General features: G+C 61.9%; 55 protein-coding genes and 2 tRNA genes (1 of these 57 cut by a window edge). 25 read left to right on the forward strand and 32 right to left on the reverse strand.

Features of this window, described 5'->3' with window-relative positions; genetic code table 11:
- Positions 1-39: 39 nt before the first annotated feature.
- Positions 40-714 carry a RadC family protein gene (gene radC / locus CLU93_RS17070; RefSeq protein ID WP_099762420.1) on the reverse strand — a complete coding sequence of 225 codons (675 nt, stop codon included), beginning with the start codon at positions 712-714 and terminating at the stop codon, positions 40-42.
- A gap of 121 nt (positions 715-835) precedes the next feature.
- Here radC and CLU93_RS17075 point away from each other — a divergent pair, with 121 nt between their 5' ends.
- The 6 genes from CLU93_RS17075 to CLU93_RS17100 all read left to right on the forward strand — a co-directional run bounded on the left by CLU93_RS17075 (position 836) and on the right by CLU93_RS17100 (position 6234).
- Positions 836-1291 (forward strand): FKBP-type peptidyl-prolyl cis-trans isomerase, encoded by a 456-nt coding sequence (locus CLU93_RS17075; protein WP_070224501.1) that lies wholly within the window; start codon positions 836-838, stop codon positions 1289-1291.
- Between the two features lie 10 nt (positions 1292-1301).
- Complete coding sequence (gene ispH, locus CLU93_RS17080) at positions 1302-2249, forward strand: 4-hydroxy-3-methylbut-2-enyl diphosphate reductase (RefSeq protein ID WP_099762421.1); 948 nt, start codon at positions 1302-1304, stop codon at positions 2247-2249.
- 295 nt (positions 2250-2544) lie between these two features.
- Entirely contained in the window at positions 2545-3474 is a 930-nt protein-coding gene (locus CLU93_RS17085; RefSeq protein ID WP_099762422.1) for a branched-chain amino acid ABC transporter permease, read from the forward strand.
- A gap of 22 nt (positions 3475-3496) precedes the next feature.
- Entirely contained in the window at positions 3497-4714 is a 1218-nt protein-coding gene (locus CLU93_RS17090; RefSeq protein WP_099762423.1) for an ABC transporter permease subunit, read from the forward strand.
- A gap of 12 nt (positions 4715-4726) precedes the next feature.
- Positions 4727-5500, forward strand: coding sequence for an ABC transporter ATP-binding protein (locus tag CLU93_RS17095; RefSeq protein ID WP_071075779.1), 774 nt, complete (start codon positions 4727-4729; stop codon positions 5498-5500).
- Between the two features lie 11 nt (positions 5501-5511).
- Complete coding sequence (locus CLU93_RS17100; protein WP_071075780.1) at positions 5512-6234, forward strand: ABC transporter ATP-binding protein; 723 nt, start codon at positions 5512-5514, stop codon at positions 6232-6234.
- Between the two features lie 133 nt (positions 6235-6367).
- On the opposite strand, the gene CLU93_RS17105 is transcribed toward CLU93_RS17100, so the two are convergent.
- Entirely contained in the window at positions 6368-6934 is a 567-nt protein-coding gene (locus CLU93_RS17105; protein WP_071075781.1) for a phasin family protein, read from the reverse strand.
- 349 nt (positions 6935-7283) lie between these two features.
- Here CLU93_RS17105 and CLU93_RS17110 point away from each other — a divergent pair, with 349 nt between their 5' ends.
- From CLU93_RS17110 to pbpG, 3 genes are all read left to right on the forward strand, one after another.
- Positions 7284-8210, forward strand: coding sequence for a DMT family transporter (locus CLU93_RS17110; RefSeq protein WP_099762424.1), 927 nt, complete (start codon positions 7284-7286; stop codon positions 8208-8210).
- 21 nt (positions 8211-8231) lie between these two features.
- On the forward strand, positions 8232-8951 hold the full coding sequence (locus CLU93_RS17115; RefSeq protein ID WP_099762425.1) for a nitroreductase: 720 nt from the start codon (positions 8232-8234) through the stop codon (positions 8949-8951).
- A gap of 176 nt (positions 8952-9127) precedes the next feature.
- Positions 9128-10201, forward strand: coding sequence for a D-alanyl-D-alanine endopeptidase (gene pbpG, locus CLU93_RS17120; protein ID WP_099762426.1), 1074 nt, complete (start codon positions 9128-9130; stop codon positions 10199-10201).
- Between the two features lie 32 nt (positions 10202-10233).
- On the opposite strand, the gene CLU93_RS17125 is transcribed toward pbpG, so the two are convergent.
- Positions 10234-11013: an IclR family transcriptional regulator gene (locus CLU93_RS17125; protein ID WP_092795825.1), complete on the reverse strand. Its 780-nt coding sequence runs from the start codon at positions 11011-11013 to the stop codon at positions 10234-10236.
- 153 nt (positions 11014-11166) lie between these two features.
- Here CLU93_RS17125 and CLU93_RS17130 point away from each other — a divergent pair, with 153 nt between their 5' ends.
- The 10 genes from CLU93_RS17130 (at position 11167) to CLU93_RS17175 (ending at position 19389) form a co-directional block, all read left to right on the forward strand.
- Positions 11167-11550: a diacylglycerol kinase gene (locus tag CLU93_RS17130; RefSeq protein WP_099762427.1), complete on the forward strand. Its 384-nt coding sequence runs from the start codon at positions 11167-11169 to the stop codon at positions 11548-11550.
- 130 nt (positions 11551-11680) lie between these two features.
- A complete protein-coding gene (locus CLU93_RS17135) occupies positions 11681-12685 on the forward strand; it encodes a sulfate ABC transporter substrate-binding protein (RefSeq protein ID WP_099762428.1) in 1005 nt (334 codons plus the stop codon).
- 53 nt (positions 12686-12738) lie between these two features.
- The gene (locus tag CLU93_RS17140; RefSeq protein WP_099764437.1) at positions 12739-13305 is read left to right on the forward strand and encodes an RBBP9/YdeN family alpha/beta hydrolase; all 567 of its coding nucleotides are present in this window, start codon (positions 12739-12741) and stop codon (positions 13303-13305) included.
- A gap of 42 nt (positions 13306-13347) precedes the next feature.
- Complete coding sequence (locus CLU93_RS17145) at positions 13348-13986, forward strand: peroxiredoxin (RefSeq protein WP_099762429.1); 639 nt, start codon at positions 13348-13350, stop codon at positions 13984-13986.
- Between the two features lie 117 nt (positions 13987-14103).
- Positions 14104-14454, forward strand: coding sequence for a transposase (locus tag CLU93_RS17150; protein WP_099759988.1), 351 nt, complete (start codon positions 14104-14106; stop codon positions 14452-14454).
- Between the two features lie 17 nt (positions 14455-14471).
- Positions 14472-15356: an IS3 family transposase gene (locus tag CLU93_RS17155; RefSeq protein WP_243420400.1), complete on the forward strand. Its 885-nt coding sequence runs from the start codon at positions 14472-14474 to the stop codon at positions 15354-15356.
- A gap of 227 nt (positions 15357-15583) precedes the next feature.
- On the forward strand, positions 15584-16447 hold the full coding sequence (cysT, locus tag CLU93_RS17160; RefSeq protein WP_099762430.1) for a sulfate ABC transporter permease subunit CysT: 864 nt from the start codon (positions 15584-15586) through the stop codon (positions 16445-16447).
- The gene (gene cysW, locus CLU93_RS17165) at positions 16444-17370 is read left to right on the forward strand and encodes a sulfate ABC transporter permease subunit CysW (RefSeq protein ID WP_243420331.1); all 927 of its coding nucleotides are present in this window, start codon (positions 16444-16446) and stop codon (positions 17368-17370) included. The genes cysT and cysW overlap by 4 nt, the downstream gene beginning before the upstream one ends.
- Position 17371: 1 nt before the next feature.
- The gene (locus CLU93_RS17170) at positions 17372-18442 is read left to right on the forward strand and encodes a sulfate/molybdate ABC transporter ATP-binding protein (RefSeq protein WP_099762431.1); all 1071 of its coding nucleotides are present in this window, start codon (positions 17372-17374) and stop codon (positions 18440-18442) included.
- Positions 18443-18456: 14 nt separating this feature from the next.
- Entirely contained in the window at positions 18457-19389 is a 933-nt protein-coding gene (locus CLU93_RS17175) for a CysB family HTH-type transcriptional regulator (RefSeq protein ID WP_099762432.1), read from the forward strand.
- Here the strand turns inward: CLU93_RS17175 and CLU93_RS17180 are convergent.
- The 5 genes from CLU93_RS17180 to CLU93_RS17200 form a co-directional block, all read right to left on the reverse strand.
- On the reverse strand, positions 19386-19739 hold the full coding sequence (locus tag CLU93_RS17180; RefSeq protein WP_099762433.1) for an MmcQ/YjbR family DNA-binding protein: 354 nt from the start codon (positions 19737-19739) through the stop codon (positions 19386-19388). The two genes, CLU93_RS17175 and CLU93_RS17180, sit on opposite strands and share 4 nt — an antisense overlap.
- Positions 19736-20347: an immunity protein Imm33 domain-containing protein gene (locus tag CLU93_RS17185; protein ID WP_099762434.1), complete on the reverse strand. Its 612-nt coding sequence runs from the start codon at positions 20345-20347 to the stop codon at positions 19736-19738. Before CLU93_RS17185 ends, CLU93_RS17180 begins: the two co-directional genes overlap by 4 nt.
- Before the next feature lie 135 nt (positions 20348-20482).
- Positions 20483-22903 (reverse strand): TonB-dependent receptor plug domain-containing protein, encoded by a 2421-nt coding sequence (locus CLU93_RS17190; RefSeq protein ID WP_099762435.1) that lies wholly within the window; start codon positions 22901-22903, stop codon positions 20483-20485.
- A 294-nt stretch (positions 22904-23197) separates the two neighbouring features.
- A complete protein-coding gene (locus tag CLU93_RS17195; protein WP_099764439.1) occupies positions 23198-24244 on the reverse strand; it encodes an aldo/keto reductase in 1047 nt (348 codons plus the stop codon).
- Complete coding sequence (locus CLU93_RS17200) at positions 24244-25293, reverse strand: quinone-dependent dihydroorotate dehydrogenase (RefSeq protein WP_099762436.1); 1050 nt, start codon at positions 25291-25293, stop codon at positions 24244-24246. Before CLU93_RS17200 ends, CLU93_RS17195 begins: the two co-directional genes overlap by 1 nt.
- A 182-nt stretch (positions 25294-25475) precedes the next feature.
- Here CLU93_RS17200 and CLU93_RS17205 point away from each other — a divergent pair, with 182 nt between their 5' ends.
- Positions 25476-28787: a S41 family peptidase gene (locus CLU93_RS17205; protein ID WP_099762437.1), complete on the forward strand. Its 3312-nt coding sequence runs from the start codon at positions 25476-25478 to the stop codon at positions 28785-28787.
- Between the two features lie 75 nt (positions 28788-28862).
- Here CLU93_RS17205 and CLU93_RS17210 read toward each other — a convergent pair whose 3' ends face one another.
- The 3 genes from CLU93_RS17210 to CLU93_RS17220 are packed head-to-tail and all read right to left on the reverse strand — an operon-like array spanning position 28863 to position 30971.
- Positions 28863-29585, reverse strand: coding sequence for an arginyltransferase (locus CLU93_RS17210; protein ID WP_099762438.1), 723 nt, complete (start codon positions 29583-29585; stop codon positions 28863-28865).
- A gap of 60 nt (positions 29586-29645) precedes the next feature.
- Positions 29646-30362 carry a leucyl/phenylalanyl-tRNA--protein transferase gene (gene aat, locus CLU93_RS17215; RefSeq protein ID WP_099762439.1) on the reverse strand — a complete coding sequence of 239 codons (717 nt, stop codon included), beginning with the start codon at positions 30360-30362 and terminating at the stop codon, positions 29646-29648.
- A gap of 30 nt (positions 30363-30392) precedes the next feature.
- Entirely contained in the window at positions 30393-30971 is a 579-nt protein-coding gene (locus tag CLU93_RS17220; protein ID WP_099762440.1) for an NUDIX hydrolase, read from the reverse strand.
- 198 nt (positions 30972-31169) lie between these two features.
- Here CLU93_RS17220 and CLU93_RS17225 point away from each other — a divergent pair.
- Positions 31170-31246 (forward strand) — tRNA-Met (locus tag CLU93_RS17225).
- Positions 31247-31388: 142 nt separating this feature from the next.
- Positions 31389-31465: transfer RNA gene (locus CLU93_RS17230), tRNA-Met, on the forward strand.
- Between the two features lie 59 nt (positions 31466-31524).
- Here the strand turns inward: CLU93_RS17230 and CLU93_RS17235 are convergent.
- Positions 31525-32313 (reverse strand): helix-turn-helix transcriptional regulator, encoded by a 789-nt coding sequence (locus CLU93_RS17235; RefSeq protein WP_099762441.1) that lies wholly within the window; start codon positions 32311-32313, stop codon positions 31525-31527.
- Positions 32314-32423: 110 nt separating this feature from the next.
- Between CLU93_RS17235 and CLU93_RS17240 the strand changes: the two genes are divergently transcribed.
- A complete protein-coding gene (locus tag CLU93_RS17240) occupies positions 32424-33602 on the forward strand; it encodes an MFS transporter (protein ID WP_099762442.1) in 1179 nt (392 codons plus the stop codon).
- Here the strand turns inward: CLU93_RS17240 and CLU93_RS17245 are convergent.
- Together CLU93_RS17245 and CLU93_RS17250 are read right to left on the reverse strand one after the other, a co-directional pair.
- On the reverse strand, positions 33599-35908 hold the full coding sequence (locus CLU93_RS17245) for a xanthine dehydrogenase family protein molybdopterin-binding subunit (protein WP_099762443.1): 2310 nt from the start codon (positions 35906-35908) through the stop codon (positions 33599-33601). The genes CLU93_RS17240 and CLU93_RS17245 overlap by 4 nt on opposite strands.
- Positions 35905-36381 (reverse strand): (2Fe-2S)-binding protein, encoded by a 477-nt coding sequence (locus CLU93_RS17250; RefSeq protein ID WP_099762444.1) that lies wholly within the window; start codon positions 36379-36381, stop codon positions 35905-35907. The genes CLU93_RS17245 and CLU93_RS17250 overlap by 4 nt, the downstream gene beginning before the upstream one ends.
- A 149-nt stretch (positions 36382-36530) precedes the next feature.
- On the opposite strand from CLU93_RS17250, the gene CLU93_RS17255 reads away from it, so the two are divergent.
- Positions 36531-36800 (forward strand): mismatch-specific DNA-glycosylase, encoded by a 270-nt coding sequence (locus tag CLU93_RS17255; protein ID WP_099762445.1) that lies wholly within the window; start codon positions 36531-36533, stop codon positions 36798-36800.
- A gap of 14 nt (positions 36801-36814) precedes the next feature.
- Here the strand turns inward: CLU93_RS17255 and CLU93_RS17260 are convergent, their stop codons facing one another.
- The 5 genes from CLU93_RS17260 to CLU93_RS17280 all read right to left on the reverse strand — a co-directional run bounded on the left by CLU93_RS17260 (position 36815) and on the right by CLU93_RS17280 (position 40581).
- Positions 36815-37615, reverse strand: coding sequence for an anti-sigma factor family protein (locus tag CLU93_RS17260; protein ID WP_099762446.1), 801 nt, complete (start codon positions 37613-37615; stop codon positions 36815-36817).
- Positions 37612-38139 carry an RNA polymerase sigma factor gene (locus tag CLU93_RS17265; RefSeq protein ID WP_099762447.1) on the reverse strand — a complete coding sequence of 176 codons (528 nt, stop codon included), beginning with the start codon at positions 38137-38139 and terminating at the stop codon, positions 37612-37614. The genes CLU93_RS17260 and CLU93_RS17265 overlap by 4 nt, the downstream gene beginning before the upstream one ends.
- Before the next feature lie 19 nt (positions 38140-38158).
- Positions 38159-38524, reverse strand: a complete 366-nt coding sequence (locus CLU93_RS17270) for a COG4315 family predicted lipoprotein (RefSeq protein ID WP_099762448.1) — start codon at positions 38522-38524, stop codon at positions 38159-38161.
- A gap of 57 nt (positions 38525-38581) precedes the next feature.
- Positions 38582-39505 (reverse strand): DNA-3-methyladenine glycosylase family protein, encoded by a 924-nt coding sequence (locus tag CLU93_RS17275; protein WP_099764440.1) that lies wholly within the window; start codon positions 39503-39505, stop codon positions 38582-38584.
- Positions 39506-39573: 68 nt separating this feature from the next.
- Entirely contained in the window at positions 39574-40581 is a 1008-nt protein-coding gene (locus tag CLU93_RS17280; protein WP_099762449.1) for an XdhC family protein, read from the reverse strand.
- A 98-nt stretch (positions 40582-40679) separates the two neighbouring features.
- On the opposite strand from CLU93_RS17280, the gene CLU93_RS28235 reads away from it, so the two are divergent.
- Positions 40680-40820: a hypothetical protein gene (locus tag CLU93_RS28235; protein WP_162835767.1), complete on the forward strand. Its 141-nt coding sequence runs from the start codon at positions 40680-40682 to the stop codon at positions 40818-40820.
- A gap of 32 nt (positions 40821-40852) precedes the next feature.
- On the opposite strand, the gene CLU93_RS17285 is transcribed toward CLU93_RS28235, so the two are convergent.
- The 13 genes from CLU93_RS17285 to CLU93_RS17345 form a co-directional block, all read right to left on the reverse strand.
- Positions 40853-41956 carry a M48 family metallopeptidase gene (locus CLU93_RS17285; protein ID WP_099762450.1) on the reverse strand — a complete coding sequence of 368 codons (1104 nt, stop codon included), beginning with the start codon at positions 41954-41956 and terminating at the stop codon, positions 40853-40855.
- 10 nt (positions 41957-41966) lie between these two features.
- Positions 41967-42416 (reverse strand): dUTP diphosphatase, encoded by a 450-nt coding sequence (dut, locus tag CLU93_RS17290; protein ID WP_099762451.1) that lies wholly within the window; start codon positions 42414-42416, stop codon positions 41967-41969.
- 19 nt (positions 42417-42435) lie between these two features.
- Positions 42436-43656 (reverse strand): bifunctional phosphopantothenoylcysteine decarboxylase/phosphopantothenate--cysteine ligase CoaBC, encoded by a 1221-nt coding sequence (gene coaBC, locus CLU93_RS17295; RefSeq protein WP_099762452.1) that lies wholly within the window; start codon positions 43654-43656, stop codon positions 42436-42438.
- 17 nt (positions 43657-43673) lie between these two features.
- Positions 43674-44183 carry a signal peptidase II gene (gene lspA, locus CLU93_RS17300; RefSeq protein WP_099762453.1) on the reverse strand — a complete coding sequence of 170 codons (510 nt, stop codon included), beginning with the start codon at positions 44181-44183 and terminating at the stop codon, positions 43674-43676.
- Between the two features lie 183 nt (positions 44184-44366).
- Positions 44367-47267: an isoleucine--tRNA ligase gene (ileS, locus tag CLU93_RS17305; RefSeq protein WP_099762454.1), complete on the reverse strand. Its 2901-nt coding sequence runs from the start codon at positions 47265-47267 to the stop codon at positions 44367-44369.
- Positions 47268-47348: 81 nt separating this feature from the next.
- Complete coding sequence (locus tag CLU93_RS17310; RefSeq protein WP_099762455.1) at positions 47349-48320, reverse strand: bifunctional riboflavin kinase/FAD synthetase; 972 nt, start codon at positions 48318-48320, stop codon at positions 47349-47351.
- 206 nt (positions 48321-48526) lie between these two features.
- Complete coding sequence (locus tag CLU93_RS17315) at positions 48527-49738, reverse strand: hypothetical protein (protein ID WP_099762456.1); 1212 nt, start codon at positions 49736-49738, stop codon at positions 48527-48529.
- 78 nt (positions 49739-49816) lie between these two features.
- Entirely contained in the window at positions 49817-50248 is a 432-nt protein-coding gene (locus CLU93_RS17320; RefSeq protein WP_176741207.1) for an ExbD/TolR family protein, read from the reverse strand.
- Positions 50249-50353: 105 nt separating this feature from the next.
- Entirely contained in the window at positions 50354-50782 is a 429-nt protein-coding gene (locus CLU93_RS17325) for an ExbD/TolR family protein (protein WP_035821469.1), read from the reverse strand.
- Between the two features lie 3 nt (positions 50783-50785).
- Positions 50786-51715 carry a MotA/TolQ/ExbB proton channel family protein gene (locus tag CLU93_RS17330; RefSeq protein ID WP_165829526.1) on the reverse strand — a complete coding sequence of 310 codons (930 nt, stop codon included), beginning with the start codon at positions 51713-51715 and terminating at the stop codon, positions 50786-50788.
- 86 nt (positions 51716-51801) lie between these two features.
- The gene (locus tag CLU93_RS17335; protein ID WP_034754161.1) at positions 51802-52458 is read right to left on the reverse strand and encodes an energy transducer TonB; all 657 of its coding nucleotides are present in this window, start codon (positions 52456-52458) and stop codon (positions 51802-51804) included.
- Between the two features lie 538 nt (positions 52459-52996).
- On the reverse strand, positions 52997-54598 hold the full coding sequence (locus CLU93_RS17340) for a SpoVR family protein (protein WP_099764441.1): 1602 nt from the start codon (positions 54596-54598) through the stop codon (positions 52997-52999).
- Positions 54598-55821, reverse strand: partial view of a YeaH/YhbH family protein gene (locus tag CLU93_RS17345; protein ID WP_099762458.1) — the 3' portion only. It continues 45 nt past the right edge of the window; only the last 1224 of its 1269 coding nucleotides appear in the window; its start codon lies beyond the right edge, outside the window; the stop codon is at positions 54598-54600. The genes CLU93_RS17340 and CLU93_RS17345 overlap by 1 nt, the downstream gene beginning before the upstream one ends.

Genomic DNA, 55821 nt, shown 5'->3' on the forward strand with positions numbered 1-55821 from the left:
TGTTTACACATGGTTAACTGTGATCAGGGCGGTGCCGGCCTAGATCTGGCCGTGCTCGGCAAACGAATGTACTTGCCGACCGGCCACGACGAAATGGTCGAGGATGCGCACGTCCACCAGCGACAAGGCTTGCACCAGCGCGCGCGTGAGCAATAAATCCGATTCGCTCGGTTCCGGCGTGCCGGATGGGTGGTTATGCGCCAGCATCACGCTGGCCGCGTTGTGCAGCAGCGCTTGTTTCACCACTTCGCGCGGATACACGCTGGTGTGGGTGAGGGTGCCGCGAAACATTTCCCGGGTCGTGATCAGGCGGTTCTTGACGTCCAAAAACAACACATGAAACGCTTCGTGCGCCAGGTTGCCCAGGGTCAGGCGTAAATAGTCTTTGACGGCGTGCGGCGAATTGAGGGCTTGGCCCGCCTGCAAATCCTCGATGATGGCGCGCCGCGCCAGTTCCATGACTGCTTGCAGCTGGGCAAACTTGGCGCTGCCCATGCCATGCACAGCGGAAAAACTCACGAGGCTGGCACCAAACAGGCCCCGCAGGGAGCCGAAATGCTCGACCGTGTCACGTGCCAGCTCCACGGCACTCTTGCCGCGCACGCCAGTGCGCAGGAACACGGCCAGCAATTCCGCATCCGACAGCGAGTGTGCGCCATCCTCGATCAGGCGTTCGCGTGGCCGTTCGCTGGCCGGCCAGTCCTTGATGCCCATGCTGTTCTCCTGTTTGTCACCGGCGCGCGCCCCAGTGTGGTCTTCTTTGACGAAGCCATGGGGCAGGCGCGGCCAGTGTGGCTTACAATATCGTTTTGCATCAGCTACTTGAAAACTCACTATGTCCAACGAGCAACCAGCAGTCGTCACCGAAGCGGCTTACCTCACCCTGCATTATCGTCTTGCTACTGTTGACGGTACTGATATTGTCACTACCTTTAGCGGAAATCCTGCTACCTTGATGCTGGGACAGGGCCAGCTGGCGCCATTCCTCGAGCAGCGGTTGCTGGGCTTGCCTGAAGGCACGCACCAGACGTTCGAGCTGGCCGCCGGCGAAGGCTTTGGCGAGCGCAATCCCGAGCTGGTGCAGTCCGTCTCGCGCGCGACCCTGGACGAGAACTCGGTGCCGGGCGCCGACTACAAGATAGGCGACCTGGTCGATTTCGCCGCTCCGGGCGGTGGCCGCTTTGCCGGCGTGCTGCGCGAAATGCGCGAGGACTCGGCCCTGTTCGACTTCAATCATCCGCTGGCAGGTCAGCCGCTGCGCTTTGAAGTCAAGCTCATTTCGGTGCTGTGAAGGAATAGCGATGGATAAAGAACTGTTACTGGCCCAGCCCCGCGGTTTCTGCGCGGGCGTCGACCGGGCGATCGAAATCGTCGAACGCGCCTTGCAGCAATTTGGTGCACCGATCTACGTGCGCCATGAAATCGTCCACAACGCCTATGTGGTGGCCGACTTGCGCAACAAGGGTGCCATCTTCATCGACGACCTCGATGACGTGCCTGCTGGCAATACGCTCGTGTTTTCCGCCCATGGCGTGTCGAAAGCCGTGCGCGCCGAGGCGGAATCGCGCGGCCTGAGCATTTTTGACGCCACTTGCCCGCTGGTCACCAAGGTGCACATGGAAGTGGGCAAGATGCGCCGCGAAGGCCGCGAGATCATCATGATCGGCCACGATGGCCATCCCGAGGTGGAAGGCACGATGGGGCAGGCCGACATGGGCATGCATCTGGTGGAAACGCTCGAAGATGTGGCGGCATTGCAGGTCGCCAATCCGGAGAGCCTGGCCTATGTGTCGCAAACAACGTTGTCAGTTGACGACACTCGCGACATTATCGAGGCCTTGAAGCTGAAATATCCGAACATCGCCGAGCCGAAAAAAGGCGACATCTGCTACGCCACCACGAACCGCCAGGAAGCCGTGAAATTCATGGCCCCGCAAGTGGAAGTGGTGATCGTCGTGGGCAGCCCGAACAGCTCGAATTCGAACCGCTTGCGCGAAGTGGCCGAGAAGATGGGCACGCCAGCCTACATGGTCGACAATGCCTCGCAGATCGATCCCGCCTGGCTGGAAGGCAAGCTGCGCGTGGGTGTGACCGCTGGCGCCTCGGCGCCCGAGGTGCTGGTGCAAGCCGTCATCGACCGCTTGAAAGAGTGTGGCGTGAAGAGCGTGCGCCCGCTCGACGGCGTGCAGGAAGCCGTCACCTTTCCGATGCCGAAAGGCCTCGATGGCCTCAAGCGCGACGTGGCCTGAGTCTGCAGGACGATTGAGTATCGATGAAATAGTTACCTTGAAACCGAATTTAATTCGGAAATGATCGATTTATTCCAAGCTTAGTTTTTGCAAAAGATCGTTATGATTGCTTCAAGCTTGAATATGTTGTCGTTATGACTAAGCAAGGTCACGCCCGTTTTAAGTGCGTGCACCATGCTGGTGAGAACGGTCCAAGGATGGCACTGCAGGATTTCTTCCTCCGGTGCCGTTTTTGTATCAGCGACCTATTCTGGCGGAAGTTGTTCCCGAAAAATGCATATTTGATAGGGCAATCATGGATACATTCATCCAGCAGATCATTAACGGCTTGGTGTTGGGCAGCATGTATGCCTTAGTCGCCCTCGGTTACACAATGGTGTACGGCGTCTTGAACCTGATCAACTTCGCCCACGGCGACGTGCTCATGATCGGCGCCATGGTGGGCTTGACCATCCTCAAACTGCTGGGCATTTATGTGCCGGACTGGCCCGGCTATCTGAAACTGGCCACCGCCATCCTCGGCGCCATCCCCATCTGTATTCTGGTCAACATCATCATCGAGCGGGTCGCCTACTGCCGCCTGCGCAACGCCCCCCGCCTCGCCCCCCTGATTACCGCCATCGGCGTCTCCATCCTGCTGCAAACCTTCGCCATGATGATCTGGACGCGTAATCCCTTGCCCTTCCCGCAATTGCTGTCGACCGACCCCATCAACATAGGCGGCGCCGTGATTTCGCAAACGCAAGTGCTGCTGCTGGCCCTGGCCGCGCTGTCGATGGGCGGCTTGGTATTGCTGGTGGAAAAGACGAAAATGGGCCGCGCCATGCGCGCCACGGCGGAAAACCCCCGCGTGGCGGGCCTCATGGGCGTTGATTCCGACAAGGTCATCGTGGCCACCTTTGCCATCGGCGCCGCGCTGGCGGCCGTGGCCGGCGTGATGTGGGGCGCCAACTATGCGTCCATCCAGTTCTCCATGGGCGCCATCCCCGGCTTGAAGGCCTTCTGTGCGGCCGTGCTGGGCGGCATCGGCAATATTTATGGTGCCATGCTGGGCGGTATCTTGCTGGGCATTATCGAGAGCCTGGGCGCCGGCTATATCGGCGACATCACGGGCGGCTTCCTGGGCAGCCACTACCAGGATATCTTTGCCTTCGTCGTGCTGATCATCGTGCTGACCTTGCGCCCGTCCGGCATCATGGGCGAAAGAGTGGCCGACCGTGCCTGATGTGAAACTGGGAGATTAAATCATGGCACTACTCGATTTTGACGCTAAGAAAAATCCGACCAAAGCCTACGCCGGCATGCTGGGCCTGGCCGCGCTGCTGATGGTGTTCCCGTTTTTTGCCGCGCAGTTCGGCAACTCGTGGGTGCGCATCATCGACATGGCCTTGCTGTACATCATGCTGGCCCTGGGCTTGAACATCGTCGTCGGCTTTGCCGGCCTGCTCGACCTGGGCTACATCGCCTTCTATGCCGTGGGCGCTTACCTGACTGCCCTGCTGGCCTCGCCCCAGTTCGCCATCCTGCTCGAATCGGTGGTGAATCAATATCCGCTGCTGGGCGAGACCCTGGTGCAGCTGATGGGGCCGGAAATCCGCGAAAACGGCATCCATTTGTCGATCTGGATCATCGTGCCGCTGGCCGCCTTTGTTGCCGGCCTGTGCGGCGCCTTGCTGGGTGCGCCGACCTTGAAGCTGCGCGGCGATTATCTGGCCATCGTGACCCTGGGCTTTGGCGAGATCATCCGCATCTTCATGAACAATTTGAACGACCCGATCAATTTCACGAACGGGCCGCAAGGCATCAATCTGATCGACCCGATCCGCATCTTCGGCGTCAACCTGGCGGGCGAGGCGGGCACCAACAGCACCGTCATGGTGGCCGGTTTCTCCATGCCGTCCGTGAATGCCTATTACTTTTTGTTCCTCTTCCTGTGCATCGCCGTCGTGTTCGTCACCAAGCGCCTGCAGCATTCGCGCCTGGGCCGCGCCTGGGTCGCCATCCGCGAAGACGAGATCGCCGCCAAGGCCATGGGCATCAATACGCGCAACGTCAAATTGCTGGCCTTTTCTATGGGCGCCTCGTTTGGCGGCGTGGCCGGCGCCATGTTTGCCTCGTTCCAGGGCTTTGTCTCGCCCGAATCGTTCTCGCTGACGGAATCGATCGCCGTGCTGGCCATGGTGGTGCTGGGCGGCATCGGCCATATCCCCGGCGTGATCCTCGGCGGCGTGATCCTCGCCTCGATACCGGAAGTGTTGCGCCACGTGGTGGAGCCGGCTCAGCAGGCGCTGTTCGGCCACGTGGTGATCGAGGCGGAAGTGCTGCGCCAGTTGCTGTACGGCCTGGCCATGGTGTTGATCATGCTCAACCGTCCCGCCGGCCTGTGGCCATCGCCGAAGCACGAAGACCGGCCCGACCACGATGTGGACCAGCCGAATAAATCCACCGGCGTCGTGTCCGCATAAGGGAGCAATACCATGAGCGAACAGATCATTCTCAATATCGCCGGCGTGAACAAGCGTTTCGGCGGCTTGCAGGCGCTGACCGACGTGGGCATCACCATCCGGCAAGGGCAGATTTACGGCTTGATCGGCCCGAACGGCGCCGGCAAGACGACCTTTTTCAATGTCATCACGGGTCTGTACCAGCCCGATACGGGCACCTTCGAGCTGGCCGGCAAGCCGTACTCGCCGTCGGCACCGCACAAGGTGGCGAAGGCGGGCATCGCGCGCACCTTCCAGAATATCCGCCTGTTTGGCGACATGACGGCGTTGGAAAACGTCATGGTGGGGCGCCATGTGCGCTCGCACCAGGGCGTGTTCGGCGCCATCTTCCGCCACAAGGCGGCGCGCGAGGAAGAGGCGTCCATTCGCCAGCGGGCCATGGAGCTGCTCGATTTCGTCGGAATTGCCCAGTTCGCCAGCCGCACGGCGCGCTTCTTGTCGTATGGCGACCAGCGGCGCCTGGAAATTGCCCGCGCGCTGGCCACCGATCCCACGCTGCTGGCCCTCGACGAGCCGGCGGCCGGCATGAATGCGACGGAAAAGCTGGCCTTGCGCGAGTTGCTGGTGAAAATCAAGGCCGAAGGCAAGACCGTGCTGTTGATCGAGCACGACGTGAAACTGATGATGGGATTGTGCGACCGCATCACGGTGCTCGAATATGGCAAGCGCATCGCCGAAGGCTTGCCGGCCGAAATACAACAAAACCCGGCCGTCATCGAGGCTTACCTGGGGGGATCGCACGCATGAGTAACAATGGCTTGAACAAGACTGTATTGAAAGTGGCGGGCCTGCACGTGGCCTACGGCGGCATCAAGGCCGTCAAGGGTATCGACCTGGAAGTCAACGAAGGCGAGCTGATCGCCCTGATCGGCGCGAACGGCGCCGGCAAGACGACGACCTTGAAAGCCATCACGGGCACCCTGCCGGCCTGCAAGGTCGAGGGCACGATCAGTTACCTGGGCGAATCGCTCAAGGGCACGAAGTCGTTTCACCTGGTGGAAAGGAAACTGGCCATGGTGCCGGAAGGGCGGGGCGTGTTTACCCGCATGTCGATCCGCGAAAACCTCATGATGGGCGCTTACACGCGCACGGACAAGGCCGGTGTCGAGGATGACATCGCCAAGTGGTTCGACGTGTTTCCGCGCTTGAAAGAGCGGGCGGCGCAGATGGCCGGCACCCTGTCGGGCGGCGAGCAGCAGATGCTGGCCATGGCGCGCGCGCTGATGAGTCATCCGAAGCTGCTGCTGCTCGACGAGCCATCGATGGGCCTGTCGCCCATCATGGTCGAGAAAATCTTCGAGGTGATCCGCAAGGTGTCGTCCGAAGGCATCACGATCTTGTTGGTCGAACAGAATGCCCGTCTGGCCCTGCAAGCGGCGCATCGCGGCTATGTGATGGATTCCGGCCTGGTCACCATGGGCGGTAATGCGGCCGCCATGCTCGACGACCCGCGCGTGAAGGCGGCGTATTTGGGGGAGTAAGCGCGTTCAGAAAGTGCTCAGGCATAAAAAATGCCCCAGCTGGGCTGGGGCATAATGGCATCCGTCGGAGAAGTGCGGGATGGATGCCTGGAGGAGCTGGTAACAGCGGACCGCCGTAGCGGTCGCGCAATAATTACTTGGCAGCCGTGCGTGGCACGACTTTTTCAGCCGCTTGCGTGAACTGATTCACGGCCGATGTCAGGTTCGCTTCGATGGCTTCGACGGCTTGCTTGCTGGTTTTCGAGAACTGCTCGTAGCCTGCATTGGCGTTGCCGATGGCGCTTTTCAGCATGGCAACAGCGTTTTCCGAACCGGCTGGCGCGTTTTTGGTGACTTCTTCCACCAGCGACAGGACTTTGCGGTTGGTTTCAGCGATTTGCGATTCAGCTGCTTTGCTGAATTCAGCTTGGGTGCCCGACGTGATGGCAGCCAGGTGACGACCGTAAGCGATGGCTTTTTCGGCGCTAGGCTGGGCTTGAGCAGCGCTCAGCGAGAAGAATTCTTGTGGATCTTTTGCCGACAGCAATTGCTTGGCGGCGGCGGTCGATTCTTCCAGCGTTGCCTTGGCAGCGGTCAGGTTCAGTTCGACGATCTTTTCGATGCCTTCGAAGGCTTTGCTCGTCAGCGACGAGAACAGGGCGAATTGGGCTTCCAGGTTGGTTTTGGTAGCGGACGAAAATTGCTCAGGAATTGAAAACATATAAATCTCCAAAAAATCGAAATCTGGTTAATTTGATGCTGCGTGTACCGTTTGGGAAAGCAGGTGAATCTAAATTTTCAAGCTGAACAAGAATTGTGCAACGCAACAAACCCTATTCTACGGCGAAAAAAAATGAAGTCAAGCGATTCTTGTGCAATGCAACAATTGAATAGATTTGCATCAAAAACCATTGTTTCTAAAGAGAAATATTTGATTTCTGGGTGTCAATGGTTTAACCCTAAACTGTTATTTCCCCGCCTTTCAGGACGGGTGCGGCGCAGCATGCTAGACTTTGCCTCCCGCACTGGTGCAGCGCCCCGGTGCCGACCCCGTTTCCCGAGTTGATATCATGTCCAATCTTCCCGCCGCGGCTGGCGCCAGCGGCAAAGCCCCCAAAGCTCCTTTCTTGACGACCCTGGCGCCGATGGCCTTGCCCGGCTTCTTTGTGTTGTTATGGAGCACAGGTTTTATCGTCGCCAAGTTCGGCCTGCCGTACGCGCCGCCGCTGACCTTCTTGCTGCTGCGCTTCCTGGGCGTGCTGGTGATCCTGCTGCCGCTGGTGCTGGTCCTGCGCGCACCGTGGCCCGTGGGACAGTTTCGCCAGATCGCCGTGGCCGGCATCCTGATGCAGGCTGGCTACCTGGCCGGCGTCTGGTGCGCCATCAAGCTGGGCATGCCGGCCGGCCTGTCCGCCCTGATCGTCGGCATGCAGCCCGTGCTGACGGCCTGCGCTGCGCCGCTGATCGGCGAATCCGTGCGCCCGCGTCAGTGGCTGGGCTTGCTCTTTGGCTTGCTCGGCGTGGCCCTGGTCGTGTATGCGAAGATCAATCTCGTGGGCCTGACCGTGGAAAGCGTGCTGCTGTGCGTGTTTGCCTTGCTGTCGATGACGGCCGGCACCATGTACCAAAAACGCCACTGTCCGCAGTTCGACTTGCGCACCGGCACGGTGGTGCAGTTTGCCGCCTCCATCGTGGTCGTGTTGCCATTCGCCCTGTATTACGAGGGGCTGGACCTGCATTTCAGCAACGTGCAATGGACGGCGAATTTCATAGGCGCCTTGCTGTGGTCGGTACTCGTGCTGTCCATCGGCGCCATTTTCCTGCTGTTCGCCCTGATCCGCCGCAGCGATGCGACGAAAGTGACGGGCTTGCTGTACCTGACGCCGCCCACGACGGCCGTGATGGCCTGGCTGATGTTTGGCGAAGCCTTTAATATGCTGGGTATCGCCGGCATGCTGGTGGCCGTGGTTGGCGTGGTGTTTGTTGTCAAGAAATAGAGTGAGCGGGAGAGTAGGGCAGTGAGCAAGCAAGCATCTGAAACAACGCCGGCGCAGCAAGCCGTGGACGCCGTCATTGTGTCGCGCCGTTCGATCCGCGCCTTTTTGCCCACGCCGGTGGCGCAGGACGATATTGCGCGCATCCTGGAAGTGGCGGCGCGCGCCCCCTCTGGCGCCAACATGCAACCGTGGAAAGTGTACGTGCTGTCGGGCGAAGCGCGCCTGCGCCTGTCGCGCCGCATCCTCGACGCCTATGCCGCACCGAAGGCGCCGGACGCCCCCGCGCGCACGGCGTCGTATACCTATTACCCGCGCCAGTGGACGGCGCCGTTCATCGAACGCCGCCGCAAGATCGGCCTGGACCTGTATCAGCTGCTGGGCCTGGAGCGCGGCGACACGGCCGGCATGGCGGCCCAGCATGGACGCAATTTCCAGTTTTTCGATGCGCCCGTGGGCCTGATCTTTACCATTGAACGGGTGCTGGAACAGGGTTCCTGGCTCGACTACGGCATGTTCTTGCAAAACATCATGCTGGCGGCGCGCGCGCGGGGACTCGATACCTGCCCACAAGCGGCCTTCATCCACTACCATGACATCATCCGCGAGGAACTGGGCGTGCCGGCCAGCGAAATGGTGGTGTGCGGCATGGCCCTCGGCTATGCCGACCCGGACAAGATCGAGAACCGCCTGAACACGGAACGCGAGCCGCTGGCCGGCTTTGTTAAATTCATGGATCAATAGACACGCCAGCGATTTGCGCACACAATCAGTTGATTAAGGATGAGTTTGTTTGCTGATCGCCAACGATTTGTATTTCGTTGCTGCAATAAATACTGTCCCAACTGTTAAATAGGCTTGCGATTACTCTGCATTTCGCTACACTGCAATAAGGCAACAGCTTCACGGGGAATTATCGAATGGCTAAGTTTAAACTTGCGCTGGGTGTCCTGGCTTCCCTGCTGTTTGCATTGGCGCCGGCTGCGGCCGTGCACGCCAAGGAAGCGAACAGCAAATCCTCAGCCTCCAAGAAACATAACACCAAGAAAGTCAAAGTCGTGCTGCGCAAGGGCGCGACGGCCGCGCCGCGCGACAAGACCGTGCGCCGGGTCGTCATGGTGCGCGGCAAACGCAAAGTCATCTATCAAAAAGTCAGCAGCGTGGCCGTACCCATGGCCGCACCGATGCCCACCATGGGCGACCTGGCCGGCCTGAACCTCACGCGCGATCCGCTCGACCTCAAATCGAGCGTGGCGCTGGTGCTGGATCAGGCCAACTCGGAAGTGCTGTTTGAAAAGAATTCGAATGTCGCCCTGCCCATCGCCTCCATCACCAAGATGATGACGGGCCTGGTGGTGGTCGAAGCGCGCCAGGACATGGATGAAGTGCTGACGATCATGGACGAGGACGTCGACCGCGCCAAGTTCAGCAGCTCACGCCTGAAAGTGGGCTCGCAATTGACGCGCGCGAATATGCTGCATATCGCCCTGATGAGCTCGGAAAACCGCGCCGCCTCGGCGCTGGGCCGCAATTATCCGGGCGGCTTGCCGGCCTTTGTCGACGCCATGAACAGCAAGGCGCGCCAACTGGGCATGCTCGACACGCATTACGTCGATTCCAGCGGCTTGTCGAAGATGAACGTGGCCAGCGCGCGCGACCTGGGCAAGCTGGCCATGGCCGCCTTCCGCCATCCATTGCTGCGCCAATACTCGACGGACCCGAAAGCCATCGTCGAAGCCAGCGGACAGCCCATGCAATTTGGCAATACGAATCACCTGGTGGCCAACCCGGGCTGGGAAATCGGCTTGCAAAAGACGGGCTTCATCAATGAGGCGGGACGTTGTCTGATGATGCAGGCCGTCATCGAAGGACGGGCCGTGATCATGGTCTTCCTCGATTCCAAGGGAAAACAGTCGCGTACGGCCGATGCGGGACGCATGCGCAAGTGGCTCGAAGCACTCAAACCCGCCAACATGAGCTTGCCTGGTGGATAAAAGAAACAGGGCAGCGTTGCTGCCCTGTTTCTTTAGTCTTGGGGTATAAACCCCAAAGTCACTGAAATCTGGTTCGCCGTTTCGACCAGGTCGACCAGCCACTCATCCTGCAAGCGGTCGGCCGGCGCCGAGATCGACAGGCCGGCGATCAGCTTGCCCGAGTCGTCGCGGATGCCGGCGGCCATGCAGCGCACGCCCAGTTCCAGTTCTTCATTGTCGCGCGCATAGCCGCGCTCGCGCACCAGGCTCAGTTCGCGTTCCAGTTTCAGCAGATCCGTGATGGAATTCTTGTTGTGCCCGGCCAAGCCCGTGCGCGTGGCGTACGCGCGGATGGCTTTCGGCTCGTCGACTGACAGGAACAGCTTGCCGGTCGAGGTCAGGTGCAGCGGGCCGCGGCCACCGATGGCGCGCACCACCTGCATGCCCGAGCGCTCGGAAAAGGCGCGGTCGATGTAGACGATCTCGTCGCCCTGGCGCACGGACAGGTTGATCGTTTGCTGGGTTTTCTTGTGCAGCTGGCGCATGAAGTCCAGCGCCGCTTCGCGCACGCTGAGGCGGCTTTTCACGACATTGCCCAGTTCCAGCAGGCGCATGCCCAGGCGATACGTGCCCGGTTCGATGCGGTCGACAAAGCGCGTCAGCACCATGTCGTTGAGGATGCGGTGCGCCGTCGACGGGTGCAGGCCGGAAACTTTCGACAATTCCTTCAGGCTGACCGGGTCGGAATATTTGGCCAGGGCATCAAGCAGGGCGACCATGCGTTCGATCACCTGGATCGTCGTCTTCGGGGCAGCGACCGGTTCAATTTTCATGATGGATTTGGTGCAATGCAGTATTCATTCTTCTTTATACCATGATGTGAAAAAATAGTGAAATGTTCCGAGATATTCAGCGAATAAATTGTCACAATTCTCATGTTGGCCGTCATAATTGACGGCTGGACGTACTTTGAACCATGGAAAACTATGCAACCTGTCAATGAATTCAAGAGCAAGAGCGGCTTGAAACGGATTTTCTCCGCCTTTTTCTACTCGCTCGACGGCCTGAAGGCGGCCTGGCGCCATGAACATGCGTTCCGCCAGGAACTGGGTTTGTTCGTCGTCGGCACGCTGATCGCCTTGCTGCTGCGCATCTCCGCCTTTGAAAAACTGGTGCTGATCGGCGTGCTGCTGCTGGTCTTGATCGTCGAATTGATCAATTCCGCGCTGGAAGCCGTGGTCGACCGCATCTCGCTTGAGCTTCATCCGCTGTCGAAAAACGCCAAGGACTTCGGCAGCGCCGCCGTGTTGCTGACGTGCATCCTGGCCTTCGCCACCTGGGCCGTCGTATTATTTAATCGTTTTTATTAACTGCTTTATCCCCGTTGCGCGCCGCCCATATGTGAAAAACGCATATCAAACGGCGAAACGCTTCGTTCTCTTTGCGGCCGTTGCGCCGTAATCTGGTGGCTCTGAAAGTTCAACCACACGGGGATCTTAGATGCTGTCGAAAAAAATCATCATTGCCGCCGCCCTCAGCGCGTTTGCCATTCTGCAAACGGCGCAGGCCGCCGATATCACCCTGCTCAACGTGTCGTATGACCCGACGCGCGAGCTGTACCAGGATGTGAACACGGCATTTGCCAAGGAGTGGAAAGGCAAGACGGGCGACAACGTCAAGATCAAGCAATCGCATGGCGGTTCCGGCAAGCAGGCGCGCGCCGTCATCGACGGCCTGGAAGCGGACGTGGTCACGTTGGCCCTGGCCTACGACATCGATGCACTGGCCGAGCACAAGCTGCTGGCCGCCGACTGGCAAAAGCGCCTGGCGCACAACAGCGCGCCTTACACCTCGACCATCGTGTTCCTGGTGCGCAAGGGTAACCCGAAAGGCATCAAGGATTGGAACGACCTGATCAAGCCGGGCGTGTCCGTCATCACGCCGAATCCGAAAACCTCGGGCGGCGCCCGCTGGAACCATCTGGCAGCGTGGGGCTACGCGCTGCGCCAGCCGGGCGGCAACGAAGCCAAGGCCAAGGATTTCCTCGGCAAACTGTATAAAAACGTGCCCGTGCTCGATTCCGGCGCACGCGGCGCCACCACCACCTTCGTTGAACGCGGTATCGGCGACGTGCTGATCGCCTGGGAAAACGAGGCTTACCTGGCCGTCAAGGAACTGGGCCCAACCAAGTTCGACATCATCACCCCGTCCGTCAGCATCCTGGCCGAGCCGCCCGTCGCCGTCGTCGATAAAGTTGCCGACAAGCACGGCACGCGCAAGGTGGCCGAGGCTTACCTGAACTACCTGTACACGGACGAAGCGCAAGACATCATCGCCAAGAATTACTACCGTCCGGCAACGGACAAGGCGGCGAAGAAATACGCGTCGCAGTTTGCCAAGGTCAAGCTGTTCACCATCGAGCAAGTGGCCGGTGGCTGGACGTCGGCCCAGAAGGCGCACTTTGCCGACGGCGGCATCTTCGACCAGATTTATCAGCCGAAGTAATCTTCACCGGCAGGCGGCAACGCTTGCCGGAATCGATCACGCAAGGACACATCATGGCGCTGCGCAGCTTTTCCGATTACCGGGTACTGATCGTGCCGGGCTTGCATAACAGCGGTCCCGAGCACTGGCAGAGCCGCTGGCAGCGCCTGTATCCGCAATTCGAGCGGGTCGAGCAGGATGACTGGAACGAACCCGACCTGGCCACCTGGTCGGCGCGCCTGGACCAGGTGCGGCGGCAAGATGCGCGCCCCACCCTGATCGTCGCCCACAGCTTCGGCTGCCTGGCGACGGCGCACAGCCTGGCGCGCGACCCGCAGGCCGTGGCCGGCGTGCTGCTGGTGGGGCCTGCCGATCCGGACAAGTTTGGCGTGGCGAAAGCCCTGCCGCAAAAGCGCTTGCCTTGCCCCGGCATATTGATCGCCAGCCAGACGGACCCGTGGATGACGGCCGAGCACGCGGCGCAGTGGGCACGGCGCTGGAATTGCAAGTATATTGATGGCGGTGCACTGGGCCATATCAACGCCGAGTCGCGCCTTGGCGATTGGGTCTACGGCCAGGCGCAACTGCAAACGCTGTTTGATCTGGCGCAAAGCGACAAGCGCCACCGTCAGGCAGCCTGATACGACGAACATCCCGCCACACAACTTTTCAAGGAGAGCACGATGACTTTACGCCTGGGCGATGTCGCCCCTGATTTTGAACAAGACAGCTCGATCGGCCCGCTCAAGTTCCACGAGTGGGCTGGCAATTCCTGGGTGGTGCTGTTTTCCCACCCGGCCGACTTTACCCCCGTGTGCACGACGGAGCTGGGCCTGACGGCCAAGCTCAAGCCGGAATTCGACAAGCGCAACGTAAAGGCCATCGCCCTGTCGGTGGACGCGGCGGAGTCGCACAAGAGCTGGATCAAGGATATCGAAGAGACGCAAAACACGGTGGTGGGCTTTCCCATCATCGCCGACGTCGACAAGAAAGTGTCGGTGCTGTACGACATGATCCACCCGGAGCAATCCGTCACGGCCACCGTGCGCTCCGTCTTCATCGTCGACCCGAACAAAAAGGTGCGCCTGATCCTCACGTATCCGCTCAGTACGGGCCGCAACTTCAATGAAATCCTGCGCGTCATCGACGCCCTGCAACTGACGGACGGCTACACGGTGGCCACGCCCGGCAACTGGCAAGATGGCGACGACGTCATCATTCCATTGACCGTGCAAGACCCGGACGTGATCAAGCAGAAGTATCCGAAGGGATTTACGGCGGCGAAACCATACCTTCGTTTGACGCCGCAGCCAAACAAGTAATTCCGGGGTCAGTCGCTGATATACCCCAAAAGCAAGTTCTGGGGTCGGACTGAGCTAGCCCGGATTTGATGGAGGGTCACTAATTTGAGAAAATAGTGACATCCAAAGGAATCCATCATGACCAAGAAGCCATCGCTTGCCGTATCAGACGCTGTTCCCGCTACGCAAGTGCGGCGGGAACGCACCGTTTTCTCCAGGCAGTTCAAACTCACTGCTGTAGAGCGCATGCAGGAACCTGGCTGCAGCCCGGCCGCCTTGGCGCTGGAACTGGGCATCCGCCGCAATCAGCTGTACAAGTGGGCTGCCGCGCTCAAGCAAGCTGGCGAACTGCCGGCGCCGAAAGTGGTAACGCCTGTCTCGACCACGGATCTGGCCAAAGAGAATGTCCGTTTAAAGCGTGCACTGCAGGCTTCGCTGGAGGAGAACGCCATCTTAAAAAAGCTCGATGCGTACTTAACGCGGCGTTAAAGCACAAGTACGCTTTCATTACCGCGCACCAAGCCGAGTTTCGGCTCGCCGCGATGTGCCGGGTACTGCAGGTCAGTCCCAGCAGTTATTATGCGGCCGCGAAACGGTTGCCCAGCTTGCATGACACTGTCGATCTGGCGCTGCGCGAGGACATCAAGCGCCTCCATGCAGAACATCGCTGTGCGCCGGGCGCGGTCAAGACCTGGCGGCTGTTGCATGCGCAGGGAATCATCTGCGGCAAGCACCGCGTGGCACGCCTGCGCAAGCTCGATGGCATTACGTCGATGCGCCGGCAGCGCTTTCGTGTCATGCAGACACATCAACACACCGAGCCTCCAGCGCCTGATTTGTTGCAACGGAAGTTCAATGTTGCCGCGCCCAATACGGCCTGGGTGGGCGATATCACGTCGATACGTACGCGTGAAGGATGGCTGCATCTGGCCATCGTGCTCGACCTGTTTGCACGCCGGGTGGTGGGATGGTCGATGGATACGTCGCAGCCTGCCATGCTGCCCATCGCGGCCTTGAGGATGGCCATTGCGCAGCGCAAGCCGCCTGCCAATCTGATCTGTCATACCGATCAGGGCAGTGTGTACGGATCGGCGGCCTATCGCAGCGTGCTGCAGGAACATCAGTTGCGGCCCAGCATGAGCCGGCGTGGTAACTGCCACGATAACGCCGTGGCCGAGAGCTTCTTCTCGCAGCTGAAAAACGAAATCACGCACAATACGACGTATGCCACACGCGAAGAGGCCAAGGCTGCTATCGTCGATTACATCGAGGTGTATTACAATCGGATGCGCTTGCATCAAAGCTTGAAATACCGCACCCCAATCGAGGTTGAGGTGCATTACGCATCGATTAAAAATCCCCCGCACCGCGAGGGAGTGACTCTCCATTAAAACCGGGACACCTCAGACCCTCAGGGTCCGACCCCGGCATTTCGCAGGGGTTTCTCAAGTGACACTTAAAAAACGCACCTGTCCGGTGCGTTTTTTTTCGCCCAGCACTTTGATAGCGAAGTATGCAAAATCCATCTAAGCAAATGAGAAATGGTTAGTTCTTTTTATAACGATTGCATGTGAATATTGCACCCTATAACTCAAAAATGTAATAAGAAGGGGTTTCTATGTCTGCAGCATCAGCAGCACCGGTCAAGGCGCGCGGCGCGCCGTTTCGGGTCATGCCGGGTTTCAAGCTGTCACTGGGCTTCACGCTCTTTTACCTGGCCTTGATCGTTCTCATTCCGCTCTCGTCGGTGTTCCTGAAAACCTTCACCATGACGTGGGACGCCTTCTTCAGCGCCGTCACGTCCGACCGTGTGATGGCGTCGTACCGGCTGACGTTTGGCGCCTCGCTGATCGCCGCCCTGCTGAACGTGGTGTTTGGCGGCATCCTGGCCTGGGTGCTGGTGCGCTATAAATTCCCCGGCAAGCGCATCATCGACGCGCTGGTCGACTTGCCGTTCGCCTTGCCGACGGCCGTGGCCGGCATCACCCTGACGGCCCTGTATTCCTCGAACGGCTGGTTCGGCCAGTTTATCGAAGGCGTGCTGGGCATCAAGGTGGCGTTTACGCCGCTGGGCGTGGTGGTGGCGCTGACCTTCATCGGCTTGCCGTTTGTCGTGCGCACCGTGCAACCGGTGCTGGAAGACGCGGAAAAGGAACTCGAAGAAGCGGCCGCCAGCCTGGGCGCCAATTCCTGGCAAACGTTTATTCGCGTCATCTTTCCCACGATTTTGCCGTCCTTGCTGACGGGCTTTGCGCTGGCCTTTGCCCGCGCCACGGGCGAGTACGGTTCGGTGATCTTTATCGCCGGCAACATGCCGATGGTGTCGGAAATCACGCCGCTGTTCATTATTACCAAGCTGGAGCAATACGATTACGCGGGCGCCACGGCCATCGCCGTGGTGATGCTGGTGGTGTCCTTCCTGCTGTTGTTAACGATTAACCTGCTGCAAGCATGGACGCGCGGAAAGGCGAAGAAATCATGAGTACGAATATCACTGCCGTGGCGACTGTGGAAGATCCGCTGCCAAAGGCGCGCCGTTTCGAACCGAACGTCGGCCCCGTCGTGCTGGAACCGTTGTGGGTGCGCACGGTATTGATCAGCATCGCCCTGCTGTTCCTGACGGCATTCCTGATCGTGCCCCTGGTGGCCGTGTTTGCCGAAGCGTTCAAGAAGGGCTGGGAAGCGTATATCGCCGCCATCATCGATCCGGATGCGATTTCCGCCATCAAGCTGACCCTGATCACGGCGGCCATCGCCGTGCCGCTGAACCTGGTGTTCGGCGTGGCGGCATCGTGGTGTATCGCCAAGTTCGAGTTCCGCGGCAAGAGCATCCTGCTGACCCTGATCGACTTGCCGTTTTCCGTTTCCCCGGTGATTTCCGGCCTGATCTATGTGCTGATGTTCGGCGCCCAGGGCTGGTTCGGTCCGTGGCTGCAGGAACACGACATCAAGATCCTGTTTGCCGTGCCCGGCATCGTGCTGGCCACCATCTTCATTACCTTCCCCTTCGTGGCGCGCGAACTTATCCCGCTGATGCAGTCGCAGGGCAGCGAAGAGGAAGAGGCCGCCCTCGTGCTGGGCGCGTCGGGCTGGAACACGTTCCGCCGCGTGACTTTGCCAAATATCAAGTGGGGCTTGCTGTACGGCGTGATCCTGTGTAACGCCCGCGCCATGGGCGAGTTCGGCGCCGTGTCCGTGGTCTCCGGCCATATCCGCGGCGAAACCAACACCATGCCGCTGCAGGTGGAAATTTTGTACAACGAGTACAACTTTGCCGCCGCGTTTGCCGTCGCCTCCCTGCTGGCCTTGCTGGCCTTGGTGACCCTGGCCTTGAAAGCTTTTATTGAGTGGCGTTTGAACGAGAGCGACGCCGACGATTCCGCCTTACGTTCTACGGAGCACTGATATGACCATCGCAGTTAAAAACATCAATAAACGTTTCGGTGATTTCGTCGCCCTCGACAATATCTCGCTGGACTTTCCCGCCGGCGAACTGACGGCCCTGCTGGGCCCGTCCGGCTGCGGCAAGACCACCTTGCTGCGCATCATCGCCGGCCTCGAACATCCGGACAGCGGCCAGGTGCTGCTGGACGCGGAAGATGCGTCGAACCGCCATGTGCGCGAGCGGCAAGTGGGTTTCGTCTTTCAACACTATGCGCTGTTCAAGCACATGACCGTGTTTGAAAACGTGGCCTTTGGCCTGCGCGTGAAGTCGCGCAGCGAGCGCCCGTCGGAAGACCAGATCCGCCGCAAAGTCAAAGATTTGCTGGAACTGGTGCAGCTGGACTGGCTGGCCGACCGCTATCCGCCGCAGTTGTCGGGCGGACAACGCCAGCGTATCGCCCTGGCGCGCGCACTGGCCGTCGAACCGCGCGTGCTGCTGCTCGACGAGCCGTTCGGCGCTTTGGATGCCAAGGTGCGCAAGGAATTGCGCCGCTGGCTGCGTCGTCTGCACGACGACTTGCACGTGACCAGCATTTTCGTCACGCATGACCAGGAAGAAGCGCTGGAAGTGGCGGACCAGGTCGTGCTGATGAACAAGGGCACCGTCGAGCAACTGGGTTCGCCGGAGCAGGTGTACAACCATCCCGCGTCGCCGTTTGTGTACGGTTTCCTCGGCAACGTCAACCTGTTCCATGGCCGCGTGCATGACGGCGTGATGGCGACCGGTGACGCCAGCTTCGACGTGCCCGACTATGCGGGTGTGAGCGACAGCAAGGGCACGGCCTATGTGCGTCCGCACGACCTGGAAATCGACCGCTACACGCAGGGTGCCGAAGGCATCGTCGTGAAACTGAGCCGCGCGCATGCGATCGGCCCGCTGGCCCAGCTGGACTTGCAGCGCATCGATAACAGCGAACTGATCGAAGCGGTGATGTCGAACGAGCGTTTTACGCATCTGCAGCTGAAGGAGGGCGAGACGCTGGTTGTGCGCCCGAAACGATTACACGTGTTCGTTGAACCGACAAGAACCTAAGAGGCTGGAACACTATGAATTTTCAACAACTGCGCTCGATCCGCGAAGCGGCCCGCCGCGGCTATAACCTGACGGAAGTGGCCAACGCCCTGTTCACGTCGCAACCGGGCGTGAGCCGGCAAATCCGCGAACTCGAGGACGAGCTGGGCGTGGTGATTTTCGAGCGCAACGGCAAGCGCTTGACGGGCTTGACGGAGCCGGGCAAGGGCATTTTGAAAATCGTCGACCGTCTCTTGATCGAGGCGGAAAACCTGCAGCAGGCCAGCCTCGAATACAGCGGCCAGACCAGCGGCACTCTCTCGGTGGCGGCCACGCACACGCAGGCGCGCTATGCGCTGCCGAAAGTGGTGCAGGGCTTTCGCGCCGCCTATCCCGACGTGCGCATCGCGCTGCAGCAAAGCGCGCCCGAACACATCGCGGAATGGGTGTTGTCGGGCAAGACCGATATCGGCATCGCCACGGAAGGCCTGAGCCAGTTCCCCGACCTGGTGTCGTTCCCGTGCTACCGCTGGAGCCATCTGATCGTCGTGCCGGATGGCCACCCGCTGCTGGAACACTCGCCGATCCGCCTGGAAGACCTGGCCAAATATCCCTTGATTACCTACGACAAGGGTTTCACGGGACGGGGCCATATCGACGATGCGTTCGCCAAGGCGGGCGTGGCGACCGACATCATCCTCACCGCCATGGATTCCGACGTCATCAAGCAATACGTGGCGCTGGGCCTGGGCGTGGGCATCGTGGCCTCGATGGCCTTCGACCATGGCCGCGACAAGGGCTTGCGTGCCGTGGAAGCGTCGCATCTGTTCGCCAGCAACACGACGCGCCTGGCCGTGCGTCGCGGCGCCTACCTGCGCGCCTACGCCTACGAGTTCATCTTGCAACTGGCGCCGGATCTGACGCGCGCAGACATCGACCGCGCCATGGCGGGCGAGGAAGCGCTCTAGGCGATGGCCGCCCTTTGCGCGCGCGTCAGGCTGGCCACGGCGCGCGCGTAGCTATCCTGCACCAGTTGTGCCAGGTAATCGCTGGGGAAACGCGCCACGTCGACGATGGTGACCCAGTGAAAGCGGCCCATGTAGCGGGCCGGTTTCACGCCGGGCATGTCCGTCAGTTCAATAAAGCGCTCCGCGCTGACACGCAGGCTGAAGCGCCACTGCTCCGGTGCGCTGGTCTTAAAGTAGGCAAATTTCTTGCCACTCACTTCAAGCACGAGGATGTTCGACGGCGCACCGTACAGCACGGCTTGCGCGCCGGGCAGGGCCGCGCAAAAATCCTTCAATTCATCAGTTGTCATTCGTCCACCGCCACGAATTGTTGCGAGTTGTGGTCGAAGGCATAGGCCGACCCGGCTGGAGCATCGAGCAGCGCAATAAAACGGTCGTCCACGCTGAGCACGGCACCGAGCGACACCAGGGCCACGTTGGCGCTGTCGTTGATGTAGTCGTCGCTTTCGTCGTTGGCCGTGAAGCGCCAGCCGCTGTCTTCGCCGTTGTCCGGCTCCTCGCGGTACAGATAGCCGACGGGCGCGCCGTCTTCCAGTACGCGTTTTGTCACAAAGCACAGGCCTGCATAGCGGTTGACGAGATTGTCGTCATCGTCGTGCTGGGTATTGATGATGTGGCGCGCTTCGAAGGCGATGGCGTCCTTGGCGTGCAGATCAGCGATGTAGCCGGGCATGTTGTCGAGCTTGCCCGTGAAGTGGCCATTCGCTTCCAGCGTATCAACCAGCACCCACATGCGCTCGGCGCCCGGTGCTTGCGGATCGTCGCTGTGGAAGGCGAAGATCAGCTTGACCACCTCGCCGGGGCGCACCTGGGCGATGGCCTCGGGCGGCGATTTGTAGAAGGTGTAAGGGTGGCGCGCCGCCAGTTCGGCAGCGTCGGTCAGATGCCAGCTGGGCATGGTATTCCGTCGTCAGAGTGGGCGAATGTCCATGGTAGCCTATTGCTGGCCAGGATGGCCACCTGCACGCCAGGGCTGTATTTGCTCGGTCGGAATAAAAAACGGGAGGCAAATGCCTCCCGTGCTGTGTTGCTATTACCAGCTATACCCCGCCTTGGCGTAGTAATAGCGGCCGTTGAAGCCGTTTGGCGCGAAGATGCTGTACGGCTGGATGCCGTTGACGTTCAGGTTGCCGTTGCTCGTCACTTGCGCCGGGTAGCGGTTGGTGACGTTGTCGATGCCGGCCACCAGGCGCCAGTTCTTGCCCAGCCTCACGGAACCGGACACGTCCAGTACCCATTGCGGATCATACGTCTGGTCCAGCTTGGCATCGTTCTGCGGCACGGTGAAGCTGCCGTAGCGCGTCACCAGGCCGTGCACGTTCCAGATGCCGAAGCCATAGTCGGCGGCCAGGCTGAACTTGTCCTTCGGCGACGCCACCGTGGTGCGCGCTATGGTCTGGCGGTCGATCAGTTTCAGGTTGTTGGCCGTCAGGATGGCCGGGTTGTCCGCCACGCGCTCCACTGAACTCTTGTTGTGGTTGTAAGCCACGGTCAAGTCCAGGCGGTTTTTCTCCTGCAGGTCGATGCGGTAGGTGCTGACGATGTCCACGCCTTCGGTGCGCGTGTCGACGGCGTTGGTGAAGTAGCGCGCTGCTGTGACGGGGGCGCCGGGAGCTGAAACGAGTTGTTGCAGCGTGGCGTTCAGTTGCAAGTTACCCGAGAACAGCACGCGGTTATCGATGTCGATGCGGTAGGCGTCGATGGACGCGGTGAAGTTGCGGCTAGGCTGGAATTGCAGGCCCAGGCTGTAGTTGCGGGCCTTTTCCGGTTTCAGGTTTTGCGCACCCAGGGCGCGCGCTTCTGGCGTGTTGACGGCGTAGGTGGCCGTTTCCAGCGGGGTGTTGACGAGATCTTTTACGATGAAGCTTGTGGTGGTGATGGTGTAGTACTGCTGCGCCAGCGACGGCGCGCGGAAGCCGCTCGACACGGTGCCGCGCAGAGACAGCGCATCGCTGAACGAATAGCGGGCCGAACCCTTGGCCGAAGTGGTGCTGCCGAAATCGCTGTAGCGCTCATGGCGCAGGGCCACGCCACCGGACAGGTTTTTCGTCGCTTCCGCTTCCAGGTTGACATAGATCGATTCGTTGTGGCGCGAGTGGCTGCCCGCGTTGGCGGGACGGTAGCCGGAGAAGCTTTGCGAACCGCTGCCGAAATAGGATGCGGGCTCCCCAGCGCCTATCGTGTATTTTTCATGGCGCGCTTCCGCGCCCACGGCCACCGTCAGCGGCCCCGTAAAGTAAGACACGGGAAATTCGCGCGCCGCATCGAGGTTCAATACGGTTTGTTCATTTTTCAGCGAGCCGGCATAAAAGTGTGTGGGGCTGTTCGCGCCTAGCGACTGGTTGACCGTGTTCTCCAGGTCCAGTTCGAACTTGTTGCTGCCGTAATTGATGCTGGCATCCCAGCGCCAGCCGGCCGCCTCGCCGCGCAAGCCGGTGACGATGGATTGGTCGGTCAGGGTACTGTTTTGCAGCGGCAGGAAGCCTTCCGGGAAGAGCGGCGTGCGCTGCGAGTACACCTTGGTGTTGGAGTCCTGTATCAGGGCCGTGCGCCAGGTGGCGGCGGCCGACGTATCGCGCTTGCCATAGTTGCCGAAGGCATACCAGTCCACATTGTCATTGATGTGGTATTCGCTGTTGAGAAAAATCGTCGCCGGTTTGCTTTCCGCGTCGCCGTAGCGCTGGTTGACCTTGCCGTAGCGCGGTTCCAGCGGATTGCGCAAATCGGCGCCGGCACGGTCGGTCGGGTCACGTTCGGCCACTTCCGCCGAGACGCGCACCCAGCCGTCGTCGCCCAGGGCGAAGCCGGCCGAACCCTTGATGGATTTTTGCTTGCCGTCGCGTTCCTGCGTCTGGCCATAGCCCACTTCGATGTCGCCGCCGGCCGCGCCTTTTTTCAGGATGATGTTGATCACGCCGGCTATCGCGTCGGAGCCGTACTGGGCCGCCGCGCCATCGCGCAGCACTTCCACGTGGTCGATGGCGGCCAGCGGGATGGCGTTCAGGTCGACGGGCGCCGAGCCGCGGCCCAGCGAGCCGTTGACGTTGACCACGGCAGACGTATAACGGCGCTTGCCGTTCACCAGCACCAGGGTCTGGTCGGGCGACAGGCCGCGCAACTGGGCCGGACGCACGGCGTCGCTGGCATCGGCGCCTGTGGCGCGGGCAAAGTTCAGCGATGGCAGCAGGCGGCTTAGCACGGTAGCCAGTTCGCCCGAACCCGTGCTTTGCAGGTCGCGCGAGGTGAGGATGTCGATCGGCGATTCGGAATCGATGGTGCGGCGGTTCTTGGCGAAGGTACCGGTGACCACCACCGATTGCAATTCCCCTTCGGCCGGCAGCTCTTGCTGCGCTTGCACATGCAATGGCAGGCTGAAGCAGGCGATCAGGCTGGCGGCGATAACGGTTTTCACGGGGAGGGCGGGATGCTGGGAGCGGGCGGTGCTTGAACTCATCGACAATATCTCTTCGGTTAGTGGTTGCGCGGACCATGGCGGTCCGGTGACGAAATCAGCTTAGCAGCGGGCGAACGGCGTGCTTACGAATTGTTCTGTCTATCGATATGCAATAAATATCTGATACTCGTCAACATGGCGCGAGTAGTGCATATGGCCTTGTCTCCAGCATACGACCGGGCATGGCAGGCTGCAATGCTGCACCGCAGTAAATTGTTGGCTGTTGTATAAATACGACTATCCGCGAGGAGCGTGGGGTATCTGGCGGCGGCATGCTCCGCCAGATGGTGGCGCCTACTGGCCCGGATTGGGCGCGCTGGCGTGGATGGCGTCGACGGCCGCCAGCAGTTCCGGCGACAAGCTGACTTCATGCGCATCGATATTTTGCTGCAGTTGCGCCACGCTGGTGGCGCCGATGATGGTCGAGGCCACGAACCAGCGCGTATAGCACCAGGCCAGCGCCAGCTGTGCCGGCGTCAAGCCGTGCGCGCGGGCCAGCGCCGCATACTGGCTGGCTGCCGCGATGGTGGCAGGGCGCACGTAGCGGGGACTCCAGCCGGCCGGGAAGCGCGTCAGGCGGCCCTTGGCCTGCGGATCGTCGAGGTATTTCGCCGTCAGCTGGCCGAAGGCCAGCGGGCTGTAGGCCAGCAAGCTGACGTTTTCCCTGTGGCAGGTTTCGTCGAGCAGGCTGGTTTCAAAGTGGCGCGCCGTCAGGTTGTACAGGTTCTGGATGGACGCGATGCGCGGCAAGCCTTTCAGCTCGGCCTGCTTGATGAATTCGCACACGCCCCACGACGATTCGTTCGACACGCCGATGTGGCCGATCTTGCCTTCGTCGACCAGCTTGCCCAGCACGGCCAGCGTATCCTCGATGGCCACCGAGGCGTGTTCCTTGCGCGGGTTGTACACGCTGGCGCCGAAGATGGGCAGGTTGCGGCTGGGCCAGTGCAGCTGATACAGGTCGATGTGCTCCGTCTGCAGCCGGCGCAGGCTGTCCTCGACGGCGGCGCGGATGTTGACCGCGTCGTGGTCCGTCTTGCCCTTGCGTATCCAGTGCATGCGCGAGTTTGGCCCGGCTATCTTGCTGGCCAGCACGATGTCGCTGCGCCGGCCGCTTTTCTTCAGCCAGCTGCCGATATGGCGCTCCGTGCTGCCCTGCGTCTGCGCGCTGGCCATCACCGGATACATCTCCGCCGTGTCGATGAAGTTGATACCCCGTTCCAGCGCGTAATCGAGCTGGCTGTGCGCTTCGGCTTCCGAATTCTGTTCGCCGAAGGTCATCGTGCCCAGGCAGATCCGGCTCACTTCCAGGCTGCTGGCGCCCAGCTTGATCTTGTTGATCATTTCGCCTGTTTGCCGTGCAGCGCGCGTGCGCAATCCTTGATCAAGGCGGGACCGGCGTAAATCAGGCCGCTGTACAGCTGCACCAGCTGCGCGCCCGCCTCGAACTTGGCCACGGCATCCTTGCCCTGCATGATGCCGCCCACGCCGATGATGGGCAGGGCGTCGCCCAGTTCCGCCTTCAGCAAACGGATGACATTGTTCGACAGCTCGAACACGGGCGCGCCCGACAGGCCGCCCGCTTCCGCACCGTGCGGCATGCCTTCGACGGCGCTGCGCGACAGGGTCGTGTTGGTGGCGATGACGCCATCGATGCGGTGGCGCGTGAGCGACTCGGCGATGCTTTTCACCTGTTCAGCATCCATGTCCGGCGCGATTTTCAGGGCCAGCGGCACGTAGCGCTTGTGCTTGTCCGCCAGGCGCGCCTGGGCATCCTTGAGCTGCGACAGCAGGGCGTCGAGTTCGGACGCGCCCTGCAACTGGCGCAAATTCTTGGTGTTCGGCGACGAGATGTTCACCGTCACATAGCTGGCGTAGGGGTAGACTTTTTCCAGGCACAGCAGGTAGTCGTCGGCCGCCCGTTCGATGGGCGTGTCGGCGTTCTTGCCGATGTTCAGGCCCAGCACGCCGGCGCGGTTCTGGTAAAACTTCGACGCCTGCACATTGGCCACGAAGGCATCCACGCCGCCATTATTGAAGCCCATGCGGTTGATGATGCCCTGCGCCTGCGGCAGGCGGAACATGCGCGGTTTCGGATTGCCCGCCTGCGCGCGCGGCGTGACGGTGCCCACTTCGATGGAGCCAAAACCCAGGTCGGCCAGCGCGTCGATGTAGGCGCCATCCTTGTCCAGGCCTGCGGCCAGGCCCACCGGGTTCGGGAAGGTGATGCCCATCACCGTGCGCGGATCAAGGGCCGGTTTGCCGGCCAGCTTGGTCAGGCCCAGCGCGCTGGCGCGTTTCAGGGCGGGCAGGGTGAGATGGTGGGCCGCTTCGGCATCCATCGAAAACAGCAGCGGGCGGGCGAGGGAGTACAGGAATTTTTCAGACATGGGGCGCTTTGAGTGGGTGTGCGGGCTACCGGGAAGGGCTGGCGGCCGACTATGTAATTGCCGGTATTTTACCGTGTTCCGCGCCGGCTCCGGTGTATAGTTGTCATTGGCCTCAAGCAACATTGAGTCCAGCCCAGACTGTTGACATCCTCTGCTTCCTTACATAATAAGTGAGACATCGATTGAAAAAGACACGCATCTTGACGGCCATTGCGGCTGCCAGCGCACTGCTGCTGAGCCACCCGGCCCTGGCCCTGCCCAATACGCAAGACACCCGCATGCTGAGCGAACCGGCCGTCTCCAGCCGCCATATCGCCTTCATCTATGCGGGCGACCTGTGGCTGTCGAACCTCGATGGCGGCGGCGCGCGGCGCCTCACGTCCGACCTGGGCGACAAGTCCAATCCCGTCTTCTCGCCCGACGGCAGCCAGATCGCGTATAGCGCCAACATCGACGGCAATGTCGACGTGTATGTGATCGCGGCGGCGGGCGGCGTGCCGCGCCGCCTGACCTTCCACCCGGGCGCGGACCTGGCGCAGTCGTTCACGCCCGATGGCCAGGCCGTGATGTTCACCTCGCCCCGCGCCGCCTTCAACAACCGTTTTCAGAAGCTGTTCACGGTGCCGGTGGCGGGCGGCGTGGAAACCCAGCTGGAGATCCCGAACGCGTCGCGCGCCGCGTATTCGCCGGACGGCCAGCGCATCGCCTACAACCCGCTGATGCCGGCCTTCAAGCAGTGGAAGCGCTACCGGGGCGGCACCAATTCCTGGCTGTGGCTATTTTCCTCGGCCGATAAATCCATCGAAAAAATCCCCCAGCCGACGACGCGCTCGAACGACGTCGATCCCATGTGGATCAAGGACACCGTGTACTTCCGCTCGGACCGCAACGGTGAATTCAACCTGTTCGCGTATGACGTCAAGACCAAAGCCGTGCGCCAGCTGACGCAGCACACGGATTTCCCCGTACTGAACGCGTCGGCGGCGAATGGCACCATCGTCTACGAGCAGGCCGGCTACCTGCACGCGTTTGACATCGCCAGCGGCCAGGCGCACAAACTCGCCATCGGCGTAGCCAGCGACCTGGGGCAGACGCGCCCCCGCTGGGTGAAGAACGCGAAATACATCCGCGACGCGTCGATTTCGCCGTCGGGTGCGCGCATCGCCTTTGAATACCGGGGCGAGATCGTCACCATCCCCGCCGACAAGGGTGACGTGCGCAACCTGACGCAGACGGCTGGTGCCCACGAGCGCACGCCCATCTGGTCGCCCGATGGCCGCTCGGTCGCGTATTTCTCGGACGAGTCGGGAGAATATGAACTGCATGTGCGTGCGCAGGACGGCAAGGGTGCCGTACGCAAGTTCAAGCTGAATGGCAGCGGCTTCTATGACAACGCCGTCTGGTCGCCCGACAGCAAGAAGATCGCGTTTGCCGACAATGGCTGGAGCATGTATGTGATCGACGTCGGCACGGGCAAGGTGCAGAAGGTCGCTACGGAGCCGATGTATGGCGTCGACAAGAGCATGCGCGCCGCGTGGGCGCCCGATTCGCGCTGGCTGGCCTACACGCTCAATTCGCCCACCTACACGCGCAGCGCCTACATCTATTCCGTGGAGCAGAACAAGTCGACGCCGGTGACCGATGGCCTGTCCGACGTGGCCCAGCCCGTGTTCGACAAGAGCGGCAAATATCTGTACTTCTTCGCGTCGACCAACGCAGGCCCCAGCAACAACTGGTTCTCGCAGCAGAACGAAGACAACCTGGTGACGCGCACCGTGTGGATGGCCGTGCTGCGGCGCGACTTGCCGTCGCCGCTGATCAAGGAAAGCGACGAGGAAAAGGCCGCCAGCGCGGAGAGCAAGAAAGACACGGCCAAGGCGGAAGCCGAGCCGAAGAGCGAAGCGAAGGTCGATCCGAAGACGGGCCGCGACGATCCGAAAGTGGTGGTGGCGCCCGTGGCGCCGATTACCATCGATTTCGATGGCATCGCCACGCGCATCGTCGACCTGCCGCTGCCGGCCGCGCAATTCTCCAGCCTGACGGCTGGCGCTGCGGGGCAGATCTTCCTGCTGCGCGAAAGCGATGGCAAGAAGGCCGTGCAGCGCTTCGATCTGAAAGAGCGCAAGGCGGAAACCGTGGTGGCGGAAGCCGATGATTTCGAAGTGTCGGCCGATGGCAAGAAGCTGCTGTACCGGCAGAAGGACAACTGGGCCATGGGCTCCGCCACGGGCAAGTTGCTGGCGCCGGGCGAGGGCAAGATCAAGGTCGACGCCATCGAAGTGAAAGCCGATCCGCGCGCCGAGTGGACGCAGATTTTCAATGAAGTGTGGCGCATCAACCGCGACTATTTCTATGATCCGGGCATGCATGGCGTGGACTGGAAGGCCATGCGCGACAAGTACGCCGTATTCCTGCCCGAGCTGTCCAGCCGCGCGGACCTGAACCGGTTGATTCAATGGATGTGCAGCGAACTGGCCGTGGGCCACCATCGCGGCGGCGGCGGCGACGATTTTATCGAGGCGAAGAAAGTGCCGGGCGGCTTGCTGGGCGCCGATTACGAAGTGCGCGACGGCCATTACCGCTTCAAGAAGGTGTATGGCGGCTTGAACTGGAATCCGGCCCTGCGCGCGCCGCTGACGGAGCCGGGCCTGAACGTCAAGGCGGGCGAATACCTGCTGGCCGTCGACAGTCGTCCTTTGCTGCCGCCGACGAATATCTACAGCGCCTTCGAGAACACGGCAGGCAAGGCCATCGACCTGACCGTGGGGCCATCGGCCGACGGCAAGGGCGCGCGCACGATCACCGTGGTGCCCGTGCCGACCGAGGATGCCCTGCGCAACCGCGACTGGATCGAGGGCAATATGCGCAAGGTCAATGCGGCCACCAATGGCAAGGTGGCGTACGTGTACGTGCCCAATACGGCGGGCCTGGGTCACACTTACTTCAAGCGCTATTTCTTCCCGCAGGCGGACAAGCAGGCCATCATCGTCGACGAGCGTTTCAATGGCGGCGGCAGCGTGGCCGATTACTACATCGAGATCCTGCAGAAGAAGGAAATCGCCTGGTGGACCATGCGCTATGGCGCCGACATGAAGACGCCGTCCGCCTCGATCCAGGGGCCGCGCGCCATGCTGATCGACGAGACGGCCGGCTCGGGCGGCGACCTGCTGCCGTGGATGTTCCGCAAAAACAACATGGGCCCGCTGATCGGCAAGGCGACGTGGGGCGGCCTGGTGGGCATCCTCGGCTTTCCCGTGCTGATGGATGGCGGCACCATCACGGCGCCGAACCTGGCGTTCTGGACACGCGAAAACGGCTGGGGCGTGGAAAACGAAGGCGTGCCGCCCGATATCGAAGTCGAGCAAACGCCGGCCGACGTCATCGCCGGGCGCGATCCGCAGCTGGAAAAAGCGATTGAAGTGATCCAGGCCGAGCTGGCGAAGAACCCGCCCGTGCGGCCGGCACGTCCGGCGTTTCCTGACAAGAGCAAATAAAACGGAAACCCCCGTTGCAAAGACTGGGGTCGGACCCTGAGGGTCCGACCCCGGCCCTTCACCGTTGGGTTTAATTTACAGGATCACCCACTGCCCCTTGATGCGCGCTTCCAGCGGCTTGAAGTTGGTTTTATATGCCATCTTCGGGCTTTGTTCTATCCAGTAGCCCAGGTAGATGTAGGGCAGGTTCAGTTCGCGCGCCTGGGCGATTTGCCACAGCACGTTGTAGGTGCCGTACGAGGCGCCCGGCACGTCGGGATCGAAGAACGTGTAGACGGACGACAGGCCATCGGCCAGCACGTCGATGATGCTGACCATGCGCAGGATGCCGTCGGTATCGCGAAACTCCACCAGGCGGGTGTTGACCCGGCTTTGCAGCAAAAATTGCGCGTACTGGTCGCGGCTGTCCTGGTCCATGCCGCCGCCCGCGTGGCGCGTGCTCTGGTAGCGCAGATACAGCTCGTAATGCTCGTCGAGGAAGGACAGGGTGGCCACGCCCGCCTGCAGGTCGGCGTGCCGGCTCCAGGCGCGGCGCTGGTTGCGGTTGGGCGCGAACGATTGCGCCACCACGCGCACGGGGATGCAGGCCTGGCAGCCGTCGCAATACGGCCGGTAGGTGAAGATGCCGCTGCGGCGAAAGCCGTTGCGCACCAGTTCCGAATACACGTCGCTGTTGATCAGGTGCGAAGGCGTGGCCACCTGCGAGCGGGCCTGGCGGTCGTCCAGGTAGCTGCACGGGTAGGGCGCCGTCGTGTAGAACTGCAGGGTGGCAAACGGTAGTTCGTTCAGGTGCGTCATGCTGATCCTGTCTGGTCTGGCCGCAGCAATGGATGTCTGTGTGAAGCTATCATAGCTTTTTTACGCCGCTGGCGCAGCATGCCAATCGGTGATTTGCGCAGCTTCAATGGCGACGCGCACATGCGCCAGGAAGCGCGCGCGCGAAATGGGCGCCGCGCCCAGCGAGGCCAGGTGTTTTGTTTCTTGCTGGCAGTCAATCATGGTCACGCCGCGCGCTTGCAAAAAGCGCACCAGCTGCGCCAGCGCGATCTTCGAACCATCCGAGACGCGCGCGAACATCGATTCGCCATAGAACATGCGCCCGATCGACACGCCATACGCACCGCCCACCAGTTCGCCGTCCAGCCACAGTTCCGACGAATGCGCGTAGCCGAGCTTGTGCAAGCCCGTGTAGCCGGCAATGATCTCGTCGGAAATCCAGGTGCCGGGGCCATCCTTGCGCGGCGCCGCGCAGGCGCGCATGACGGCGTCGAAATCGCCGTCGAAGCGCAGCTGCCAGCGCCCGTCCGTGGCGGCGCTGCGCTCGACCTTGCGGATGGCCTTGGCCAGGCTGTCGGAGACCTTGAAGTCCTCCGTCATCAGCACCATGCGCGGATCGGTGCTCCACCAGAGTATGGGCTGGCCCTCGGAAAACCAGGGAAAGATGCCGTGCCGGTAGGCGTCGAGCAGGCGCGCGGGCGACAGGTCGGCGCCGGCCGCCAGCAGGCCGGGCGCTTCATCGGTGAGGGCGCGCGAGACGTCGGGAAAGGGGGTGTGGATATCGAGCCAGGGAATCATGCCATCGCAATGGTAATGGGGTGGATGGGCTTACTCGGCATCCGGGCGCGCCATCGGGCGCGTGATGTCGCCCGTATGGACGCCATAGCTGCCGCCTTCGCGGATTTTCACGCGGTCGGCAAAGAACAGTTCCAGGGTGGCGCGGATGGTGGGGAAGGCCAGGTCATCCCAGGGAATCTGCGCTTCCGTAAACAGCTGTACCTCCAGGCTTTCGATGCCCGGTGCGAAATCGAGGTCGCGCAAACGCGCCAGGTAGAACAGGTGCACCTGGTGCACGCGCTGCACGTTGAGCAGTGAAAACAGGGGCCCCAGCTCGATATTGGCGCCTGCTTCCTCCACCGTTTCGCGCTCGGCCGCGTCGGATGTCGATTCATCGTTTTCCATGAAGCCGGCCGGCAGGGTCCAGTAACCGAGGCGCGGCTCGATGGCGCGCTTGCACAGCAAGACCTGCAGCTGGCCATCCTCTTCCCACACGGGAATCGAACCGACCACCATTTTCGGGTTCTGGTAATGGATGGCGTCACAGTTGGCGCAGACATAGCGCGGACGGTTGTCGCCTTCCGGAATGGACAGGCTGACAGGATGGGCGCATTCGGAGCAGAATTTCATGGGCAGGCTTGGAGTAGGGATGGCATCGGGTAAGTCGATAGTGTAACGCTTACTGTACACCGATTGCGTGCGGCGTGGCGTGACAGGCGGACACCATGCCAAGCGGCAATTGGCCGACCTATTTAATTAAATGGCTCTATTGCAGTCTAAGTTGAGATAGTTATTGCCTAAGTCACCCGTTTGCCCTTATAATTCGAGTGCGGGGTGGAGCAGTCTGGCAGCTCGTCGGGCTCATAACCCGAAGGTCACAGGTTCAAATCCTGTCCCCGCAACCAATACCGGAAAGCCGCTGATTCTTGCAAAAGATCAGCGGCTTTTTCCATTGCTGGCCCGCGGCAAGCTCCGGCAGACGGGGCAGGAATGAGATTGTCAATTCTTGCCCTTTACGCGGCGCAACAATCTGGTATATAATTCGAGTGCGGGGTGGAGCAGTCTGGCAGCTCGTCGGGCTCATAACCCGAAGGTCACAGGTTCAAATCCTGTCCCCGCAACCATTTCGAAGCCGCTGGTTCCTCGCAAGAGGGCCAGCGGTTTTTTCGTTGTGCGGTAGTGTTTACTCTTGCACCTGGCGCGCATACACGACCAGCCGCAAGTGGCGCTCCGCATCGATGGTCAGCGAGGTGTGTTCATACGCGACCTGCGCGCCGTCGATTTCCAGGCGGCGCACGCCGTCGCACGGCGCATGCACGTCGTGGCGGCGCCACCACTGCTTGAATTCAGGCGAGACCTTTTCCAGTTCCTCCACCAGCGCGTGGATATCGGCTTCCTGCGTGGCGCGCGCGTAGTCGCGGCGAAAGCTCGACAGCATCAGCGGCGCCTGCTCTTCCCAGCCGGCGAAGCGCGAGCGCAGCAGCGGATCGGTAAACAGCAGCCACAGCAGATTGCGCCGCGCGGCGGCATGCGCGCCGAAGCCAAACAGGGCGTCCGCGCCCGCATTGAACGCCAGCACGTCCCAGCGCAGGTTGAGCACATAGGCCGGATGCGCCAGCTCGTGCATCAGGCGGCGCACCAGCGGCGGCACCACGCAATACGTCTTGCCCTCTTCGGCCGGTGGACGCGCATGCGCCAGCAGGAACAGGTGGCGGCGCTCGCCCCCGTCCAGTTTCAGCACTTCGGCCAGTTTGTCGAGGAAGACGCTGGAGACGCCGATCTCGCGCCCCTGCTCCAGCCAGGTGTACCAGGTCAGTCCCACGCCGGCCAGCGCCGCCACTTCTTCGCGGCGTAAACCCGGCGTACGCCGCCTTCCACCGCCGGGCAAGCCCACGTCTTCGGGCGACAGCCGCGCGCGCCGCGCCTGCAGGTAGGCGGCCAGTTCGTGGCGGGTGCGGGCCAAAGTGCGCATGCTGCGGTCTCTCCTGTGAACCTGTTGCTATCAGTAATAGCATAAACAGTTAAATTGTAATTGTTTATATTGTATTCCAGAATGCCTGCTTTCTTCCCGAAAGCTTGCCCATGTCTGACTATTCTTCCTCCCGTGCCGTTCTTCCCCTCACCGTCTACCTGATCGCCGTGGGCGCGTTCGCGCTGGGCATGGCCTCGTATGTGACGGCGGGCTTGATGCCGCTGATCGCCAGTGCATTTTCCATCTCGCTGGCGATGGCCGCGCAACTGGTGACGGCATTTACCCTGGCCTATGGCCTGGGCTCGCCGCTGGTCGTGGCCTTGCTGCCGGCGCGCGCGCAACGCTCCGGCCTGTTGCTCGCCCTGGCCGTGTTCGTGCTGGCGAACGGGGCCAGCGCGCTGGCGCCTGGATTTGCCAGTTTGCTGGCTTGGCGGGCCATTGCCGGCATCGGGGCCGGTGTCTACCTGGCGCTGGGTATCGCGGCGGCGGCGGGCGTGTCGGCGCCGCAGCAGCGGGGCAAGGCCATCGGCGTGATCATGGGCGGCATGGCGGGCGGTACGGTGCTGGGCGTGCCATTGAGCCTGTTGTTGGCGCAGCAGCTGGGCTGGACGGCGGCCCTGTGGCTGGTCGCCGTCCTCGGTGCGCTGGCGCTGGCGGGCTTGCTGTGGCAGCTGCCTGCGCTGCCGGTGGCGCAGGCCATTTCGCTGCGCCGCAAGCTGGCCTTGCTGGGCGATGGGCGGGTGCTGCTCATTCTGCTGGTGTCCCTGCTGGCGGCCGTCGCCAGTCTGGGCATGTACACGTTTATTGCGCCGCTGCTGGCGTGGTCCGCGCACGGCGCAGCGGTTTCCAGCACGCCGTTCCTGTGGGCGTGGGGCGTGGGCGGCATCGCAGGCAGCGTGCTGGTGGGGCCATGGGCGGACAAGGTGGCGGCGCCGAAACTGAGCTGTTTCATCTTGCTGCTGCTGGCGCTGGCCCTATGCGTGCTGCCGTTGGCGGCTGGCTGGGCGGCCTGGCTGATGCTGGCGCCCATTGCGTTGTGGGGCGCGGCTGGCTGGGCCCTGCAAGTGCCGCAGAACCAGCAGTTGCTGGCCGTGCGCGCGCGGCAGGGCGACGGCAACCTGGCCATCGCCCTCAATGAATCGGCGCTGTACCTGGGCAGCGCCATCGGCGCCGCCACGGGCGGGCTGCTGCTCCTGCTGGACTGGCCCATGTGGCTGCTGGCGGCCGGTGCCGCCTTGGTCGCCGCCATGGCCCTGCTGCTGCAGTTGCCCGCCGCGCGGCGGACTTAAGCCTTTTTCGCCAGCTGCATGCCGACGGGCAGGGCGCGGATGCGCTTGCCCGTGGCGGCGAAGATAGCGTTGCACAGGGCCGGCGCAATGGGCGGCGTGGCCGGCTCGCCCACGCCGCCCAGTTCCATGTCCAGAGTGCCGGGCACCAGGTGCGTGTGGATTACGTGCGGCGCATCGGCGGCCCGCAGCACGGCATAGTCGTGGAAATTGCTTTGCTCGACCCGGCCATTCTTGAAACTGATTTCTCCGCTCATGGCCAGGGACAGGCCCATGATGCAAGCGCCTTCGATCTGCGAACGCACGCGGTCCGGGTTGATCTGCGGGCCGCAATCCATGGCGATATCGACCCTGGGCACGATGACTTCACCGGCCGCGTTGATCTCCACCTCGATCACGGCCGCCACATAGGTGACAAAGCTGTAGGACACGGCCAGGCCCAGTCCCCGGCCCTTGGGCAGCTTGCGGCCCCAGCCCGCCTTGGCTGTCGCCAGCTCGATCACGTGGCGCATGCGGCCTATGTCGACCGGATACTTCGCCGGGTCTTCGCCATAGTTCCAGCCATCGGACAGGTCGGCCGGGTTGATCTTGCGCGCAGGTCCTAGCAGTGCCAGCAGGTAGTCGCGGTGGTCCCGCTTTGCCGCATGCGCCAGTTCGGCCGTAAACGACTGGATGGCAAAGGCGTGCGGGATGTTCGAGACGGAACGGAACCAGCCGATGCGCGTGTGGGCCGGCACTTCCGGCACTTCGACGCGGATGTTCGCAATCGCATACGGCACATTGATGGCCGACATGCCCAGCTCGAATGGTGCCTGCCTGTTCGCGCCGGCGGCAAAGGTCGAGGTGATGGTGGGCGCGGCCGTGCGGTGCAGCCAGGCGGTGGGATGGCCTTTGGCGTCCAGCGACGCTTCCAGCCGCTCGACGGACACCGTGTGCAAGTAGTCGTGTTGCAGGTCGTCGTCGCGCGTCCATGTCAGCTTGACGGGCGCGCCGTCCATGGCCTTCGACAGCAGCGCCGCCTCGACGGCGAAATCGGGTTTCGATTTGCGCCCGAAGCCGCCGCCGAGCAGGGTCACGTGGACGGTCACGTCGTCATACGCCAGCCCCAGGGCCTTGGCCACGTTGCTGCGTGTCGCTTGCGGCGCCTGCACGCAGGCCCACACTTCTGCTTTTCCATCGGCGATGCGCACGGTGGCGGCGGGCGGTTCCATGGTGGCATGGGCCAGGTGGGGCAGATAATACTCAGCACTGAATTTTCGCGCAACGGGAGCGGCGGCCAGGGTGGCCACCGTCTTGCCCTGGTCGCGCGCCGGGCTGGCCGGCTGGCGCACGGCCGCTTCCAGCGTCTTGCGGAAAGCCTTCGAATCGTAGTCGCCGTTCGGGCCATCCTCCCATTCCAGCACCAGCGCTTCGCGGCCCTTGATGGCGGCCCAGGTGTTGCTGGCGATGACGGCCACGCCACCCAGCGGATTGAACATGGCCGGCGGCGGACTGCCCGCCAGTTCGACGATGCGCAGCACGCCAGGCACCTTCAGGGCCGCCGTCTTGTCCACGCTTTTCAGCTTGCCGCCAAATACGGGCGGACGGGCGATGACGGCATACGCCATGCCATCGAGACGCGTGTCGATGCCAAAGTGGGTGTTGCCCGTGACGATGTCGTGCAGGTCGATGCCGCGTGTGCTGGTTTGCCCAATGTAGCGCAGCTCGCCCGCCGTTTTCAGACTGATGCGCGCGCGCGGCGGCACCGGCAATTTGGCCGCTTCTTCGGCCAGGGCGCCGAACGACAGGGAGCGTCCGCTGGCCGCATGCACGACCGCGTGGTTGACGGCTTTGACTTCCGTCACGGGCACGTCCCAGCGCACGGCAGCAGCCGTTTCCAGCATCAAACGCGCCGTGGCGCCCACGTGGCGCATGGCGCGGAACGAGTGGCGCATGCTGCGCGAGCCGTCCGTATCCTGGCTGCCGTAGCGCGCCTCGTCGGCGGGCGCCTGCTGCACGCGCACCTGCGCCCAGTCGGCGCCCAGTTCGTCGGCCGCCACCATGGGCAGGCTGGTGCGGATGCCCTGGCCCATTTCGGAGCGGTGCGCCACGATGGTGACGATGCCGTCGGCGCCGATCGACAGGAATACGAGGGTGTCGTCGACCACGCCGCCGGCCATCTTGTCGCCGCCGTATTTGACGGCGTCGGCTGCCATCACCAGGCCGGAAGGGCCGGCCACCAAAGTCAAACCGGCCAGCGCGCCGGCAGCCTTGAGCCAGTTGCGCCGCGCAGGCGAAGCGGGGGCGGGGATGTTTTCAAGGATGCTCATTTGGCTGCTCCTTTCGCGTTGATGCTGGTCGCGGCCTGCTTGATGGCTGCGTGGATGCGCGTGTAGGTGCCGCAGCGGCAGATATTGCCGCTCATCGCTTCGCGGATTTGCTTGTCGTTCGGCGCCGGCGTCTTGTGCAGCAGGGCCGTGGCCGACATGATTTGGCCAGCCTGGCAATAGCCGCATTGCGGTACGCCGTGTTCCTGCCAGGCTTGCTGTAGCGCAAAGCCGACCTTGTCTTCGCCCACCGCTTCGATGGTGGTGATGCGCTTGCCGGCCGCGGCCGACACGGGCGTCACGCAGGAGCGGATGGCCTCTCCATCGAGGTGCACGGTGCAGGCGCCGCACAGGGCCATGCCGCAACCGAATTTGGTGCCGGTCATGCCCAGTTCGTCGCGCAAGGCCCACAGCAGGGGCGTGTCTTCAGGCAGTGCAAGGTCGTGCTGCTTGCCATTGATGGTCAGGGTCGTCATGTTTATTCCTCTGTGGGGGATGGTGCGGGAAAGCGCGACGGCCATCCGCCATACGGATGAGCGCATCAGTACGGGATGGTAGCACCGCCCGCCCTGCGCTGCAGGACATGGGGCAGGTGGCATACTGCGCTTCTGATAGCGGAGTTTTCATGACATACCTCACAACGGCTCCGGGCTTGCCCGGCATCCTGGCTCCCGGCTTGCAAGTGGTCTTTTGCGGCCTCAATCCCGGTGTGGACGCGGCGGCGGCAGGCCACCATTTTCTCGGCCGCGGCAACCGCTTCTGGCCCGTATTGCACCTGGCCGGCTTCACGCCGCATCTGGTGGCGCCGCAGGACGATGCCAGCGTGCTCGATTTCGGGCTGGGTTTGACGGCGGCCGTCGGGCGCCCGACCAGACGCGCGCCGGCGCGGCAATAGCGGCTATCCGTGGCTCAGCGATGTGCCTCCAGCTGCGCATACACGGCGTCGGCGATCTTGCCCAACGCGGCTTTCGGTAGCCTGGCCGAGAGGGCGTAGCCCATCTGGCCATCGATCCAGTAAAACACGCCCAGGTCCTTTTCCTGCGTGTAGCGGAACGCCGTTTCCTGTTTGCCGGCCCGCTCCCTGGCCACGTACAGGGTCAGGCGCTTGCCAGTGCCCTCTTCGTACATGAATTGCGCGACGGGACCGTCGCCATCGCCGGGCAGCAGGCGTCCGCCGATCAAGTGATAGCCGAGCGGCGACAGCACGGGCGGCTGCAATTTGCTGCCCAGGCGTTTCGACAGCCATTGCACCAGGTGCGCCTCCTGTTCGACCCCCACTTCCACGGGGTGGCGCACCTCGGGCGTGTAGACGGCATGGGCGATGGCGGCGCTGCGCGCCAGGGCCAGGGGGCTGGCGCTGGCGGCCCGCATGTCGCCGCTGTCGCCGCCATCGCCGCGCAGCAGCCAGCCGCCCGCGCCGCCGGCGATGACCAGCACGATGGCCGCTGCTGCCTGCATGGCGTGGCGCTGCCAGGCGCCGTTCGCCGCCGGTGGCGATGCCGCCTGCATAAGGCGCGGCGGCACGGCTTCGTCCAGCACGGGGTCGAACAGCGCGCGCAATTGCCGGTTCTGTTCGCGCCAGGCATCCACCCTGGCGGCGTCCTGCGGATGCGCACGCAGGTGGGCGTCGATGGCCGCGCGCTGCTCTTCCGGCAGGACGCCGTCGGCCAGGGCGTGCAATTGCGCTTCGCTGATGGCTTGCCTTGTCATTTCACGACTTTCAGGGTGGGTGGGCCGCTGTCCTGGCTGCCGGCAGGGCGGCCATCGAGCAGGGCGCGCAGCCGGTCGCGTCCGCGCGACAGGCGCGACATGACGGTGCCGACGGGAATGTCCAGGGTGGCCGCCACCTGCTCGTACGGCAGCTGTTCGAGCGCGACGAGCAGGATCACTTCGCGCTGCCCCAGCGGCAGGCGGGCCAGCGCCGCATCCATTTCGCCGATGGCGATGGCTTGCCCCGGCGTCCGCTCAGGGGCGGGCAGCAGGCTGTCGTCGTCCAGTTCCTGCAGCGCCAGTCCGGGGCGGCGCAGCTGGTCCAGGTGCAGGTTGTGCATGATGGAGAACAGCCAGGGCCGCATCTCGCCGCCGCGCTGCCACTGACCGAGCTTGCGCCAGGCCCGCTCCACGGTATCCTGCACCAGGTCGTCCGCGTGCACGGCGCCCACCAGCGCCCGCGCATAGCGGCGCAGGCCCGGCAGGCAGGCTTGCAGCTGGCGGCTGTCCTCTGGCGTGGTCATCCTGGCGGCGGGAAGGGGCTTAGGGCTTGACGACGTGCCACACGTTCTTGAAGTTGTCGCCGGCGACATCGCCCGGCTTCTTGTCTTCCTTGTACAGGTACAGTGGCTTGCCCTTGTAGGTCAGCTGCATGGCGCCGTTGTCTTCGCGCTTGATGCTGCCATACGGGGCGGCGGGCGCCGCGTCGGTGGCGATGACGGCGGGCCAGGCCACCAGGCAGCCGCCGCTGCAGGCGCTCTTGCCGCTGTCGGCGACATCCTTGTCGAACACATACACGGTCATGCCTGTGGCGTTGACCAGCATGCCGTTGGCGGGCATGACGTCGGCGGCGAAGGCCAGCGGGGTGGACAACAGGGCGGCGAGGGTGGCGATAGCGGTAAGGCGCATGATGGTCTCCTTGAGGTTTTGGGGGCTTGCAAGGGATAGACGCATGCTACTCGCCGTTTATTCCCGCACAGGCAAAATATTTTTTGCCGGCGCATGCAGGCTGGCCCACAGGTGGGCGGCCGCCATGGTGCGGTGCGGCGCATACTGGCGCAGCCACTGCTCCGTGCGCGCCATGTCCGGTTTGCTCTCTTCTCCGAGCAGCTTTTGCAAGGCGGCGCGGATGGCCACGTCGCCGTGCAGCGAGCAGTCGGCATAGCCATAGCCGCGCAGCAGCGCGTAGTTGACGGTCCACGGGCCGATGCCCTTCACGGCCAGCAGCGCCTGCGACATGGCCGCCACGTCGCCGGAGGGGGGCAGCTCCAGTGACAATGCTCCCTCGTCGACCAGGCGCGCCAGGCGCAGCACGGTATCCGCCTTGGCGCGCGAGAATTTGCGGCTGGTCAAATCCTCGACGGACAGGCGCGTCACGTCACGCGCCTCCGGGTAGCACCATAAGCCGCTGCCGTGCCGGCGTCCCGCCTGCAGAATAAACGTGCGGCGCAGGGAAATGGCGAACGGCAGGTTGATCTGCTGGCCGATGATGGCCCAGGTCAGCGCCTCGAAGGGGCTGGCCGATTGCACGATGCGCAAGCCCGGATTGAGGCGGATCAAAGGCGCCAGCAGCGGGTCGGCGGCGGCCAGTTGCGCGAATGGCTGCGGGTCGATGCGCAGGCCGAGGATGTTGAGCAAGGCGCCGTGCAGCGGCGTTTGCATTTCGGCGACGGTATTGTCATTGCCGTCGATCTCGGCGCGGCAGATGGCCGCAGCGTCCGTGAACGCCACATCCAGCACGACGGCGCTGCCACGCAGCAGGATGCCCTTGCGCAGCCCCGTCGGCGTGACTTGCTCCGCCACGGCTTCGCCGTCGCGGCTGTGGAAGGCGATGACATCGTCGCGGCGGTAGCCGGCGGGCAGGGGCAGGGTCCAGTGCAGCAGGGTCATGGTGGCCAAAAATCAGGGAAGGTAGCAGGGGCGCGCCGCTGGCGCATCTTGTTTCTTGCTTTCAGGCTTCAGCGCACGCAGAGGTCCGGGTTGGGCGGCGTCAAGGCGGCCGCGTGCTGGATCTGCAGCGCGTCGGGCACGCCATTTTTGACGGCCGTCAGTTCGGCCAGGATGGAAATGGCGATTTCGGCCGGCGTCTTGCTGCCGATGTACAGGCCGATGGGGCCGTGCAGGCGCGCCAACTGTTCGGCGCTGACGTCGAACTGCAGCAACCGCTCGCGGCGCTTGGCGTTATTCGCGCGCGAACCGATGGCGCCGACATAAAAAGCCGGGGATTTCAACGCTTCCATCAGTGCCAGGTCATCGAGCTTGGGATCGTGCGTGAGGGCGACGACGGCGCTGCGGCTGTCGAGCTTTAAATCCAGTACGAGGTCGTCGGGCATGGCGTGCAGCAGGGGCACGCCGGGCACGTTCCAGCCGCCCCGGTATTCTTCGCGCGGGTCGCAGACGATGACGTGGTAATCCATGGCCGTGGCAATTTGCGCCACGAAGCGCGACAGCTGGCTGGCGCCGATGATCAGCAAGCGCCAGCGCGGGCCGTGCTGCGTGGTGAGCACGGCGTTTTGCAAGGCCAGCACGGCGCCCGGCACGGCGGTGCGCAGGGTGACGGCGCCGCTGTGCAAGTCGAGCTGGCGTTCGACCAGTTCATGCGCTTCCAGGCGCGCCAGCATTTCGGCCACGCGGCTGTCCGCATGCAGCGGTTCGATGGCCAGTTCGATGGTGCCGCCGCAGGGCAGGCCGAAGCGGTGTGCCTCGTCCGCGCTGATGCCGTAGCTGACGATTTCGGGCTGCGTGCGCACGATGCCGTGTGTGCGGACGGTGTCGATCAGGTCATCTTCGATACAGCCGCCGGAGACGGAACCGACCACCGTGCCATCGTCGCAGATGGCCAGCGTGGCGCCCACGGGGCGGGGGCTGGAACCCCAGGTCTTGATGACGGTGACGAGTTCGCAGCGGTGGCCGGCAGCGAGCCAGGCGGCGCTGGTTTTCAGAACTTCAAGGTCGATGCTGTCCATGGGGTGCGCGAGTGATGCCGCATGTTTGCGGCAAAGTATGGAAAAGTATTCAAGATTGTGGATATACTACCTGCTCCACCACCCTGCGGAGAATTTTCATGTCCAATGAAGTCAAGACGCAAGAAGAGGGCATTCCCAAGTTCGGCAAGCTGCTCATCGTCCTGTTTCTGGCCGTGGTGTTCTGCGGCGCCCTGACCTGGATTATGGGCACCTACTTCCCGAACTTCCCGGGCGCCTGAGCAACCCCGGTTTTGTCAGGCGCCTTTGGTATTTAGGGCTTCAGCGGCTTCTTTGCAGCCTGCTTGGCGCGCACGTCGGTGACGGCGCGGTTGATGGCCGCCATGCGTGAGTTGGTACCCGGATGCAGGGCCGTGTAGCCGTTGGCGACTGTCGCCGGCACTTGCGTGGCCAGGCGCTGCCAGAAGCGGGCGGCGTTGTCGACGTTGTAGCCGGCGCGCGCCAGCAGGTAGATGGCCAGGGTATCGGCTTGTACGTCGAGTTCCTGCGGCATGGCCTTGATGCCGGCGGCGCCCGTCAGCATCGATACGTCGGGCTGCACGGCGCCCAGGCTGTCGATGATGCTGCCGGCCGTACCGGCCGTGCGCTGGCTGCGCGCGTGATCGAGGATGTTGTGCGCCATTTCGCGGGCGATCACGAAGGCGATGCCTTCGTCGTTTTGCGCCGCATTGAGCATGCCGCGCGTGAGCATGATGCGCGCGCCGTCCGAATACGCGTTGATATTGTCCGCATTGCCCAGGGCGACGCGGAAGGCGCAGGCGCGCGTGACGGGAATTTTCAGGTCCTGCGGCTGGCCGTCGCGGGCGATGGTCATGTTCAGGCTGGCGCTCTTCGAGGCCAGCGGGCCGACGATGGCGGCGAACGGGCCTTCCGCCTTGGGACCGGCCGGCAGCGGCTTGCCTTCCGCAGCCAGCAAGCCGTCGCCCTTGCGCAAGCCGGCGCGCGCGGCGCCGCTGCCAGGCAGCACGCCCGAGACCTGCATCTGTTCGCCATAGCCGAGGGCTGCCTGCGCCGCATCGGCATAGATGCCAGGGTAGGAATACTTGTTCTGCGCCGTGAAGCCCAGCAGGTTGCGTGCATACGTCTTGCACAGGTCCGCATTGTTGATCAGCAGGGGCGCCGAGACTTTCGACAGGCGGTCCTGCAGCGCCACCATCTTCACCAGTTCTTCCTGCGCTGCCTTTTGCTGCGCCGTCGGCGCGGGCGCATCGGGCGCCGGCACGACGTTGAACGGGCCGCTGACAGTCGTCGTCGGCGTGGTGCAGGCAGAGAGAAGGGCAACGCAGGCCACCAGCAGTGGCGAGGCCAGATGGCGCAGCGAAGTCGGGGCTGAGATCAGATGGCGGAAACCTGGCATAAGAAATTCCTTAATGTTTTCCGGTGCTGCCGAAACCGCCAACACCGCGTTCGCTGTCGCCGAATTCCTCGACGACGTTAAAGCCCACTTGCAGCACCGGCACGATAATCAGCTGCGCCAGGCGTTCCATGGGATTGAGCGTGAAAGCGCTCTGGCCCCGGTTCCAGGTCGATACCATCAGCTGGCCCTGGTAATCGGAATCGATCAAGCCTACCAGATTCCCCAGGACGATGCCGTTTTTATGGCCCATGCCGCTGCGCGGCAAAATCATGGCCGCATACGACGGGTCGCCGATGTGGATGGCCAGGCCGGTGGGAATGAGCACCGTCTGGCCCGCTTCGATGGTGATGGCTTCGTCGATACAGGCGCGCAAATCGAGGCCGGCGCTGCCCGGGGTGGCGTAGGCCGGCAGCAGTTCTTGCATGCGGGCGTCGAGGATCTTGATGTCGATATTTTTCATTAATTTAGAACGTAAGGGGTTACTTGAGGAGCGAGTTTTTTGCCAGCCGCTTCGAGATTTCCGAAATCAGCTGGCGCGCCAGGTTCAGTTTCGAGGCGCGCGGCAGCACGGTATGGCCTTCTTCATCGAACAGGATGATGGTGTTGTCGTCCTGGCCAAACGTGTTGTGGCCGATATTGCCGACCAGCAGAGGAATGCCTTTTTTCTCGCGCTTGGTCGAGCCGAATTCCACCAGGTTTTCCGATTCGGCGGCAAAGCCGACGCAGTAGGGATAGCCAGCCAGGTTGGTGCGTGCCGCCACGGTGGCGAGGATGTCGGGATTTTGCACGAACTGCAGTTCGGGCACGGAGCCGTCGGCCTGCTTTTTCATCTTCTGGTCGCTGGCGTTGGCGACTCGCCAGTCGGCCACGGCGGCCACGGCGACGAAGACATGCTGGCCGTCGACGTGGGCCAGTACCGCATCGTGCATCTGCTGCGCGCTTTGCACGTCGATGCGGCGCACGCCGAAGGGCGCGTCCAGGGCCGTGGGGCCGGAAATGAGCAGCACCTCGGCGCCCGCTTCGCGCGCCGCGCGCGCCACTGCATAGCCCATCTTGCCCGAAGACAGATTGGTGATGCCGCGTACGGGGTCGATGGCTTCAAAAGTCGGGCCGGCCGTGACCAGCACGCGTCTGCCCGCCAGGACTTTCGGCTGGAAGGCGGCGATCAGCTCCGTCAACAGCTGTTCCGGTTCCAGCATGCGGCCCAGGCCAACTTCGCCGCAGGCCTGTTCGCCGGCGGCAGGGCCGAACAGCTTGATGCCGTCGTCGCGCAGCTGCTGCACATTGCGCTGCGTGGCGGGGTTCTGCCACATTTCCACGTTCATGGCCGGCGCCACCAGCAGGGGCAGGTGGGCCGGGCGGGCCAGGCACAGGGTCGACAGCAGATCGTCGCACACGCCGTGCGCGAGTTTACGCATAAAGTCGGCCGAACACGGCGCGATCAGGATGGCATCCGCATGGCGCGTCAAATCGATATGCGCCATGTTGTTATCGATGCGCGCATCCCACTGGCTGGTGTGCACGGGGTGGCCCGACAGGGCCTGCATCGTCACGGCCGTGATGAAGTGGCTGGCCGCATCCGTCATCACCACCTGCACCGAGGCGCCAGACTTGGTCAGGGCGCGGCACAGTTCCGCCGCCTTGTAGCAGGCGACGCCGCCCGAGAGTCCCAGGACGATTTTTTTGCCGGACAATTCCATGCCGTTCTCCTGCGTGTTTATTTGTTTACCCGGCGCAGCTCATCGATGATGAACAGGGCCGCGCCGATGCAGATGGCGCTGTCGGCGATGTTGAAGGCGGGGAAGTGGCCCCAGCTTTTCCAGTGGAAGTCGAGGAAGTCGACCACGTGGCCGTACATCAGGCGGTCGATGGCGTTGCCCAGCGCGCCGCCCAGGATCAGCGCCAGGGCCCAGCAGAACATGCGCTGGCCGGCGTGCTTTTTCAGCAAATAGATGATGTAGACGGCTGCCACGAGGGCGATGGCGGTGAAGAAATAGCGCTGCCAGCCGCCCTGGTCGGACAGGAAGCTGAACGCGGCGCCCTTGTTATACGCGAGCACCAGGTTGAAATACGAGGTGATGACCATTTCCTGCGCATAGCGGAAGGTCTTCAGGATCGTGATCTTGGTGATCTGGTCGAACAGGATGACGATGGCGGCAATGCCCAGCCAGGGCACCAGCGACGCTGAGGAGGACGATTTCGATGAAAAACGGTTTTTAGTGGCCATATTTTTCCAGGGAAGATAAAGCCGCCGCCTGGTGGCAGGCGGCGGTTGGACTCATAACATACAACGACGGGCAAAATCGTAGCGAGCGGCAGCGAGTTGTGGCCGAGACGCGCAGCTGTACTTTAGTACAGCGAGCATCGCAGGCCGCAAATCGCGACGCGCAGTAGATTTTGACGACGTTGTTTAGGCGAAGCGGCGTTTCTCGCCCGCGCCAAACAGGTTGCTGACGCAGCGGCCGCACAGCGTAGCATGCGCGGCGTCCGTGCCCACGTCGCTACGGTAGTGCCAGCAGCGCTCGCACTTCGGCGCCGTCGACGCGGCCACGACCACTTCCTCTGCCGCTTCGTCGCTCACTTCGGCCACGCTGGCCTGCGAGGTGATGAAGACGAATTTCAAGTCCTCGCCCAGGGTGGTTAACAGCTTGTACTTCATCGGCGCGGCCTTGATCGTCAGTTCCGCCTGCAGCGACGAGCCGATGGCGCCCGAGGTGCGCAAGTCTTCCAGCTGTTTTGTGACGTCCGTGCGCACGGCGCGCAGGGCCGTGTATTTCTCCAGCAGGTCGGCCGCATCCGACACTTGCGGCAGCTGCCACCAGGTTTGCGTGAAGATGGTTTCATCGCTGGCGGCATACGCTTCCGCGCCGGCGAAGACGGCCCATGCTTCTTCGGCCGTGAACGACAGGGCCGGGGCCATCAGGCGCAGCAGGCTTTGCGTGATATGCCACAGGGCCGTTTGCGCCGAACGGCGCGCGTGCGACGTCAAACCGGAGGTGTACAAACGGTCTTTCAGGATATCCAGGTAGAAGCCGCCCAGGTCTTCCGAGCAGTACGTCTGCAGCTTCGACACCACCGGCTGGAATTCGTAGCGCGCGTAGTTGTTTTCGATCTGCTGCTGCAGCGAGGCCATGTTGGCCAGCGCATAGCGGTCGATTTCGAACATTTCCGCCACCGGCACGGCATCCGTGGCCGGATTGAAGTCCGAGGTATTGGCCAGCAGGAAGCGCAGGGTGTTGCGGATGCGGCGGTACGCTTCCGTCACGCGTTTCAGGATCTCGTCGGAGATCGACAGCTCGCCCGTGTAGTCGGTCGAGGCGATCCACAGGCGCAGGATGTCGGCGCCCAGGGTGTCCGAGATCTTTTGCGGCGCCAGCGTGTTGCCCAGCGATTTGGACATCTTCTTGCCTTCGCCGTCGACCGTGAAGCCGTGCGTCAGCAGGGCTTTATACGGCGGACGGCCGTTCAGCATCGACGACACCAGCAGGGACGAGTGGAACCAGCCGCGATGCTGGTCCGAGCCTTCCAGGTACAGGTCGGCCGGGAATTGCAGCTGCGTCGAGTGCGAGCCATGGCCTTGCGGGCCGCCCAATACCGTCTGGTGCGTGGCGCCGGAATCGAACCATACGTCGAGCGTGTCCTTGTTCTTGGCGTAGATGGCCGCTTCGTCGCCGATCAGGTCTTTCAAGTCCAGCGCCTGCCATGCCTCGATGCCGTCTTTTTCGATCAGCTTGGCCACTTGCTCCAGCAGTTCCGGCGTGCGCGGATGCAGGTCGCCCGTTTCCTTGTGCACGATGAAAGCCATCGGCACACCCCACTGGCGTTGGCGCGACAGGGTCCAGTCGGGACGGTTGGCGATCATGCCGTGCAGGCGCGCCTGGCCCCAGTCCGGGAAGAACTCGGTCTCGGCGATGCCTTTCAATGCCGTCTCGCGCAGGGTCGGGCCGCCGTCTTTCGGCGTCACGTCCATGCCGGCGAACCACTGCGAGGTGGCGCGGTAGATGACAGGCTTTTTATGACGCCAGCAGTGCATGTAGCTGTGGTCGAACATCTTGACTTCGAACAGGGCGCCCGCTTCTTTCAGGGCGGCGCAGATCGGCTTGGACGCGTCCCAGATGCTCATGCCGCCGAACAGGGGCAAGGTCGAAACGTAATTGCCGTCGCCCATGACGGGCTTGATGATGTCGTCGTCCTTCATGCCGTGCGCCTTGCACGAGATAAAATCGTCCACGCCATACGCGGGCGCCGAGTGCACCACGCCCGTGCCGCTTTCGGCGGTCACGTAGTCGGCCAGGTACATCGGCGACAGGCGGTCGTAGAAAGCATCCGATGCGTGCAGCGGATGGCGGAAGCTGATGCCTTCCAGCGCGGCGCCGTCGCAGGTGGCGATCGTCGTGCCATCGAGCTTGTAGCGCGCCAGGCAGGATTCGACCAGGTCTTGCGCCAGGATCAGCAGCAAAGGCTGGCCGTCGCGCGAGGTTTCGACCAGCGCGTATTTCAATTCAGGATGGACGTTCAGTGCCTGGTTCGACGGGATGGTCCAAGGCGTGGTGGTCCAGATGACGACGAAGCCGTTCTCGGTCGGCAGTGTCGGCAGATTGAAGGCTTTGGCCAGCTTGTCGAATTGGGCGAACTTGAAGCCAACATCGATGGCCGGGTCGCGTTTGTTTTCGTATTCGATTTCAGCTTCCGCCAGCGCCGACTGGCAATCAAAACACCAGTTGACCGGTTTCAGGCCACGGTAGACATAGCCTTTTTCCAGCAGCTTGCCCAGCGCGCGCAACTCGTCGGCTTCATTGCCGTGGGCCATGGTCAGGTACGGGTTATCCCACTCGCCCAGCACGCCCAGGCGAATAAAATCCTTCTTCTGGCGCTCGACCTGCACGTTGGCGTAGGCGCGGGCCTTTTCCAGCACCTCGGCCGTCGGCAGGTTCTTGCCGTGCAGTTTTTCGATCTGGATCTCGATCGGCATGCCGTGGCAATCCCAGCCCGGTACATATGGCGCGTCGAAGCCGGCCAGCGAGCGCGATTTGACGACCATGTCTTTGAGGATCTTGTTGACGGCGTGGCCCAGGTGGATGTCGCCATTCGCGTACGGCGGACCGTCATGCAGGATGAATTTAGGACGGCCGGCTGCTGCCTTGCGCACGCGCTCGTAAATCTTCTTGTCTTGCCATTGCTGTACCCATTGCGGTTCGCGCTTGGCCATGTCGCCGCGCATCGGGAACGGGGTTTCCGTCATGTTGACCGGGTATTTGCTTTCAGGCTTCTTGTTCTGCTTGGGCGTGGCTGGCTTGTTTTGATCGGACATAATCTTCTTTAATGGTATGGAGTCTATTTTTGTAGCGGGTTTGCGGCGGCAGGCGCCGCCAGGCGGCGGAGTTGGCCGGCGTCAAATTCGGTCGGTAGCGGTAATGGCGCCGCTGCGTTGCTCAAAATAGGCGCGCGCCTGGTTCGAGTCGCGCTCGATGGCGGCCGTCAGGGTGGGCAAGTCGTCATACTTTTCTTCGTCGCGCAGTTTTTGCAAAAACTCCACGCGTACCAGCTTGCCGTAACAGGATTGATTGAAATTAAACAGATGCACTTCCAGCAAGACGCGGCCGCTGTCGTCGACGGTAGGGCGCACGCCCAGGCTGGCCACGGCCGGCAGCGGCGTTGAGGCCAGGCCGTGCACTTGCACGATGAAGATGCCGGACAGGGCGGGGCGGTGCGCCACGCGCAGGTTCAGGGTGGGAAAACCCAGGGTGCGGCCCAGCTTCTGGCCGTGGATCACATGGCCGGAAATGGCGTACGGGTGGCCCAGTAACTGCGTGGCCAGCGGGAAATCGCCGGCGGCCAGGGCCAGGCGCACTGCGGACGAGGAGATGCGCGTGCTGCCATTCATGACGGTGGGCAATGTTTCTACGTGGAAACCATGTTCGCGGCCCGCTTCCTGCAGCATGGCGACGTCGCCGGCGCGCCGGGCGCCATAGCAGAAATCGTCGCCGACCATCAGCCATTTCACGTGCAAGCCGTCGACGAGGACTTTTTGCGTGAATTCCTGCGGCGTCAAGGCGGCAAATTGCGCGCTGAAGTGCTCGACGACGACTCTGTCGATGCCGGCGTCGTCCAGCGATTGCAGCTTGTCGCGCAGGTTGGCGATGCGCTGCGGCGCCTTCGACAGGTCGCCCGCGCGCTGCGCGAAGAATTCGCGCGGGTGCGGTTCGAATGTCATCACGGCCGCTTCAATGCCGAGTTCGGTCGCCGCGCCGCGCACGCGCGCCAGCAAGGCTTGATGGCCGATGTGGACACCGTCAAAATTGCCGATGGTCAGAGCGCAAGGCGCTCGTGCCTGGGCATTGGGAAGTCCGCGGAATACCTTCATAGGAATCTGATGAAAACTGTGCCAAAAGGGGGATTATACGGACTGTTTCAGGGATGCACACCCGGCAGGGCTGGCGCAGGGCGAATTTCACTGCTGAAATAACAAAAAGCGTTGCCGGCGGGTGTGCTGGCAACGCTTTTCGGGAACTAACGGCTTGACAACATGTTCAGGGCGAGACGCGGCAACAACGCCCTGGACGTGTTGTCTTACTTGTTCATGAGGGTCCAGTAGCGGGCCAGGTCAGCCGCGCCATCCGTGCCCTTGACGGCCTTGAACGCCGTCGTGGCATTGGACTTCTTGCCGGCGTGCATGTAGGCGATGCCCAGATGCAGCTTGGCTTCTTCCGCGTACTTGGCGGTGCCCAGTTTCACGGCATCATTCATCAAGCCCAGGCCCTTGTCGGCCTGGCCATCGTAGACCAGGGCGAAGCCCAGCTTGCTCAAGCTGTCGGCGTCCTTGTTCTTGACGTATTCCGCTTCCGACTTGGCGGCGCCGGCTTTCAGGTCGGCCTGGGTTTTCAGGGCCAGGTCTTTCAGGCGCTGGTGACGCGGTGCGTCGGCGCCGGTGCCCAGCACGCCTTTTTTGTAGCCCTGCTCGATGATGCTCAATGCTTCACCTGGATTGCCTGCTTGCAAGGCCAGCTGGCTGATTTCCATGTATTCGGACGGCTTGGTGAACAGGCCGTTGGCCAGGCGCAGGCGCTGGACATCCAGGCTCAGGCGTTGCGAGAAGCCAGGTTTGCCCGAAACGCGGTTCAGCAGGTCGGCCCAGTAGCTGGTTTTCGGATAGGCCGAGGCCAGTTTTTCCAGGGTGGCCACATAGCCGGCCTTGTCGTTTTGCTTCAACTGGATGTTGGCCAGCATTTGCAGGCTCGCTTCCGAGTTGCCGCCGCGCGATTGCAGTTCTTTCGCCGCTTCGGCGTAGTTGCCGCTGACGTAGTAGGTCTGGATCAGCAGTTCGCGCATCTGTGGATCTTCGCGGTCTTTCAGCGAGCGTTTGATCCAGGTGATGGTGTTCGGCCAGTCCTTGGCGCGGTAGTACATGCCTGCCAGCGCTTGCGTGAATTTGGGGGCTTCGGCGGCGCTCAGGCGGCCGGAATTGATGACGGCTTCGAAAGCCTTGATGGCGGTGCCGTTATCGCCGGCGGCAGCAGCGGCCGAGGCGCGTACGCGCTCGATCTGGTAGCTTTCAAAGGCGGTCTTGCCGCCGACGCTGTCAGCTTCGCGCAGCTTGGCCAGCGCTTCCTTGTTTTTGCCGCTGCTAGCGAGTTTTTGCGCTTCTTGCAGTGGCTTGCCCACTTCGGCACGCACGGTGTCCGCGGCGTATGCCAGCGAGCCCAGGCCGATTACGGGAGTTGCTGCGGTAAAACCGATAGCGGCCATGACGAGGCCGAGATGAGCGAGACGAAACTTGGACATAAGAAAGTCTTTCAGTAAAAAGCGAATAGGCAGGAAGTCCTGCCTATTCGGATGTAAAGAGAACCTGATTGCTGCAGCTTACTGGAATTGCTCGTTGCCGACCAGACCGATTTTGGTCACGCCCAGACGCTGCGCCGACGCCATCACACCGGCGACGACTTTGTATTCCACCAGCTTGTTCGGACGCAGATGCACTTCCGGCTGGTCTGCTTGCGCAGCAACGTTGCTCAGCTTGGCTTCCAGCGAAGCGCGGTCAGGAACGACCTGATTGTCCCACAAGATCGTACCGTCAAAATCGACATCGATCGTGACGACCACTGGTTCGGTTGTCGGTGGCGGCGGGGTGCCGACCGGCATGTTCAAGTTCACCGAGTGGTTTTGCTTAGGAATCGTGATGATCAACATGATAATCAGCACCAGCATCACGTCGATGAGGGGCGTCATGTTCAGTTCCATCATTGGTTCCGGATCCGCGCCTGGAGCGCTTCCCGAACCGACATTCATACTCATAGTGTTTCCTTTAAGAAGTCCAACGAAGCACCGGGCGAAACTGCCGCCCGGCAAGCTTCCTTCAGCGGCGCCCCTGTGTTGCCGGGGCGCCGCTGTCAGTCGCTATCAGCTCTTGTCAGGTGGTTCGGTGATGAAGCCGACCTTCTGGATCCCGGCACGTTGGGTCGTGTAAATAACCCGGCCGATCGATTCGTAGCGTGTTTCTTGGTCGCCACGAACGTGTACTTCCGGCTGCGGTACTTTCACTGCTTCAACTTTAAGATAATCGAACAGCTCGTTCGTGTCTTTCAGTCTGGTCTGGCCCAGGTAAATCTCGCCGTCCTTGTTAACAACGATGTTAACGTTTTGCGGCTTGGTTTGCAGGGCCTGGTTCGTCTCAATCGGCAGATCGATTTTCTGCAGCTTGAGGACAACCGGACTCGTAATCAAGAAAATGATCAGCAAAACCAACATGATGTCGACAAGCGGCGTCGTGTTGATTTCTGACATTACCTGATCTTGTTCTCCGCTGTCGGAGCCGACGGACATCGACATGACTTATCCGATCTTTTTAGCGCCGGCAGCACGGCCAGCTTCGCTGGTCGACATGGCGCCGGAGATCAGTACCGAGTGAACGTCGGCGCTGAACGAGCGGATGTCTTCCATTGCGGTTTTATTACGACGCACCAGCCAGTTGTAACCCAGAACGGCAGGAACAGCGACCAGCAGACCGAAAGCGGTCATGATCAGTGCTTCACCAACTGGACCTGCCACTTTGTCGATCGATGCGTTACCGGTCATGCCGATAGCGGTCAGTGCGTTGTAAATACCCCAAACGGTACCGAACAGACCGATAAACGGTGCGGTCGAACCAACGGTTGCCAGGAACGACAGGCCATCTTGCAGACGCGATTGGACTTTGTCCGAAGCGCGCTGGATCGACATCGTCACCCAGGTCGACAGATCGATTTGTTCCAGCAGGGCGCCGTCATGGTGTGCTGTTGCCTTGGTGCCCGATTCAGCGATGAAGCGGAATGGCGAACCTTCTTCCAGGGTTGCCGAACCAGCAGCGATCGAAGGTGCTTTCCAGAATTTGGCAGCGGCTTCTTTAGCTTGCTTGAAGATCTTCATTTGATCGATCAGCTTGGTGATGATGATGTACCAGGTACCGATCGACATGATGACCATGATGATCAGGGTGGCGCGTGGCACGAAGCCGCCGTCCCACACTGCTTGCAGGCCGAACGGGTTGTGCACTTCTTCGGTTTTGGCTGGAGCTGCTGCGTCAGCGGCTGGAGCTGCTGCGTCTGCTGCTGGAGCAGCGGCATCTGCTGCAACTGGTGCTGGTGCAGCGTCTGCCGCAGGAGCCGAAGCGGCAGCCGATGCTGGCGCGTCAGCGAATGCCGGAGCTGCTACCAGAGCGGTAGTGGCGGTAACGGACAACAGAACCGCGGCAAAAAATGCGGACAAACGGGTATTCTTAAACATGCTTCCTCCAAAATTAAAAATAACAGATCGCTGAACGTAATGACAACGAAATCATGGTGTGAGACAGGGGATAACTGTCTCGGGTGTTAATCCAGCGACCAAACGTATTGCATTTGCTGCCAGCCTTGTTCCGGCTTGCCGTCAACTGTTGCCGGCTTAAATGTACAGCGGCTGATACCTTGCACTGCAGCTTTGTCCAGGTCTCTGAAGCCGCTGGACTTCACGATCTTCGAATCAGCGACCTTGCCGTCCACACCGATCAGGAACGACAGTGTCACCACACCGGTTTCCTCATTGCGCTGCGACGACTTTGGATAAGCCGGTTTTTCGCAGACACTGAAGTCAACCACGGCCGGTGTACGCACCGATTTGGCTGGTCCAGGAGTTGGCGCAGGCTGTGCAGGCGGCGCTGGCGGTGCCAATACATTCGTCGCTGGCTTCACGGCAGTCGTATTTGCAATCACGTTCTGCTGTGGTGGCGGCTGCTGCACGTTCACCTCGACTGGCGGAATGAATGGCGGCGGTGGCGCTTTCATTTCTGGCGGCGGTGGTGGCGGTGGAAGATCCTTCGGTGGAGGCGGTTTGACTTCCTCGATAATCTTGGTTTCAACCGGTTCCATCATTTTGGTGACCAACCGCTTGCCCAAGCCCGTCACGATCCCGTAAGCCGCGAGAACGTGCAGCAGGACAACGATAGTGATGCCTGTGTAGTTCTTGGGACTTTTCTCGTTCGAAAAATTCATGCCTGCTTTCTCCAAATACCATCTCTTGTCTTGCAACTGAACCCCAAAATGACGACACAAAGCTCCAGCCGTATCCGGGACGTCGCCGAATTATACATACGAATTCTTTATTTTACACAGATTTTTAACGCCTAAAACCGGTTAAATTTTTGGCGCTTTTGCGCCCTGAAAACGTACTTGCTTATGTCATCTTTGCACGCTTTCGGACATAAAAAAAGGCGGTCTTATCGGTTTTTTACAGCCGTTTTGGGCGACTACTGCTAAGTTCTCCGATGTGCCCATATGACGGAATTATATTTCGTGATAATCAATATGGAAACCGCTAAATTTGGAGAAAAATATTTCTCCTAGGAAATATTTTGCCTCTGAACCAGACCACTTCGCCATACGCGCGCACCAATCGGGTGCGAAAGGAACTTCACCCAGGTCAAAAAAGACGCTCCTGGCGGCCGTTTCGACGTCGCCAGGCCATACTGAATTCCTATGGCGGCATAGGATGCGCTTATGTTCTTGCTAAAATGGTTGCCAAGAAGGCTACTTATGGCCTTGCCGGCGCATCGTCGCGCCGGTTGCGCTTCTCGCGCCGGCAATTCAGGGTGCCCAGGACGACACCCTGCGGATCGACCGTATCGAGGTGCACATCGAAGCCCCACAGCCGTGCCACGTGTTTGAGCACTTCGACTGCCTGCTGGTTCAGCGGGCGGCGCTGGAATTGCGTGTGGCGCAGGGTCAATGCACGGTCGTCGCGCGTATTCACGGACCAGACCTGGATGTTCGGCTCGCGGTTACCCAGGTTGTACTGCTCGGCCAGTTGCTGGCGCACGTAGCGGTAGCCGGCATCGTCGTGGATGGCGGAAATGGCCAGTTTTTCATTCTTGTCGTCGTCGAGGACGGCAAAGAAATGGAATTCGCGGATCAGCCGCGGCGACAGATACTGGGCGATGAAGCTTTCATCCTTGAAATTGCGCATGGCAAAGTCCAGGCTCTTGCGCCAGTCGCTGCCGGCAATGTCGGGGAACCAGGCGCGGTCTTCGTCCGTCGGATGCTCGCAGATGCGGCGGATGTCGCTCATCATGGCAAAACCCAGCGCATACGGGTTGATGCCGCTGTAATACGGGCTGTCGATGGGCGGCTGGTAGACCACGTTGGTATGGCTTTTCAGGAATTCCATCATGAAGCCGTCGCCCACCACGCCTTCGTCATACAGCTGGTTCAATATCGTGTAGTGCCAGAAGGTGGCCCAGCCTTCGTTCATGACCTGGGTTTGCCGCTGCGGATAGAAATACTGGGAAATCTTGCGCACGATGCGCACCATCTCGCGCTGCCACGGTTCCAGCAGCGGCGCGTACTTCTCTATAAAGTACAGCAGGTTTTCCTCGGCTTCGGGCGGGAAGCGGGGGGCGGCCTTGCGCTGCTCATCCTCGTCCTCGTCTTCCTCGCGCCGGGGCAGGGTACGCCACAGCTGGTTGATCTGCGACTGCACATAGGCTTCGCGCTCTTTCTGGCGCGCATATTCCTTCTCCATCGACAGTTTCGCCGGGCGCTTGTAGCGGTCCACGCCATAGTTCTGGATGGCGTGGCACGAGTCGAGCAGCAATTCCACCGCATCGACGCCATGGCGCTGCTCGCATTCGGCGATGTAATTCTTGGCAAACACCATATAGTCGATGATGGCGTCCGCATCCGTCCAGGCGCGGAACAGATAGTTGCCCTTGAAGAAGGAGTTGTGGCCGTAGGCCGCATGCGCGATCACCAGCGACTGCATGGTCAGGCTGTTTTCCTCCATTAAATAGGCGATGCACGGGTTCGAGTTGATGACGATCTCGTAGGCCAGGCCCATCTGGCCCCGTTTGTAGCTTTTCTCGGTGGAAAGAAAATGCTTGCCGAACGACCAGTGGTTGTACGAAACAGGCATGCCGACCGAGGTGTAGGCATCCATCATCTGCTCGGCCGTGATGATTTCCAGCTGGTTCGGATAGGTGTCCAGGCCGAACTGCTTCGCCACTCTGCGGATTTCCTCGTGGATTTGCTCGATCAGTTCGAACGTCCATTCCGACTGCTCGGGCAGGGCGTTCGGGTGGCGCAGGCGCACGAACGGTTCGCCCGGAGTGTTGCTGGCGCGGTCAAAGGCTGCACTCATCATTTCACCTGTTTCTTGAACAGTTCGCGGAAGACCGGGTAGATATCGGCCGGCGTGACGATCTTTTGCATGGCGAAATGGGCGTGATGGTCGAGCACGCCCGCATATTGCTCCCACAGGTTTTGCTGCGGGCCGTCGGTGATCTCGACATAGGTGTAGTACTGCACCTTGGGCAGGATGGTGTTGATCAGCAACTGGCGGCACAGCACGGAATCGTTGTCCCAGTTATCGCCGTCGGACGCCTGCGCCACATAGCTGTTCCATTGCCCGGCGCCATAGCGTTCGTCGATGATGGTATTGAGCAAGTTCAGCGCGGACGACACCACGGTGCCGCCCGACTCGCGCGAATTGAAGAATTCATGCTCGTCCACTTCCGCCGCCGCCGTATGGTGGCGGATGAAGACGACCTCGATCTTGTCATAGGCGCGCTTGAGGAACAGATACAAGAGGATGAAGAAGCGCTTGGCCGTGTCCTTGCGCGATTCGTCCATGGAACCGGAGACGTCCATGATGCAGAACATGACGGCTTGCGTCATCGGTTTGGGCACCTTGATGCGATTGCTGTAGCGCAAGTCGAACGGGTCGATGAAGGGGATCGCCAGCAGGCGCGTGTGCAGGTGGTGGATCACGCGGCGCAGTTCCAGCACCAGCGGGTCGTCCTCGGCGGCGCCGTCGAGCAGCAGGGCGGCCAGGTCTTCCTCGGCCTGCGCTAGTTGCTTGCGGGCGCCGCCGCCGACGGCGATGCGCCGGCCCAGCGCGCCGCGCAGGGAACGCAGCACATGGATGTTCGATGGCGTGCCCGACATATTGTAGCCGGCGCGCTGGTTCTTGAATTCTGTGGTGGCCGTCAGCTGGGTTTTCACCATGTGCGGCAATTCCAGGTCCTCGAAGAAATAGTTCATGAATTCTTCGCGCGACAATTCGAAGATGAAGTCGTCTTCCGTCGTCTCGTCGCTATTGCCCGCCTTGCCCCGCCCACTGCCACCGCCGCCTTTCGGCCGGGCGATCTGGTCGCCTTTCAGGTATTCCTTGTTGCCGGGATTGACCACTTCCCATACGCCCCCATGCGCGTGGCCGAACGACGGTTCGCCCACGTCCTTGACGGGGATGCTGACCTTTTCGCCATTCTCGACGTCCGTGATCGAGCGCCCCTTGATGGCGCGCCCCACGGCATCCTTGATCTGGCCCTTGTAACGCCGCAGGAAACGCTCGCGGTTGACGGC

The sequence above is a fragment of the Janthinobacterium sp. 35 genome (assembly GCF_002754575.1).
Classification (GTDB): Bacteria; Pseudomonadota; Gammaproteobacteria; order Burkholderiales; family Burkholderiaceae_D; genus Janthinobacterium; species Janthinobacterium tructae.

What these genes read in the sequence shown, in the direction of transcription:
- CLU93_RS17145 (WP_099762429.1), top strand. Translation starts at nt 13,348, where the DNA reads ATGACTTTACGCCTGGGCGATGTCGCCCCTGATTTTGAACAAGACAGC.
- CLU93_RS17240 (WP_099762442.1), top strand. Translation starts at nt 32,424, where the DNA reads ATGTCTGACTATTCTTCCTCCCGTGCCGTTCTTCCCCTCACCGTCTAC.
- CLU93_RS17200 (WP_099762436.1), bottom strand. Translation starts at nt 25,293, where the DNA reads ATGTCTGAAAAATTCCTGTACTCCCTCGCCCGCCCGCTGCTGTTTTCG.
- ileS (WP_099762454.1), bottom strand. Translation starts at nt 47,267, where the DNA reads ATGTCCGATCAAAACAAGCCAGCCACGCCCAAGCAGAACAAGAAGCCT.
- CLU93_RS17185 (WP_099762434.1), bottom strand. Translation starts at nt 20,347, where the DNA reads ATGCCCAGCTGGCATCTGACCGACGCTGCCGAACTGGCGGCGCGCCAC.
- CLU93_RS17075 (WP_070224501.1), top strand. Translation starts at nt 836, where the DNA reads ATGTCCAACGAGCAACCAGCAGTCGTCACCGAAGCGGCTTACCTCACC.
- CLU93_RS17135 (WP_099762428.1), top strand. Translation starts at nt 11,681, where the DNA reads ATGCTGTCGAAAAAAATCATCATTGCCGCCGCCCTCAGCGCGTTTGCC.
- CLU93_RS17105 (WP_071075781.1), bottom strand. Translation starts at nt 6,934, where the DNA reads ATGTTTTCAATTCCTGAGCAATTTTCGTCCGCTACCAAAACCAACCTG.
- ispH (WP_099762421.1), top strand. Translation starts at nt 1,302, where the DNA reads ATGGATAAAGAACTGTTACTGGCCCAGCCCCGCGGTTTCTGCGCGGGC.
- radC (WP_099762420.1), bottom strand. Translation starts at nt 714, where the DNA reads ATGGGCATCAAGGACTGGCCGGCCAGCGAACGGCCACGCGAACGCCTG.
- CLU93_RS17260 (WP_099762446.1), bottom strand. Translation starts at nt 37,615, where the DNA reads ATGACAAGGCAAGCCATCAGCGAAGCGCAATTGCACGCCCTGGCCGAC.
- CLU93_RS17280 (WP_099762449.1), bottom strand. Translation starts at nt 40,581, where the DNA reads ATGGACAGCATCGACCTTGAAGTTCTGAAAACCAGCGCCGCCTGGCTC.
- dut (WP_099762451.1), bottom strand. Translation starts at nt 42,416, where the DNA reads ATGAAAAATATCGACATCAAGATCCTCGACGCCCGCATGCAAGAACTG.
- CLU93_RS17220 (WP_099762440.1), bottom strand. Translation starts at nt 30,971, where the DNA reads ATGAAATTCTGCTCCGAATGCGCCCATCCTGTCAGCCTGTCCATTCCG.
- CLU93_RS17335 (WP_034754161.1), bottom strand. Translation starts at nt 52,458, where the DNA reads ATGAATTTTTCGAACGAGAAAAGTCCCAAGAACTACACAGGCATCACT.
- CLU93_RS17325 (WP_035821469.1), bottom strand. Translation starts at nt 50,782, where the DNA reads ATGTCGATGTCCGTCGGCTCCGACAGCGGAGAACAAGATCAGGTAATG.
- CLU93_RS17090 (WP_099762423.1), top strand. Translation starts at nt 3,497, where the DNA reads ATGGCACTACTCGATTTTGACGCTAAGAAAAATCCGACCAAAGCCTAC.
- CLU93_RS17140 (WP_099764437.1), top strand. Translation starts at nt 12,739, where the DNA reads ATGGCGCTGCGCAGCTTTTCCGATTACCGGGTACTGATCGTGCCGGGC.
- CLU93_RS17235 (WP_099762441.1), bottom strand. Translation starts at nt 32,313, where the DNA reads ATGCGCACTTTGGCCCGCACCCGCCACGAACTGGCCGCCTACCTGCAG.
- CLU93_RS17150 (WP_099759988.1), top strand. Translation starts at nt 14,104, where the DNA reads ATGACCAAGAAGCCATCGCTTGCCGTATCAGACGCTGTTCCCGCTACG.
- CLU93_RS17250 (WP_099762444.1), bottom strand. Translation starts at nt 36,381, where the DNA reads ATGACGACCCTGACCATCAATGGCAAGCAGCACGACCTTGCACTGCCT.
- CLU93_RS17310 (WP_099762455.1), bottom strand. Translation starts at nt 48,320, where the DNA reads ATGAAGGTATTCCGCGGACTTCCCAATGCCCAGGCACGAGCGCCTTGC.
- lspA (WP_099762453.1), bottom strand. Translation starts at nt 44,183, where the DNA reads ATGGCCACTAAAAACCGTTTTTCATCGAAATCGTCCTCCTCAGCGTCG.
- CLU93_RS17330 (WP_165829526.1), bottom strand. Translation starts at nt 51,715, where the DNA reads ATGTTTAAGAATACCCGTTTGTCCGCATTTTTTGCCGCGGTTCTGTTG.
- CLU93_RS17180 (WP_099762433.1), bottom strand. Translation starts at nt 19,739, where the DNA reads ATGACAACTGATGAATTGAAGGATTTTTGCGCGGCCCTGCCCGGCGCG.
- cysT (WP_099762430.1), top strand. Translation starts at nt 15,584, where the DNA reads ATGTCTGCAGCATCAGCAGCACCGGTCAAGGCGCGCGGCGCGCCGTTT.
- aat (WP_099762439.1), bottom strand. Translation starts at nt 30,362, where the DNA reads ATGATTCCCTGGCTCGATATCCACACCCCCTTTCCCGACGTCTCGCGC.
- CLU93_RS17255 (WP_099762445.1), top strand. Translation starts at nt 36,531, where the DNA reads ATGACATACCTCACAACGGCTCCGGGCTTGCCCGGCATCCTGGCTCCC.
- pbpG (WP_099762426.1), top strand. Translation starts at nt 9,128, where the DNA reads ATGGCTAAGTTTAAACTTGCGCTGGGTGTCCTGGCTTCCCTGCTGTTT.
- CLU93_RS17170 (WP_099762431.1), top strand. Translation starts at nt 17,372, where the DNA reads ATGACCATCGCAGTTAAAAACATCAATAAACGTTTCGGTGATTTCGTC.
- CLU93_RS17190 (WP_099762435.1), bottom strand. Translation starts at nt 22,903, where the DNA reads ATGAGTTCAAGCACCGCCCGCTCCCAGCATCCCGCCCTCCCCGTGAAA.
- coaBC (WP_099762452.1), bottom strand. Translation starts at nt 43,656, where the DNA reads ATGGAATTGTCCGGCAAAAAAATCGTCCTGGGACTCTCGGGCGGCGTC.
- CLU93_RS17125 (WP_092795825.1), bottom strand. Translation starts at nt 11,013, where the DNA reads ATGAAAATTGAACCGGTCGCTGCCCCGAAGACGACGATCCAGGTGATC.
- CLU93_RS17210 (WP_099762438.1), bottom strand. Translation starts at nt 29,585, where the DNA reads ATGACGCACCTGAACGAACTACCGTTTGCCACCCTGCAGTTCTACACG.
- CLU93_RS17270 (WP_099762448.1), bottom strand. Translation starts at nt 38,524, where the DNA reads ATGCGCCTTACCGCTATCGCCACCCTCGCCGCCCTGTTGTCCACCCCG.
- CLU93_RS17340 (WP_099764441.1), bottom strand. Translation starts at nt 54,598, where the DNA reads ATGAGTGCAGCCTTTGACCGCGCCAGCAACACTCCGGGCGAACCGTTC.
- CLU93_RS17130 (WP_099762427.1), top strand. Translation starts at nt 11,167, where the DNA reads ATGCAACCTGTCAATGAATTCAAGAGCAAGAGCGGCTTGAAACGGATT.
- CLU93_RS17085 (WP_099762422.1), top strand. Translation starts at nt 2,545, where the DNA reads ATGGATACATTCATCCAGCAGATCATTAACGGCTTGGTGTTGGGCAGC.
- CLU93_RS17320 (WP_176741207.1), bottom strand. Translation starts at nt 50,248, where the DNA reads ATGAGTATGAATGTCGGTTCGGGAAGCGCTCCAGGCGCGGATCCGGAA.
- CLU93_RS17275 (WP_099764440.1), bottom strand. Translation starts at nt 39,505, where the DNA reads ATGACCCTGCTGCACTGGACCCTGCCCCTGCCCGCCGGCTACCGCCGC.
- CLU93_RS17265 (WP_099762447.1), bottom strand. Translation starts at nt 38,139, where the DNA reads ATGACCACGCCAGAGGACAGCCGCCAGCTGCAAGCCTGCCTGCCGGGC.
- CLU93_RS17285 (WP_099762450.1), bottom strand. Translation starts at nt 41,956, where the DNA reads ATGCCAGGTTTCCGCCATCTGATCTCAGCCCCGACTTCGCTGCGCCAT.
- CLU93_RS17095 (WP_071075779.1), top strand. Translation starts at nt 4,727, where the DNA reads ATGAGCGAACAGATCATTCTCAATATCGCCGGCGTGAACAAGCGTTTC.
- CLU93_RS17315 (WP_099762456.1), bottom strand. Translation starts at nt 49,738, where the DNA reads ATGTCCAAGTTTCGTCTCGCTCATCTCGGCCTCGTCATGGCCGCTATC.
- cysW (WP_243420331.1), top strand. Translation starts at nt 16,444, where the DNA reads ATGAGTACGAATATCACTGCCGTGGCGACTGTGGAAGATCCGCTGCCA.
- CLU93_RS17110 (WP_099762424.1), top strand. Translation starts at nt 7,284, where the DNA reads ATGTCCAATCTTCCCGCCGCGGCTGGCGCCAGCGGCAAAGCCCCCAAA.
- CLU93_RS28235 (WP_162835767.1), top strand. Translation starts at nt 40,680, where the DNA reads ATGTCCAATGAAGTCAAGACGCAAGAAGAGGGCATTCCCAAGTTCGGC.
- CLU93_RS17175 (WP_099762432.1), top strand. Translation starts at nt 18,457, where the DNA reads ATGAATTTTCAACAACTGCGCTCGATCCGCGAAGCGGCCCGCCGCGGC.
- CLU93_RS17245 (WP_099762443.1), bottom strand. Translation starts at nt 35,908, where the DNA reads ATGAGCATCCTTGAAAACATCCCCGCCCCCGCTTCGCCTGCGCGGCGC.